The organism is Micromonospora sp. NPDC005194 (genome assembly GCF_040608335.1).
In the GTDB taxonomy this organism is placed as follows: Bacteria; Actinomycetota; Actinomycetes; order Mycobacteriales; family Micromonosporaceae; genus Micromonospora.
In genome coordinates this window covers 1-46,527 of sequence record NZ_JBEXIA010000046.1, presented here as the reverse complement: position 1 = coordinate 46,527, position 46,527 = coordinate 1, and the positions used below count along the sequence as shown (strand labels likewise).

Genomic DNA, 46,527 nt, shown 5'->3' with positions numbered 1-46,527 from the left:
CGTGGCCAGGTTGTACACGTCCAATGCCTTGCCGCTGTTGCGGTTCACCAACACGTACCAGGCGCTGGTGTCGACCGTCGCCGCGGCCGCGGGCGACGACACCGCCATCGCGGCGGCGCCGGCGACCACCACCGCTGCCGCGCCGGCGGCGACTGCTCGCACCAACCACCCTCGCCGCCGCGAGGGCGGTGCCGTCGACGGAGACCTACCAAAGGCAGACATGATCCTCCTCAATCACCAGGAGCCGAACGGCCACCCGAAGCTGGGCGCACCGCGACACGCGACCGGGTGCATGCGTCGGGAATGTTCGCGCTAACAAGATCCCCTGCATGCTGTGGACGCACGCCTGAATCAAGGTCGGCGTCGCAGGCCCGCCCCGTGAGCCGTAGCCGTCGCCGTCCTTGACCATCGACTGTGAGCGATAACATGCTGTTCGTCAAGACGTAACATTGGCGCTTCGATGAGCCGGCGGCCCGCGCCCGCGCACGACGCGACCGATCGACGCCGATCATGCACGGCAACAATGCCGTCCGAGGTCCTCGACCTGGGAAGGCGCATCCGGCGATCTGGGATGGTTGGCGCTAACATCGACGCCCGCACATGGTCTGGTCCCGGCCTCCTCGGGCGTCGACGCCCCGACGTCCGGCAGGCGCGGCGCCGAAGCTCGCACCACCGGACGCACGGCCCGCGGCGCGGACGCTGCCCACCGCCGTGGCGGTCGCTGCGGTGTGGAACCCCGGCCCGGGGCCCGGAGCTGGTGGCTCCGGACCCCGGGCTCGGACGGTCAGGGGCTCGTGCAGGTGACGTTGCTGGGCGGGGTGTCGCCGTTGCCGGTGGCGGTGAACCCGAAGGTGGTCGAGGCGTTCGGCGCCAGGGTGCCGTTGTACGCGGCGTTGCGGACGGTGACGTTGCCGGTGGTGCCCGTGTTGGTGCCGTTCCAGAGGCTGCTGATGGCCTGGCCGCTGGCCAGGGTCAGGCGTACGGTCCAGCCGCTGATCGACGTGGCGGTGTTGTTGGCGACGGTGACCTCACCCTGGAAGCCGCCCGGCCAGCTGTTGACCGCCCGGTAGGTGGCGGCGCAGCTGCCCGGCTCCCCGGTCGGCGGCGTCGTCGTCGGAGGCGGCGTGGTGGGCGGGGGCGTCGTCGGCGGGGGCGTGGTCGGAGGCGGCGTGGTGGGCGGGGCCGTGGTCGGCGGGGCGGTCGTGGGCGGCGTGGTGGACTGGAACTGGGTGAAGAATCGCCAGATCTCCGCCGAGGTCCAGGTCCTGGAGTCGTTGGGGCTGGACGACCCGTCGACCGGGCTCGGGGTGTGGTCGCCGTCGAACGCGGCCCACTGCACGGGGTAACCCGCGCGGCAGCCGGAGTAGGTGGTGGTGATGTGGGTGAGGCTGCCTCGGCTGGGCTCGCGCGGGCTCTGTGCGGTGCAGCCGTTGTTCCGGACGAAGGTGTCGCGCAGCGCCCGGCCCTGGGAGATGTTCAGCACGCTGTCGTAGATGCCGTGGATGCCGAAGTACGCGACCGGCTGGGTACCGCCGTTACAGCCGCTGAGGTTGGCGCCGGAGAGCACGGTGACCGCCCGGATGACGGTCGGGCGGGCGCAGGCCACCGCGTAGCTCATGGCCCCGCCGTAGCTCCAGCCCAGGGCGAAACGCTGGGTCGTGTCGACGCAGAGGTCGTTCTCGACCTGCCGGGAGATGTCGTCGAACAGGGTCAGGTCCCGACCGTTCGTGTTGGCCCAACCGGCGTCGATACCCTGGGGCGCGACGAAGATCGTGCTGTTGTTCGACAACGGCGCCAGCCCGTAGTAGCCGGCCGAGGCGACGTTGTTGGCCGAGCCGTTCAGCCAGTGGAAGCCGAAGACCAGTCGGTACGGACGGTTCCGGTCATAACTGCCCGGGATCTGGAGGATGTAGCTGCGATTCTGGCCGCTGCTGGAAATCGTGCGCGTCCCGCTGGTGAGAGTGGGCGCCTTGCCGCACCCCGCGGTCGCCGCGAGGGTGCCGTTGGTGGCAGCCAACGCCTCGGCGCCGAATCCGCCGCGCAGCGCACCACCGGTCGCCGCGACGAGAACCACCGCGGCCGCGATGAACGAGAAGAGTTGTCTCCGTTTGACCATTGCTCGACTCCTTGCCGTTGATCGTCCGTAGGACATGCACCTCGCCGTCAACGAGTCGGTTCGCACCGGTGTGCGGGCCGGCATGCTCCTGAGGCCGGCATGGCGCACACGGGTGCGTACGGGCCGTACCGTCGCTGCCGGGGTTGTCCGTGACGGGGCAAGGGGGAATGCAGCCGGACCAGGGTCGTCCGACGACCGCCTGCGGTCGCCTGGCAGTGGCGGAGCGGCCCGGACTGGTCACCGACCGGCGAGGCGGCGGGAGGGACGAGCCCTCGGCATTGCCTGTGCCGATTGACTGAGGTGACTGGGAGCGTGCCCTTCGCTCCCGCGCCGAAAGATAGCATGTTATCGATAACATGCTCAACCGGCCGAGTGCCACGGAACCGGCCACAGCGGACGGACCGGCCCGACCCGCGCACCTCACCACCGTGGGCCGGAGCAGGGCAGGCGTCACGCCGGCGTGAGCCGCCCATCGTGCCGGTGGGCGGTGTCCCGCCCACCGGCACGATCGGTCGTCCGTGTCGCCGCCGGCAGTGCCCTTCGATATCGCAGCGAGGTCATCTTTTCGAGTCCTAGACTGCGAACGGGCACGGCGGAGCCGCCCCTGCCAACGGGGGAGGTGCGGGTGCCATGAATTTTCGGCCGACGCAACAGCAGGAACAGGCTCACGGCGGCGCGAATCGCGACATGCCCCCGCAATTGGGCTCGGACTCCATCCCCACGGCCGCCCAGCCGCACCTTCGGTGAGGCACACGACCCCGGCGCCGACGACATGGCGTCGCGGTGGGCGGCCAACAAGCCGGACCTCAGCGCGGATTCGGAGCTGTTGCGCAACGTCTATCACAAGTCCGCCGTCGACCTGCTGTCGATGCGCATCGTCAAGGAGATCAACGGCGAACAGGTCGTCCTGCTGGCCGCCGGAATGCCCTGGTTCCTGACCATTTTCGGGCGGGACACGCTGGTCACCGCCTACCAGAGCATCACCTGTGGACCGGACGTCGCGCGGGTGCGCTGGTGACGCTCGCCGCGCACCAGGGCAACGCCGTCGACGACTTCAGCGACCAGGAGCCCGGGAAGATCCTGCACGAGTTCCGATCCGGGGAGCTGACGCAGCTCGGCATCGCGCCGTACGGCCCCTGCTTCGGCTCGGCCGACACCACCCAGCTGTGGCTCATCCTGCTCTCCGAGTACTGGCGGTGGACGGGCGACGACGCGTTGGTGCGGCAGTTGCGGCCCAACGCCGACGCCGCTCTGCGGTGGATCGACGAATTCGGAGACCGGGACGGCGACGGTTACGTCGAGTACGCCACACGTTCCCCGGACGGGATGCGCAACCAGTGTTGGCGCGACTCACCGGACGGTGTGCAGTTCGCCGACGGCAGGCTCCCCGACCTGCCGGTCGCCACCTGCGAGATCCAGGGCTACACCTACGACGCCAAGCTTCGCGCCGCGGAACTCGCCGACGGACCGTGGGCCGACCCTCCGTTGGCGCGACGCCTGCGTGGCGAGGCCGCCGATCTGCGCGAGCGGTTCAACCGCGACTACTGGCTGCCGACGCGCGGCGGCTACTACGCGATCGGCCTCGACGCCGACAAGCGGCCCATCGATTCGATGACCTCGAACATGGGCCACCTGTTGTGGAGCGGAATCGTCCCGCCCGATCGTGCCGCCGCGGTGACTCGGCAGTTGATGTCCGACGCGATGTTCTCCGGGTGGGGTGTCCGGACCCTGTCCACCGAGGACGTGGGGTACAACCCCATCGGCTACCACCTCGGCACCGTGTGGCCGCACGACAATTCGATCATCGCCGCCGGGCTCGCCCGGTACGGCCACCGGGATGCGGCCAACCGCATCGCGATGGCGATGCTCGATGCGGCGGCCCACTTCGACTACCGCCTGCCCGAGGCGTTCTCCGGGTACGACCGATCGTTCGGACGACGGCCCGTGCCCTACCCCACCGCTTGCAATCCCCAGGCCTGGGCCAGCGGCGCCCCTCTGCTGCTTCTGCGGTCGATGCTCGGGCTCGACGTCAGCAACGGCCATCTCGCCACCGATCCGCGCATCCCCGAGGCGTTGGGAAGCATCCGGCTGACCGGCGTCACCGTGCACGGCACGCGGCAGACCGTCGACGCCTCGGGTTCGCGCCTGCGCTCCTCCGCCTGAGCTGCGGGGCGCCGCCAGCGGGTCACGGTTTCGAGCTGCTTGACCGCAGGGTGGACAGCGTCGACCTCCGGCTCGGTCGTCTCCCGCCCGACTGCGACCTCCCGCAGCGACGTGACGGCCAGGCCACGCGCCACCGCCCGAGTTCGCGTTCGTCCGCGACGCCGTGGAGCTCAGCGACTCCGCCCTGTCGAAGCGGATCTCGACGTTGAGCGACGGCGGGTACGTCGAGGTCCGCAAGGGCTACGTGGGCAAGCGCCCGCGGACCTGGATCAACCTCTCCACGGCCGGTCGGGCGGCTCTGAGCGCCCACATCGCCGCCCTGCGCGACATCGCCACCCGCGTGGACGGCGCCGACTGAAGGCCCTTTCGCCGCCCCCGGGGCCGTGGACAGCCAGTTGACCGTTCCGGTAGCCGTCGGACCCGGTCCCGAGGACGACCGGTGGCAGGTACGACGTGCCGGGTCAGGGCCGGCGGAGCGCCGTGATCACGAGGGTGGCGCGCTCGGCGGCCTGGCCTTCTGCGGAGAGATGGTCTCGTGGCGGGCCAGCATGGCGACGAACTCGCCGATCTTGCGCTCGCGGGTCTCCGCCCGTTTGACGGCGTTGAGGCGGTAGATGAGCGCGAACCGGTTGGTCTTGGTGAGCACGTCGAACATGGCCTGGGCGGCGGGTTCGGCGGCGATGGCGGCGAGCAGGTCGGCCGGCACCTCGGCTTCCGACGCCGGGGCGTACGCGGCAGCCCACCGCCCGTCGGCCTTCGCGGCCTCCACCGCGGCGCGGCCGGTGGGCATCATCCGTCCCTGCGCCTCCAGCCGGGCGACGTGTTCGACGTTGCGTTGGGACCAGACACTACGGGGTCGGCGAGGGGTGAACCGGATCCAGGAGGTCTGCTCGTCCCCTTTGCGGGCCTGCCCGTCGATCCAGCCGAAACACAGCGCCTCGTCGACCGCGTGCTGCCAGGTCAGCGTGGTGACCGTGCCGCCCTTCCTGGTCAGGGCGAGCCAGACGCCGGGCGACGTGGCGTAATTCTCCGACAACCATGCGCGCAGCGCGTCGGCGTCCGCGACGATCAACTCTTCCAGTTCGGCGCTCGCCATGGCAGCAGGCTATCGGTGCGCTGTGACAGCGCCCTCGGCCGGTGGGACGGCCCGATCCGCCGGGCGGTCGGGATCAGCACCGGCGCAGCAGTCGGAGCTGGCCAAGGGTGTGACACGTCGAGCGGGCCACACCCTTGACCGGAGCTACCGGACCTCGCAGGGTCAGCAGCCGATCCGGCTGGACCCGACCGCGACGTCGTCGTACCAGAGGGTGTCGGCTCCGTTGCCGTAGCTCTCCCAGCCGAGCTTCAGGTCGGTGAGCTGCGGACGCCAGGTGCGGTTGTACCACTGACCGTCGATGTCGTGCGTCGGTACTCCGTCCGCGGTCAGCCCCGCGATGGCCGTGCCGTCCAGCCAGGTACGCAGCTGCCCGGCCGAGCCGTCCACCATGAACTCCAGGCAGGCCCACCGGTTGGTGGGAAGCGGGACGCTCTGCGCCACCCCGGCCGGGCTCTGCTCGGGCAGGGTCGCGTCGTCGGAGGCGCGGTTCCACTGCAGGGCGCCGTTCTGGCCGCCCATCCGCAGGTCCCGGTTGCCGTCGGCGGCGTCGGCCATCGCCATCATCGTGGTGTGGTCGGTGGGCTGGGCGGTGGTGTGCCGTACCCAGATCCGGCCGTACCGCACGCTGCCCACGCTGCTGAGATTCTTGGTGGACCTGATGAAGACGTGGTTGCAGTACCCGGCTGCGCCGTTGATCCGGACGGCCCGGCTGCCGCTGTGCGTGGTGGCCGTGTCGATGGTGGCCGTGCCGGCGCCCGAACAGTCCGGGTTCACCACGGTCCAGTCGCCCGACGGCGTCGCGCCGGTCTGGTTCTCGAAGCCGTCGCAGAGCACCGCACCGGCGCACCCGGCCGGCGGCGGGGTGGTGGGCGGAGGCGTCGTGGGCGGAGGCGTGGTGGGGGGCGGGGTGGTCGGCGGGGGCGTCGTCGGGGGCGGGGTGGTCGGCGGGGGCGTCGTCGGCGGAGGGGTGGTCGGCGGGGGCGTGGTCGGCACGCCGGTCGTCGGGGTCGGGCCGGTGCCGTTGCACGGCACGCCGTTCAGGCTGAACCCGGTCGGCGTGCCGCCACTGGTGCCGTACGTGCCCTGCACGCCGAACTCGGCGGAACCGCCGGCCGGGATGCTGCCGTTGTACGACATGTTGCGCGCGGTCACCGTCGATCCGGACTGGCTGACCGTGGCGTTCCAGCCGTTCGTGACGCGCTCGTCCCCGGCGTACCTCCAGGTGACGGTCCAACTGGAGACGGCGCTGTCGCCGGGGGTGACCTTGATGTTGGCGGTGAATCCGCCGGGCCACTGGTTGGGCGTGTAGTCGACCCGGCAACCCTGGGCGGCCGCGGCGGGGACGACGAGCAGGGCCGTTCCGGTCGCGGTCACGGCGGCGGCCAGCGCGGCGACGACCGCCAGGGTCGGGGCGGGGCGGGCGCGGAGAATCGTCATGAAAAGTCCTTCTGCCATCGAGCTGGGGAAATCGGCGCGGCAGCGCGCGTCCGGAGCGGACGCGGCGCGACAACGCGCCGGGTGCGGCGCGGCGATGCGCCACAGCGACTGGTCGATGCGTACGACCGACGTGCCCGGCTCGGGGTGGACCTGTCAGTCGCCGACGGCCCGGTTGCCCGGACCTCGGCGGCGCCCGCCCTCAATCTATTGACAGATTCCTATCGAATCAAGCGTCACGCTTCCGAGTGGGATCACGCCGCCCGCGCGTTATGCTGCCGGGCGCCCCGACAGGGTTGACACCACGTGGAAGGCGATCCCCACGCTTCTCCGCTCGATCAGGTCAGCCCAGGTCGACGATGTCCACCGCGGGTGCGAAGTGGCGGACCGCCACCTCGAGACTGGGGCGGTGCAGCCGCCAGAAGGTCGCCGGCCGACTGTCGGCCAGAACGGCCGGCGGCACGTGCGGGACCGCTGTCTGAACCAACCACCGCAGGCCGCGCGAGCGAGCCGAGCCGGGCAGCGGCGGCAGACCGCGACGCCTCCGTAGGCCGACGTACGGAGTCGTGACCACACCGCTCTGCTGCGTCCACAGCACCACGGACTCGATGTCGGACCACGGCACCACAGCGGTGTGCGACGACGGCCAGGGCGGCACCTGGCCGAGGGTGACCCCGGCCGCGTCGACGCGAAGGGCGACACGGCGGCCCAGCACGGCGATGAGCCGCAGCAGCAGGTACGCGCCGCCGAGCATCGCGGCGAGGATGCCGGCGAACGGCTCGTCGCGGAACATCAGGACGCCCACGGCGACGAGGACCACGCTGACGGGCGCCAACAAGAGGTCACGGCGGGTCAGGCCGAACGACACCTCGTACACCTCACCCGGACCGACCGTGCTGATCGGGGCGGTCTCGCCGCTCGAAAAGGGTGCCACATTCACCCTTACCGGAGCAGCCCACGGTCGACCATGAAGGCTCGCAACGTCTCGGCGTCCTCGGCGGACATCAACCACCGTGGGATCACGGTCGCCGGCATCCGGCCGACGTACACGATCCAGAAATCCGGGGTGTCCTGCACCTGGGCGACGCCGTCCCACGCGATACCGCCGGACTCCGAGCCGCTGCGCATCATGATGTTGTCATCGGTGATGTCGTAGCCGCCCTCGACCGCGTAGCGACCAGAGCGGCGACGCGCGCGCCACCGCACCCACGGCAGGTACAGCATCGACAGCACGCCGCCCACGAGCATCGCCATCCACAGCGGCGCCGTCCGCTCGCCGGACGCGAACCCCCGCGAGACGACCAGACCGATCGCCCCCACCGCCGCCAGCACCGCGCCGACGTAGCTGTACCTGCGCAGCCGAACACCGCCGAGCGTGGCCGCCACGCGACCCGGGTAGTCGGGATCAGCGGGGACGTCGAAACGGATGTGCACCCCAGAACGATAGTTCCCCAACCGCCCCGGGCACCGCCGGGTCGGCCGCCGGAGTTTCGCCGGCGGTCGCTTGCGGGTAGCGGATGGCGCATGAACCGCGATCTCGTCAGGGCTCTCCAGGTCGCCTGGGAGCTGCCGGAGTTCCGCAGCGGGGTGCGGCACCTCATCGATCTCGACGAGGTGTCCGTGCTGCTGGCCACGCTGTCCGTCCCGGATCACGACGGCGAGGTCGAGCGCAGCCTGCTGGGCCTGCTGCGCTCCGGCCTGGAGACGGTCGAGATCCGGGAGGCCGTGCTGCTGCTGTTGGAGCAGGACGAGGTACGCCGGCCGCTCGTCGCCGCGGCGGTGGAGCCGCTTGCGGCCCGACCGGGCCTGGCCGCCGCCATCGCCTCGGCGGCCGAGGACCCTGCGGTACGACGTGAGGTACGGGCCGCGCTGGACAGCGCCAAGGTGCGCGAGCTGATCTGGCAGGCGATGGAGAACCAGGTCAGCGACAACCGGTTCGGCCTGATCCGTCGGGCGGCAGTGCTGTTCGTGTGGCACCCGAGCGTCCGGCGTCTCGCGTGGGCCGTGCGCCGTCACGGCGTGCTGCGCGAACTCCGCCGCAAGCCGTAATCCACTAGCGTGGCGGGGTGGCAGCGTCCGGCACGGCACCGCCGCCCGAGATGAGTCGCCGGCTGACGTTCCTGCTCGCGTTGGCAGCGGGAGCGGCGATCGCCAACCTGTACTGGGCGCAGCCGCTGCTCAGCTTCATCGCCAGCGACCTCCGCGCCGCCACCGCGACGGCCGGCTGGCTCGTCACCGCGACGCAGACCGGGTACGCCGTCGGCGTACTGCTGCTCGTGCCGCTCGGCGACGTCCTGGACCGCCGCCGGTTCGTCCCGGTGCTGCTGGTGGCCTCGGCCGCCGCGTTGCTGCTGTGCGCGCTGTCGCCGTCGTTCGGCGTTCTGCTGCTCGCACTGACCGTCCTCGGCGTCACGACGATTTCCGGGCAGGTCCTCACGCCGCTGGCCGGGGACCTGGCCGGCGACGCCCACCGCGGTCGGATCGTCGGCGTCGTCGGATCCGGGACCCTCAGCGGCATCCTCGCCTCCCGTACGATCAGCGGGTTCGTCGCCGGTGCCGCCGGCTGGCGTACGACCTTCGCCCTCGCCGCAGTCGTCGCCGTCCTGCTCGCGGTCCTGCTGTACCGCGCGATTCCACCGCTGGCGCCGCGCACCCGCCTGCCGTACCCGCAGCTCATCGCCTCGGTCGGCGCGGTGGTCCTGCGCGAGCGGGCGGCCCGCTGGACGCTGGTCCTGGCCGCCACCGGGTTCGCCGCGTTCTCGCTGTTCTGGACGGCGCTGACGTTCCTGCTCAGCGGCCCACCGTTCCGATACCCGGTAGCGGTGATCGGGATGTTCGGACTGGCCGGCCTCGCCGGTGTCCTATCCGGCCTGCGCGGCGGTCGTCTGCACGACCGTGGTTGGTCGCTTCCGGCCACCGGGGTGGCGTGGACACTGGCCCTCGGCGCCTTCGTCGTCGCGGCGTTCGCCGGCCGGTGCGTCGCGCTGCTCATCATCGCGATCATCATGATCGATGTCGCTCTCCAGACGCAGGCCCTCCTCAACCGGGCGCGGCTGTTCGCCCTCTCCCACGAGGCCCGCAGCCGGCTCAACACGGCACTGGCGACCGGGAACTTCGTCGGCGCCGCCATCGGCTCCGCCGCCGCGACCACGTTCTGGGCCGCGGGCGGCTGGACAGCGGTCACGATCACGGGAATGGGACTCTGCTGCTTCGCACTCACCGTGTGGGCACTGGGACGGCGTGGTCCGCTGGCGATCCGCCTCGCCGAGTGACTCGCGGCGGACGACGTTGGGCGGGGTGAGGGGACCGCGGGTCACCCACTAGCGTGCGCGTGGTGGAGGCAGCGGGAGCCTTTCGCCGGACGGCGATCGAGCGATCAGACCAGCGCGTCGCGTGGGAACGGACCGACCAGGCATTCTTCGCCGCCGGGGCCTGCCACATCCTCGCCTGGGTCTGTCGGGACACGTACCCGGACCGGTTGATCGAGGTGGCGGCGGTGCGCCTGGCGGGCGAGTTGCCGGTCGTCCACACGTACGCGGTCTGGGGCGGTTGGGCGTTCGACCATGCGGGCTGGAACCCGGAGCAGCAGGTCCTGGCGGTCAACGCGGCCTTCGAGGGCCACCCGCTCGAACGCGTCCCGATCAGCACCGATCTCGCCGAATTCTGCGCCGAGCACCACCACCGCATGCCCGACGGGTACTGGCGAGACCCGATCCCGCGGGCCCGTGCATATGTGGGCCGACATCTCCCGCCCTGGGAATGAGCGACCGGCAGTGTCGCGAGCGTGTCGGCGGGCACGGGTGAGCCGTCGTGTTCGTCGCCGCTCCCCCGACGGCGGGGGTCAGGCCAGCGTCGCCGGCAGGACGAGGAGGGCGAATCGGATCACCCGCCCGAGAAGGCAGGCGACGGCGAACTCCCAGTGGCGCAGGCCCGCAGTGCCGGCGGCGAAGCTGACCACGGCCAGCGGTGGGACCCCGACCGCCGCGGAGACCAGCACGGTCGGAAGGGCGGTGCGGCGGCGTGAGAGCCAACGCCGGATCGGCCCGGTCCACCGGGCGGCTCGGGCCGCCGTACGACCTGACCGGCTCTGTCTCCTGAGCCTGCGGGCCAGCCGCCCCGTTCCGCGACGCGCGGATTCGAACAGGAGCAGCTTGCCGGCGGTCTGCCCGAGCGCCAGGGCGAGCACGGCGACGACAACGTGGCCGCCACGGTGCCCGGCGACCACCGCGTACGCCTCGGCGTTGACGACCGGAACGAGGGCCGAAGCGAGACCGTAACCGAGCCCCGCGACCGCCTCGGCGAGGCTGCTCACGCGCGGCCGTCCCGGTCGAGCAGCCGGGCCACCGCGGCGACTGACCACAGCTTGACCACGACGACGGCGACGGCGACGGCCAGCGCGAGCCGGTACTGCCCGAACGCGATGGCGCCGACGACCCCGGCGGTGTTGGCGGCCTTGGCCACCGGAGACCAGTTCCACGCCCACACCCGGCGGTCGACCAGGTGGAAGTAGTTGGGGCTGAGCACCGGCCAGCACAGGAACGCCAGCGACAGCATGGTGTCCAGCACCAGGAACGACAGCAGGAACACCAGGGCCACGACCGCGACGTCGGGCACGAGGGAGACCAGGCCCACGCAGAGTACGGCGGTGCACGCGCGATCGCTGACGATGTCGAGGACGGCCCCCGCCCGGGTCTCCTGTCCGAGCCGCCGGGCAGCCCAGCCGTCGAGCATGTCCCCGACCCAGTAGATGCCATACGCTACCGCCATAAATGCCACCGATCCCGCGACGAGGGCGGCGATCCCGACGGTGACCGCGGCGACCGTGCGGACGGCGGTGATGTAGTTGGGAACCGTGCGGAGAGGGCCGACACTGCTGGCGGCGCGGGAGTCGACGAGAGTCACCCCAGAAGCGTCGTGCGGTGCGCCTCTCGGCGGAACGTGCCGTGGTGCCGATCCGCTCGCCGGGGCAGCACCGGGGTACCGCCCGATCCGGTACCGAGGTACTGGTCAGTCTCCGAGCTGGTCGCGGAGACTGTTGAGGTGATGACCGACATCCGGGAATGGTTGCGTGACCCCGAGCGGGTGCGCGGGCTGGCGTACGCCTTGGCGGGGTTGATCATCGCTCTCGTGATCACGACCGTCGAGGGGGGCCTGTCCGTGCCGGCGGGCTGGGCGTGGCTGGTGGTGCCGGTCGGCCTCGGCGCCACGGCGCTGCGGCCCCGCTACCGCGCCCTGGTCTTCGCGGCCTGTGCCGGGTTCGTGGCGATCGTGAGCACCGGGGAGTCGGTGCAGTTGGGCCTCGCGGCCGCCTGCCTCGTGTTCCTCTCCAGCTGCGAAGACCCAGCCCGGCGTCCGTGGCTGGGGTGGCTGGCTGGCCTGCTCGGCGCGGCCGGCGCCCTCACCAACGCGCTGCTCACCGGGCGAGGAATGTACGAGCAGCCGTTCGTCTTCGTGACGGCCGGCTATGTCCTGGCGATCCTGTTGCGGTCGTGGTCCCGCGGCCGCGCGCTCACCCGGGAGGCGGACGACCTGCGCGGCCAGGCGGCCTGGCTCGAGCAGCGCACCAACCTCGCCCGCGAGCTGCATGACGTGGTCGGCCACCACGTCACCGCGATGGTGGTCCAGGCCGAGGCGGGCCAGCTCAGCGCCGACCCGGGGGCGGCGCTGCGGGCGATCGCGGGCAGCGGCCGCACCGCGCTGAGCGAACTGGACACGCTCGTCGTGCACCTGCGCGATCCGCACGCGGCGATCGCGGTGAGCGCGCCGCCCCGCCTGTCCGATATCGACGAGCTGCTCGCGCAGCCGCTGCGCCAGCAGGGCGTGGCGGTACGGGTACGTGTGGACCCGGAGCCGGGTCTGGACGAGATCGGCGTGTTGACCGCCTACCGCATCGCCCAGGAGGCCCTCACCAATATCGCCCGCCACGCGAAGGCCACAGCGGCCTGGATCGAACTGGTCCGCGTCGGCGACCACGCCCGTCTACGGGTCAGCGACGACGGCGTCGGGCCGCCCCAGACCCCCAGGCGCGGTTCGGGCCTGCTGGGCATCGAGGAGCGCGTGCGGGCGCGCGGTGGAAGCTGGGAGCTGACGCGCCGACCCGGCGGCGGCACCCTGGTGCAGGTCACCCTGCCGGTGGCGAACCCGTGATCCGGGTAGCGATCGTCGACGACCAGCAGCTGGTCCGCGACGGCTTCGGCCTGATCCTGCGGTCCCAACCCGACATCCATGTCGCCGCCGAGGCGGCCGACGGCCGGCAGTTCCTCGACGCCGTGCGTCGCGACCCCCGCATCGACGTCGCCCTCGTGGACATCCGCATGCCGGTGCTCGACGGTCTGCAGGCCACCCGCGAGCTGGCCGCGATCCCGCACGCCCCGGCCGTGATCGTCGTGACCACCTTCGACGACGACGCCTACGTCCTGGACGCCATCGCCTCCGGCGCGCGCGGGTTCCTCCTCAAGCGGTGCAGCGCAGCCGATCTGATCGCCGCGGTACGCACCGTCGCCGCCGGCGAGGCGATCCTCTCCGCCGAGGTCACCGGCGCCGTTCTCGACCGGGTACGCGCTACCGGGCCGGCCACCCGCGTGGACCTGGCGGTCTACCAGCTGACCCCGCGGGAGGCCGACGTGCTCGCCCTGATCGGCGCCGGGCTCAACAACAACGAGATCGCCGAGCGCCTCTTCCTCTCGATGAGCACCGTCAAGACCCACGTCACCAATGTGCTGGCCAAGACCGGCAGCCGTGACCGAGTGGGCGCCGCCATCCTGGCGATCCAGGCCGGCCTGACACCCTGACCCGTCGGCGGAAGCGGGCCGGAAGACGATCGTCGATCGTCGATCGTTCGGGAGGCGGGCATCCGCCACCTAGGATTGCGCGCGACGTGAACCACCGCACCCGAGGAGTCGGACCTGATGCGCTCGACGACGGTCCTGCTGGAGCGCCTGCTCCGGCCCAGGATGCGCGACATCGTCGCGGTGGAACCGGTGACGGGCGGGATCGCTGCGCTCGCGGGCATCGCCACCCGCCGGGACGCGCCGCCGGTGTTCGTCAAGGCCTTCGCCGACGCTCCGGCCGACGACGTCTTCGTCGCGGAGGCCGAAGGGCTGGCCGCCCTGCGCGAGCTCGGCGGTGTGGCGGCACCCGAGGTGATCCTGGCGGACCGGGAACTTCTCGTCTTGTCGATGCTGGAGCCGAGGCCGCGCAGCGAGGTCTTCTGGGAGCAGTTCGCCCACGTCCTCGCGCGCATGCACATGAGCACGACCCATCCTCGCTTCGGATGGCACCACGACAACTGGCTGGGCCGTCGCCGCCAGATCAACACCTGGAATGACGACGGCTACGCCTTCTTCGCACAGCACCGGCTGCTTCGGTGGCTCGGGCAGCCGCGCGTCGAGGCGGCACTGGACGCGGGCGACCGGGCGGCGCTGGAGCGGTTGTGTCACCGGCTGCCCGACCTGCTGCCGGACCGGCCGGCCTGCCTGACGCACGGCGACCTGTGGGTGCAGAACATCCTGGCCACTCCGGACGGGCAGCCCGCGCTGATCGATCCGGCCGTGTCGTACGTGTGGGCCGAGGTCGACCTCGCCCACGTGTGGTCCACCTCGCCTCCGCCCGAGGCGCGACGGATGTTCGAGGTCTACGCGGAACTGACCTCGCTCGACAGCGGTTGGCAGGCCCGCATGCCGATCATCCAGCTGCGGCAACACCTCGCCGTGCTGGCCCAGTTCGACGACGACTGGGGCGCGGCCGACCAGATCCGCGCCGTCCTCGCCCCATTCCGGAAGCGGTCCTGACCGCGGTCGCGCGCGTCGGGCGACGGGTCAGGGCGTCCAGCGCACGCCCGGGTTCACCCGCCCGGACCAGTCGAAGACCGCCATGTTGTCCCACTGGTTTCCGGTGCCGTTGATGTTGGCCGGATCCCAGCCGTTGCCGTTGACGGCGTACCAGGTCGGCTCCCAGTAGAAGACACCGACGGCTCCCGCGTTGCGGGCCGTGTTCTGGACCCAGTCGAACTCCTGGGCCTGCCCGGACCAGGTCGCGCTGATGCCGTCACAGGTCGCGTCGCCGATGGCGTTCGGCTCGCTGTCCGCGTTGTTCCGGGTGAAGGGGTACGCAGTCTCCACGATCACCACCGGCTTCCCGTAGCGGCCGCGCAGGTCGACGATGTTGTTGTAGAGGTTCGCCAGGGTCCCGTGCCACATGCAGTAGTACGACAGGGCCGTGATGTCCCACTGCACACCCTGGGCGCGGATGCCGTCGTAGAACCATCGCGCGTTGGCGTTGCTGTCGGCGTCGGCGGTGTGGATCATCACCGGGATGCCGCTGCCGCACGCCTTGGTCGCGTTGTAGCCCTGCTTGAGCAAGCCGGCCAGCGGGGCGAAGTCGTTGTTGACGACCTTGCCCTCGTCCCACAGCATCCCGACGTTGATCTCGTTGCCGATCTGCACACTGTCCGGTGGGGTGCCCTGCCCTCGGAGGCTGGAGCAGACGTCGTAGGTGAAGGTGTAGACGTCGGTGCGCAGTTGACTCAGGCTGTGGCCGACCCAGGCGGCCGGCTTGTACTGCTTGCCGGGGTCGGCCCAGGTGTCGGAGTAGTGGAAGTCGATGAGCACTTTGAGGCCCTTCGCCCTGGCCGCCCTCGCCTGGGCCAAGACCTTGCTCTTGTTGTTGTAGCCGCTGATCGGGTTGTTCCAGACGCGCAGTCGGACGTAGTTGACGCCGACGGACTTCAGGATGTCCAGTGGGTCGCGGGCGACACCGCCGGCGTCGTAGTACCTGGCGCCCAGATCCAGGCTGCGCTGCAACGAGGAGACGTCGGCGCCCCGCATGCTGAGCGTATTCGCGGCGGAGGCGGGCACGGTCGTACCGCCGAATGTGGTCGAGGCGGCGAGAATGCCGGCCGCGACAGCCCCGAGCAGTGCTCTGCGGCGGCGGTGGGGTGTGCTCACGAAATCCTCCAATGGGGACGCGCTCAGCCCACCGTGCAGGGGGCGCCGTTCAACGAGAAGCTGGTCGGCGGCGCGTCGCTGGTGCTCCACCGCCCCTGGACGCCGAAGCTCGCCGAGCCGTTCGGCGCGAGGACGCGGTTCCAGTCGACGTTACGGGCGGTCACGGTGGCGCCGGTCTGGCCGACCGTGGCGTTCCACCCCGAGATGACCTGCTGGTCTCCCGGGAAGCTGAAGGTGACGATCCAGCCGTCGACCGGTGCCGCCCCGGCGTTCTGGACCGTCACCGTGGCCACGAAGCCGCCGTGCCACTCGGACTGGTTCCGGTAGGTGACCCGGCAGGTCGAGGGCGGTGGGGGCGGCGGAGTGGACGTCGTGGGCAGGGCGACCGTGTTGGACGCGATCGACACGTTGCCCACCGCGTCCCGGGCCCGTACGTAGAACAGGTTGCGAAGCGGCGTCGACGGGGGTAGCGACGCCGTGTACGTCGTTCCCGGCACGGTGGCGATCAGCGTCGAGGTGAACCAGCCGTCGAACTGGTAGACGTTGTACCCGAGCACGCCGACGTTGTCCGTCGACGGCGACCAGGACAGCGTGGCGGTCGAGGCGGTCACCTCGCCAACGGTCAGGTTCTGCGGGGCGCTCGGCGGGGTGGTGTCCGGGCCGGTGTCCGTCACCGGGGTGACCACGGTCAGCGCGTCCGTCGAGGCTGAGCGGTGTCCCAGGCTGTCCCGGGCGGCCACCCGGAACGAGTACTGCTTGCCCGGCCGGAGGTAGTTGCTGATCGTGGTGGTGGTGACGGCCCCGACGCTGGCGCTGTAGATGACGTCGTCGAACGCCTGGTAGTACGTGATGTCGTAGCCGGTGACGGCGCAACAGCCCGGCCTGGCGGCCGTCCAGGTGAGGGTGACCGACCCGGTCCGGACCTCGCTGGCGGTCAGGTTCGTGGGCGCGCTCGGCGGGAAGGGCGACGTGCTCGGCGTACTGGGCGCCGTGGTTGGCGTCGGCGCCGCGGGCCCGCCGGGGGCCGGGACGATTCCGGGGTACGCGGCCGGCGGCGCGGCCCCGGCGTCGGCTGCCGGAGCGGCGCTGATCGCGGTGGTGAGCACCGCCGTCGACACCACGACGGCGGCCAGCAGACCCGGCAGTAGGCGGCGGATCAGCGAGGACGGGAACACGCCTGTCATACGTCGACGATCCCGCCACGTATCGATGATCGCCAACGTATCTCACGCCTCGGTCGGCGACCATGCGCGGGTCCCACCCGAGTCCTTGACGTCTCACAGCGGGGCGGGACAGCGCTGCCGGACGACTGTCACGCCGGCTCGGGTACGCCTCCGGGCTCGCCGTCGTCGGGCATCGGTTCAGTCGGCGCGGCCGGCAGTTCGTTCGACGTACCGGGAAGCAGCTCTTCGGCGGTCTCCGGAACGGGCTCGCGAGGATCGAGGGGTGGATAGACGTCCGGATCGAGGTCAGGATTGGTCATCGGGGAAGTATCCAGCACGACAGTCGCCGCCGCCTGTCGAGGCGGTCGCCGCGGCACCCGGGCACCGGTCCCCTCGGCGGCCCCGGACGCGGCTGGGCGCCCCGGAGCCGCCGGCGACGGCGACGACCCGGCCGCTATCTGTAAACAACCCTTGCTATTAAGCCACACGAACGTCAATATGTGGAGGTCACGGGTCGCCGAAGCCGGGGAGTGAGCCATGAGAAGCCGTCGGATTTTCGCAGTGGTGGCCGGGGCGGCGATGACCGTCACGGCCGCCGTCGCCTTCGTCCCCAGCAGCATGGCGGCCGTGCCCTCGGCCAACGCCGTCGCGCTGGTCGCCTGCACCGCGCCGGCCTGGGCCGAGGGCACCACCTACCAGGCAGGCACCCAGGTCACCTACGGTGGCCGGCTCTACCAGGCTCTGGTCACCCACACCGCGTACCCCGGCGCCGGCTGGAACCCCGCCGCGACCCCGTCGCTGTGGCGTGACCTGGGCGCGTGCTCGGGAAGCACTCCGCCGCCCACCACGCCACCACCGACGACCGCGCCGCCCACCACGCCGCCTCCGACCACACCTCCCCCCACCACGCCGCCGCCAACCGGCGGGACCTGCGCGGTGAAGTCGCGGCCCACCGGCAAGGTGTTGCAGGGCTACTGGGAGAACTGGGACGGCGCCTCGAACGGTGTCCACCCCGGACTCGGCTGGATCCCGATCACCGACAGCCGGCTCAACCAGCACGGCTACAACGTGATCAACGCGGCATTCCCGGTGATCCGCTCAGACGGCACGGTCCTCTGGGAGAACGGCATGGACGCCGGCGTGAAGGTGGCCACCCCGGCCGAGATGTGCCAGGCCAAAGCCGCCGGCGCCACGATCCTGATGTCGATCGGCGGGGCCGCCGCGGGCATCGACCTGAGCTCCACCGCGGTCGCCGACCGGTTCATCGCGACGATCGTGCCGATCCTGACGGCCTACCACTTCGACGGCATCGACATCGACATCGAGACCGGCCTGACCGGTAGCGGCAACATCAACACCCTGTCGACGTCGCAGGCCAATCTGATCCGGATCATCGACGGGGTGCTGGCCCGGATGCCCTCGAACTTCGGCCTGACCATGGCACCGGAGACGGCCTACGTCACCGGCGGCAGTGTGGTCTACGGCTCGATCTGGGGCTCGTACCTGCCGATCATCAAGAAGTACGTGGACAACGGCCGGCTCTGGTGGCTGAACATGCAGTACTACAACGGCAGCATGTACGGCTGCGCCGGCGACTCGTACCCCGCCGGCACCGTGCAGGGCTTCACGGTGCAGACGCAGTGCCTGAACAACGGCCTCACCATCCAGGGCACCACCATCCGCGTGCCGTACGACAAGCAGGTTCCGGGCCTGCCCGCGCAGTCCGGTGCCGGTGGCGGCTACATGTCGACGTCGCTGGTCACCCAGGCGTACAACAGTGTCCCCGGCATCAAGGGCCTGATGACCTGGTCGGCGAACTGGGACGGGTCGAAGGGCTGGACCTTCGGCGACAACGTGAAGCGCCTGCAGGGCCGCTGACCCGCAACACTGTCTCCTGATCACCGGCCCGGACCGTTCACGGGCCGGTGATCCCTTTCGGCGGGACCGGTTATCGGTGAGTCAGTTCCGACCGGACGAGTTCCAGCAGCCGTCCAATCCAGTTGGTGCCGCTCGAACTCCAATATTTCGAAGCCCAGTCGTTGTAGAGCAGCCGGGCGTCACCCGTGCCCAGCAGCGTTTCCGCCATCGCCGGATGGCGCTCGAACTTGTCCCGCAGCAGCGAGGCCATCACGCTCAGCCGCGCCGCCGGCCAGCCTGCCCGCCGGGGTGCCTCCTCGCCGACAGCCCGGGCGTCGAGGCCACGGACGGCCGTGGCGATCCGATCGCGCCATTCGGCGTCATCAGTGGACAGCGCCCAGTAGGCGTGCATGACGCTCGCGTACTCCCGGCCGCCGTGTATCACCGCCGCCGGATAGTCGATCTGCAGGACCTCGAGGCCCGCAGGGTCCGGCCAGCCATGCGGATAGACGTGCCCGCCGATGGTCAGCGGGACGGTTGTCTCCGGTCCGTCCGCCACCTGCTGTGTCCGGGCTTTGGCGATACCAGCCTCGCTCCTGCGGAAATAGTCGAGCGCCTGCTTCCGGGCCTCGGGGGTCACCGTGAGCATGTGGCCTGAGCGCCTGGCCTGGATCGTCTCACCCACTTCAGCGAGCAGGATCCGGACCGGGACGTCGTTCTGGTCCATGTCACCGAGCATGTAGATCCGGCGGTGTTCGGGCACCGCGTGATACAGCGCGCGAACGATTTCCAGGTTTGCCCCGGTCGGCTCCGCGGCGTACACCAGCAGTGCGTTCCAGCAGCGCCGGGAGGAATCCGGCCGGTTGTTGAGAAGGTCCACCTCGTCGGCGAGTTCGCCGATCACCAGCTCCGGAGTCAGCCACGACTCCAGTGCCGGCACGGATCCTCTCGCCGTGCCGCTGATGATCAGCGAAGAGCCCTCGGGTGGCGTCAGGGTCAGCGTTCCATCGTCGAACACAGCGCGAAGGCCGTCGAGATCAGTTGAACCGTATCGCCAGAGGACGACGCCGTCCGCGAAAACGCCGAGCGTGCTGAGTGCGTAGTGATCACCTTTGTTGACGAAGATGAGGCGTTGCCGCCCTTCGATGACATCGCCGCCGACTACGCGCGACGTCGAAGTGCTGTACGGCATGTCGGCGAGCCTAACGGGACGCGGCGCCGGGTCCCGGCCGACCGCCAGCAACATGACCGTGATGGCGCCGGGCCTACCGCCAGCCGGCGTCGCTGAACGAGTGTGCTGGTCACGGGACGGTTCGCTGGGAGCGATACCAGTCGGGGTAAAATTCAACCCTTCCGATCGCTAGACTCGCCGCAATCCGGCACCGCCCGCAGACCTCAGACTGCGCCCGTCCCGATCGAATGGAGACGCCTGTGACCCGCGACAAGGCGGCACCCCCCGGCATCGACCCCAGCATTCCCAGCGTGGCCCGGGTCTATGACTTCTTCCTCGGCGGCAAGGACAACTTCGAGGTCGACCGACAGGTCGCCGAGCACGCCCTGCGGATCACACCGGATGGGCCGGCAGCCGGTCAGGCGAACCGGGCCTTTCTGCGTCGCGTGATTCGTTTCCTGGTCACCGAGGCGGGCATCGACCAGTTCCTCGACATCGGATCGGGGCTGCCCACCCAGGGCAACGTGCACGAGGTCGCCACCGAGCAGAACCCGAAGGCTCAGGTGGTGTATGTGGACAATGATCCGATCGTCCTGACACACGGACGGGCCCTGCTCGCCGCGGAGGGCACCGCGACGGTGATCCAGGCGGACGTCCGGGCACCACAGGAAATCCTCAACCATCCGGACGTACGTCGGTTCCTCGATTTTGACCGACCGATCGGGTTGTTGCTCTTCGCGATCCTGCACCACCTCGGTGACGACGAGGATCCGCGAGCGGTGGCGGCGGCGTTGATCGACGCGCTGCCCTCCGGCAGCTATGTGGCGATCTCGCACTTCCGCGACCCGGGTGAGCGGGACCCCGAAGGCTCCCGCAAGGCCCGCGAGGTCGAGCGGGTCTTCAACGAGTCGTTGGGCACCGGCCGCTGGCGTACGGACGAGGAGATCCTCTCGTTCGCCGATGGGCTGACGCTGCTGGAGCCGGGGCTGGTGCCGCTGGCCGAGTGGCGCCCAGAGCCGGGTACGCCCGCGCCGATGCAGACCGACACCTATCACACCTTCGTCGGGCTCCTCGCCCGCAAACCGTAGGCGTCGTTTCCGGTGCGGTCCGTCGGCGCGAACGCGTCCCGCCGACGGACCGCACCGCGTTGGTTCTTGACCCGGGCGAGTTGATGCCCCGCCAGTCTCCCGGACTCGGTGCTGCCCGCCACCTCCACGGTTTTCCGCGCACCACCAACGACGGTCTCGCGCCCAGCGCGGGAGCGGGTCATCCCTCGGCAGCGGGTTGGCTGTGCACCACCAGCTCGTCGATCTCCAACCGGCCGACGCGCAGCTCCCGCACGACCGCCCGGCGAATGGCTAGCCGCCCGATGACCAGCACCCCGACAGCCACGGCCCCGGCGGCCAGCGCCCCTACGGCGAGGGCACCGAACGACGCCACCCCCGCAGCTCGCGCGCCGGTAGCCACCGCGCCCGTCGCCAGCGCACCGTCGGCGCGCGTCCCGCTCAAACGCACGCTCACCCACCTCGGCACCACGCACCACGCCGCGGGCGACCTGCTCGCGGCGTGGTGCGTGGCGCCGAGCACTGCAGCGATTCGGTCCGGAGAACCGCTCCGAGGTTGCCCACCTACGTGATCTCCTTCGGCTCGCCGACTCGTGAGCCCCCTGCGACTGGGCCGGTCGAGGCGTTGCTGTGTCTGGTTTCAGCCCGTGTCGCGCTGACGCCGTACACGATCGGGCGTGAGGATGTGGGCATGAGTTCATCGCAGCCCGTCGTCGATCCCGGGCCCGAGCCGTACACGACGGGCGGGCCGGTGAATACTGCGGGCGCGCAGGCCACGACCCCGTCGCCACACTCCCCGGAGCCTGCCCCGGATCACCGCTACCTGCTCGACAATGCCCGGCGCGAGGCGGGCGAGCGGTTCAGCTGGCTGGCCGAGCTGTTCGACGGTGTCACGCGTGGGCACCTCGACCGGCTCGGAGTGCGGGCGGGCTGGCGCTGCTGGGAAGTTGGTGCCGGAGGTCCCAGCAATCCCGAGGCCCTGGCCACGGCCGTCGGACCAACCGGTTACGTGCTGGCCACGGACATCAATCCGGCCTGGTTGGACCCGCAGGGCGGGTACGAGGTTCTTCGGCACGACGTCGTCGGGGACCCGCCGCCGCAGTCCGGCACGTTTGACCTGGTACACGCGCGGCTCGTGCTCGTTCACGTGCCCGACCGGGCCCGGGCGTTGGCGACGATGGTGGCGGCGCTGCGGCCCGGCGGCTGGTTGTTGGTCGAGGATGCCGACACCGAGTTGCAGCCGTTGGCCTGTCTCGATGAGGTCGGTCCGGCGCAGCGGCGTGCCAACCGGCTGCGGCGTGCCGTCCGGGAGTTGATGACGCGCCGCGGTGCCGACCTGCGCTACGGCCGTACGCTGCCGCAGGCGTTGCGCGCGGCGGGCCTGGTCGATGTGGCGGCGGCCGGCTGCTTCCCGGTCGGTGGGGTGGCCTGCGACCGGCTGGAGATCGCGACGGTACGCATGGTCCGCGCCGAGTTGCTCGCCGCCGGGCTGGCCGACGACGCCGAGATCGACGCGCACCTGGCCGCCGTCGATGCCGGCGAGCTCGACCTCACCCTCGCGCCGCTGATCTCGGCATGGGGACGCCGTCCAGGCTAAGCGGTCTGCCTGGACTGGTCGTACAAGGCGCTGAAGGTCGCGGCCGCGTTCGACTCGTCTGGGCGCTCGCCTTGCCAAACCGCGAGGTCGTACGTCATGAACAGCGAGTATGCCCGGCCGGCAAACGGCAATCGAGTCACCCGTCGCCGAGCTGTCTCGTCCGGCTGCAGCAGAGGATCGTCGCGTCGTCAGGGGCGACGTCGCCGCGAACCTCAGCCTCCCTGACCCAGCGGATGACCTCGCCGGGTCCGACCGTCCCCGCCAGGTGCAGCAGTCCCGCCCAACTGGTCAGTCTGAGGGTGTCCACCAGCCGGCTCACGCCGTTGCTCAGCAGCGCAGCAACGGTCATCTCGTCCGTTGGGCAGCTGCCGGTGATCGCCTCGTCCACCACCCGCGGGTCGTCCTTGGCCACCCAAAAACCGCCCGGGCTGTTCCGTTGTGCACGCAACTCCAGCATGAGTCGCCGGTACTCGTCAGTGCCCTCCGGCACGCCCTTCAGCCGGGCCTCCACGGAGCGGGCGATCATCACCTCGCGCGGATCGTGGGCGACGAAGGGATCGGCCCCGGTCCGGCCGATGACCGCCACGGCGTCTCCGAGGACCAGGTGCTCAACGAGACCATCCGAGAATCGGAGCATCGCCACGGCCGCGTAAGGGCTGATGGAATTCGTGACATCGCAGGTGTCGCGATGCTCGTCGGTGATCCGCTCAATGCTCTCGGCCAGCACCTCACGTAGGGTCCGGTCGTGGGACAGCGCGCCCAGGAGAGCACCGCCGAGACGGGTGGCGTACCAGGTAACGCCGTGATGGCAGACCTTCTCGGCGCCGGCGATGCCACCCGCGCCGTCAACCAGAACCATGCCGGACGGCACGGCACCGGCGAAGTCCTCATTCTTCCGCCCCGGGTGCCCCGCATCGGTGGCCATCATCACCCGCACCACTCGATCATCACACAGTCAATACGTCCCGCGACTTCGCGAGGGTGAGCGGGCTCCCCGGATCGGCTCAACCGGGGGCCCGAACCGTTCAGCTACAAGCGCGGATTGCGGCGAATTGGCCTGCCGGACCGGAGCTGTCGGGACGGTCGCTGGGTGGACCGCTTACAGATCCATCGCATAGACCCGGACCTGGCGGCCGGTGTCCGGCTGCACGGTCTCGCGGTCCAGCGCCATGCCCAGCTTGACCATCACTCGCGCCGACGCCTCGTTGCCGACAACGTGGATGCTGACCAGCCGCCGCAGTCCGAGCTCGGCACGAGCGTGGGCGACCACGGCCTGGGCCGCCTCGGTGGCGAAGCCCCGGCCCCAGTACGCGCGGCCGAGCCGCCAGCCGATTTCCACGACCGGCATGATCTCGGGCAGGAAGGTTGGCACCGCCAGCCCGGTGAAACCGGCCAGCTCGCCGGTTTCCTTGATCTCCACCGCGTACAGGCCGAAGCCGTGCTCCTCCCAGTGCCGCTGATAGTTGGCCAGGCGCTCCGCGGTCGCTGCCCGGTCCAGGGTGCGGCCGTCATGGATGTACCGCATGACCTCGGGCTGTGCGTTCACCGCGGCGAAGCCGTCCAGATCGTTGCTTTGCCAGCGGCGCAACAGCAGCCGCGGAGTTTCCAGGGACGTGGCATCAAGGGAACTGGTCATGTCAGGCACGTCCCTTCGTAGCATTCCGGCGCTCACGAAGCGATGGACTATCCAGCCCGGCGCGCGGGGTCGTCGCCGGCGTTGCTGGCGGGGCATGGGCGGTCACCCGATGCGGATGTGGTCTCCACTCTGGGCGACGGCTATGGTTCGGGCATGCACGATCGACGCAGCCTTCGGCGCGTCGGCGGGCGAGCGCCGCTGCCGACGATGCTGCTGCTTGCCGTGCTCGTACTGGTGCTCTCCGCCACCCGGTCGATCGGGCTGTGCATCGTGTTCCGTTCCGCACGGCGGGCGATCCCCGGTTGTGTGCCCGCTTGGTCGGCGGATCGTGCTCCCCCGCGCCATGCGCGGGGCCTTGCCTGATCCACTCGCCCCGCTCGCGCCAGTCCCATGGCGCCGCCCGGCTGGCCGCCATGACCGGCCGGCCGCGCTGTCACCGCGCCCCGCCGCACTTCGCCTGGCCACACTCGCCGGCCTGCGCCGCTGTCGAGCCGCCGCGCACATTCGCCGCCCTGCCCGCTGGAGTTCCCATGATTGTCGAACTGACCCCGCTGCCCGGTATCGGGGTACGCCGCATGTTCACCACCGCCGACGGCCGCCGCGTGGGCGTGGTCACGCACCATTCGGGCGGCCGGCGAGATCTCGTCTACGAGTCCCCCGACGACCCCGACGCCACCTACTCGCTGACCCTGACCCGCTCCGAGGCCGTGACCCTCGCCGGGCTGCTGGGAATCCTTGACGTCCTGGACGTCGTCACCGTGGCGGAGTCATCTCCTGCGTGACGGCCTGTGGCTGCCGTGCCCACCGAGGCACGGCAGCCACACCGGGAATCAGCCGTTGTGCTTCGCCTGGCAGGACACGCAGAACTGCGCGTGCGGCAGGATTTCGAGCCGCTCGGCCGGGATGTTCTGGTGACACTTCGTGCAGGCACCGTAGGTACCGTCGCTGATGCGGCTCAGCGCACCGGTGATCTGCTCGATGTTGCGGCGGGCGGCCACCTGCAGTGCGGCCCGGTTGTGGGCCTCGCTCGGGTCGCCGGTGTCCGCGTTGAGCTCGGTCAATTCCCGTAGCCGAGCCGTCTGCGTGGCGAAGTCTTCCGCCAGGGACGCTCGCAGATCAGCCAGCCAACCCTGGTCGACGGTTCGATGATCGACGCTCATGGTCTACCTCTGCCTTTCGAAGGGAAAAAAGAAAAGGGCCGAAGCTTGATAGCTTCGCCCTGGCGGTCGTTCCGTGATGCAACGATTCCGCGGGGGGCCTCGGCCGGTTCGCGCCGGGCTCGACAGCCGGGAGGTGGGCGCGATGTGCAGCACGCGGACAACCGGCACCCGCATCCCGACCATCCGGCACGCCGCCGTCGCCACGTAGGCAGCCCCGATTGCCGCCACACCGGTGACGGCACGAGAGCGGAACGTCACCGGGGACATGTCTCCACCATAGGCGGCGACCGCAGCAATGCCAACGCGTGCGCCGAGGCCTCACTCCTACCATCATCCGCCGCCCGCGCCGGTCTTCGCGCCCAGCGCGGCGGCACGACCGTCGCGGCCCTCGGTCGGGTCACTCCTCCGGCGCGATCAGCCGGTCGTCGGTGGCATCGCGGACCGTGATCGCTTCCACCGGGCACGAGTCGGCGGCGTCGAGGACGACGTCGGCCGGGGCGACGACGTCGGCCAGCGGCTCGGACAGGCCGCCCACCAGGCGGAAGTGCTCAGGCGCGGTACCGGCACAGATGCTCGTGCCGATGCAGCGGCCCGAGTCCACCCCGATCCGCCACGCGGTACTCACCAGGCCACCGGCATGCCGAGCAGGCCCCGCACCAACATGCCCCGCTTCCACTCCAGCTCGGCTTCCGGAACGGCAAGCCGCAATCCGGGCAGGCGCGTCACGAGGGTGGCGACGGCGACCTGCAACTCCATGCGGGCCAGTTGCGCGCCGACGCAGTGGTGTACGCCGTGCCCGAAGCCCAGGTGCGGGTTCTGCTCGCGGTCGAAGTCCAGCCGGTCCGGGTCGGCGAAGACGGTACCGTCCCGATTCGCCGACGACAGCGAGCCGAGAACCGGCTCACCGGCCCGGACCAGCACCCCGCCGACCTCGACGTCCTCCTTGGCGTACCTGGCGAAGGAGGAGCCGACGCCGAGCGGCACGTACCGCAACAGTTCCTCGACCGCGGCCGGCACCAGCGACGGATCGGCCCGCAGCTGAGCGAGCTGGTCCGGATTGTGCAGCAGGACGTAGACGAAGTTGGGGATCTGGGTCACCGTGGTCTCGTGGCCGGCTGCGAGCAGCCCTCCGGCCAGCTCCACCAGCTCGGTCTCGCTGAGCCGATCCTCATTCTCGTCGCGGGCCCGCACCAACGCGCCGAGCAGGTCGTCGATCCCCGGGTCGCGGCGCCGCTCGGCGACCAGACCACCGATGTACCCCCAGAGATTGTTCAGGTACTCCTGGATCGTTTCCAGGGGCAGCGAGGTGGTCGAGACGATCGCCTCGGACCAGACGTGGAAGCGGTCGCGGTCGGCGTACGGGACCCCGAGCAGCTCGCAGATCACCTGGATCGGCAGCGGCGTGGCGACGTGCTCCACCAGGTCGGCCGGAGGACCGAGCCGGACCATGTCGTCGACCAGCGCGTCGGCGATCTCCTGGGTTCGGGGTCGCAGCGCCTCCACCCGACGTGCCGTGAACGCCTTCGCCACCAACCGGCGCAGCCGAGTGTGATCGGGCGGGTCCATGGTCAGCATGCCGCTGTACTGCTGGCGCGGGGTGAGCCTGGGCTCGTCGCGCTGGACGGACAGGGCGCGGCCGAACCGCACGTCACCGAGGACCGTACGGACGTCCTCGTACCGGGTGGCGAGCCACGCCTCCTCGCCGTAGGGGAGCTTTACCCGGGTCATCGGCTCGTTCTCGCGCAGCTCGCCATAGGTCGGATCGACGACGAGGCGGTCGGGCACACTGAACGGGTACGGCCGCGCGGGCGGAACCGTCCGACTCTCGGTGGTCTGCGCGCTCTCCGTCATCCGGATTCCCTTCGTCGAGGCGGCGTGATCCTCAGGCCGGCACCACGTTCGTAGCGGCGCCGGATTGCCAGCGTCCAGGGCTTGCGACCACCGCCGTATTGACGCTCAGTTATCTGTCGATATCGGATCGTAGCGGGATGGGTCGATGATCGCCATGGAGGCTGGTCCGCGTCCGGCGACGGTTGTGGTGCCGCTGCGAAGGAACCGCAGCGGCTCCTCGCCCGCGATCCACAGTGCTGGACGGCCTCGCTCTGGTGTGGTGCCCGGCCCAGTCCGGCGCGTACCCGCACTGACACCCGGCATGCCGATCGCTGTTGGCGGCGGCTATCAGGGGAACAGCTTCCAGTGCCCCTCGGAGACAACCTCGACGGCGCCGTCGACCACCTTGATGGCGGTGTCATCGTCGATGGCGTAGGTCGGGACCGGGATTCCGGACGCCCACTTCTGAATGGTGGACAGCTCGGTGCCCTCCATGTCCGGGTGATTGAGGTGTGGGTACAGCGTGAAATCCACCAGCCCCAGCGCCCGGTCAGCGCCCTCCGCCATGTCGCTGCCGTCGGGGACGAATTCGAGGTCGAACTCGGCATCGCAGTTGTACGGGGTGACCGCGATACTCCCGGCACTCACCCCCACGTAAACCGTATCGCTCAGCGACGGTAGGAGGTCGGCCAGACCCGACTGGCGCAGCCAGTAGGTCAGGTAGAGCACATCGCCGCCCCAGACGAGGAGGGCGTCGGCCTGCCGGACGGCCGGGACCCAGTTCTCTTCTCGGATGGTCGGCAGTGCGGTGAGCTCCAATATCCCCAGGGATTTCCAACCGAGCTGGGTCAGCGGGATGGTGGCCTGGCCGTGAATCGCCTTCCACGCCTTCTCACCTCCGCCGGGGAAGGGGTAGACACCGGTCGGAATGAACAGGGCCGTGGACTCGGCGATCGGCTTGCCCAGCAGGTCGACCAGCGCATTGCGAATGCTCGGGTTCTGGACGCCCCCGGACGTCAGAAGAAGCCTCACCCGTGCCTCCTGTACGTAGCGGTCATGACGCTCCCCTAGAGGGTCAGAGGTCGGGTGCATGGGACGACAGAATGGACACCATAGCGAAACTCAACGCCGTTGCAGCCCCTCAAGCCCTCGCACGCGCATCGGCATGAGCGGAGGGCATTCTTGTGAAGCAACTGTGTCACTGCGTGCCAGGGCGCGTGGCGGCCGTGGCATCCGCAGCGACGGTGAGTGGATCCCTGAGCGGTCGATCCAGCAGGCGCACGAGGTCGGGGCCGGTGTTGTCGAGGAACCCGTGGCGGACACCGGTGGCGATTGAGGCCAGCATCGGCGGCTGGAACGGCAGCAGGTTGGGGTCGCCGAGAAGGCGGGTGCGGTACTCACCCAGGCCGATTGTGTGGTGCGCGACGCCGAGACGGTCGGCGATGCCGCCAGCGGTAATCGGGTCCCCGACCAGGTCGTACACCTTGCCGACGTGCGCGGTGGGCTCGCTTGCGACGACGGCTGCGGCAGCTGCCAGGTCGGCCCGCGCTACCGCGGAGAGTGCACCGGCCCCGAATGCTGATTCCAGGCCGTCAGGAGTCCACGCGAGCAAGGCACCGAACAGTTCGGCGTACAGCCCGTTTCGCAGGATGGTCCACGCGAGCCCGCCGCTCTTGATCATTCGCTCGGTGGCCCTGTGGGCGAGCGCGAACCCGAGGTGGTCCCCGGCGCTGGTCAGGCTGGTGTAAACCACGTGGGCCACGCCGTCGCGGCCTGCGGCGTCGAGAAGAGACCGGTGACGCGCGATGACCTGGTCGTCCTCGGCATAGCCGGCCGAGACGAGGACCAGGGTCGAAACGCCTGTGAGATCGAGGGTTGCGGGGTCGTCGAAGTCAAGGTGGCGCTGTGCGCTGGTGGGAGTGCGACTTCCTGCCAGGGCGGGTACGTCTCGCTCGCCGAGCTCTGCGAGTGTGAGCGAAGCGAGCTGTCCGTTGGCGCCGGTCACCATGATCATTGCGATTCGGTCCCCTACCGTGGTTCTCTTCAGTAACTACAGTGAGAGCCTGGACCCGCGCCCGGTGGCTCACAAGGAGGCAGTCTCGTGTCACTAGCGCACACCGAAGTAACCGCGGGAGCCGCCGAGCTCGAACCATGCGGACAGCCGGATCACGCAGACTGCGGCATCCGAGACGTTCTTGACCGGGTGGGCGACAAGTGGTCGGTTCTCGTGATCGTCGAACTCGCCAACGGGCCGCGACGCTTCCGCCAACTCCAGCGCGCCATCGACGGGATCTCCCAGCGCATGCTGACCCTCACGGTGCGCCGCCTGGAACGAGACGGCCTCGTCCTTCGGACCGTGTACGCGACCGTGCCCGCCCAGGTCGACTACCGCCTCACCGAAACCGGCACAAGCCTCACCCACCTCGTCAAAGCACTCGCCGACTGGTCACTGGCACACCGCGCAGCCATCTCCGAAGCCCGTCAGGCCTACGACAGCGACCACCCCGACAACGAGATCCGGTGACGCGCAGCGCGTCCTGAGCCCCGACAGTTGGTCGACCTGAGCATCTCGCTCGTTATCCGACAGTGGATGGCAGTTGAGGCCGTGACCGGGATCGAACCGGCGTACGCGGTTTTGCAGACCGCTCCCTCACCACTCGGGCACACGACCAGGCAGAAGCGCCCGCGGAGGGAATCGAACCCCCGACACCCAGCTCCGGAAGCTGGTGCTCTGTCCCCTGAGCTACGCAGGCATGCGTGGGAGTGGAGAGATTCGAACTCCCTGAGCGCGAACGCACCGGGGTTACAGCCCGGCCCACCTCACCATCGGTGGCGCACTCCCTTGGGGTGACTGGCGGGTACTGACCTACCGCCCGCGAACCAGCCGATATACGTGCTCGCGTCGTACCCGAAATTCGTCGGCCAGCTCGACCGCGCGGCGTCCGCTTCGGAACCCAGCAATGATGGCGTCGCGCTCTGATTGCCGGAGACGCCGCCGCTTGGTGTCGTACCCAGCGATGGCCCGGCCGATCTGGTCCCGGCGGCGGGCACCCATCAGCGGGGCGATGCGCTCCATGAGGTCGACCGCCGGGTACCCCCGAATATCCGGCGGGTGTCGGTCACCGGTTCCTGCCAGCCACAACTGCGGCCCGAAGGCCAGTGCCCGTACCTGGACTCGAACCAGGGCGACCCGGTGTGTGGGACCGGTGCTCTGCCGCTGAGCTATACGGGCGTGGCTCCCCTGCCTGGACTCGAACCAAGATCAGCCGGTTAACAGCCGGCCGCTCTACCTTTGAGCTACAAGGGAATGGCAGCGCGGACGGGACTCGAACCCGCACATGTCCCGGGTGAAAGCCGGGCGACTCTTCCAATTCGTCCACCGCGCCAGGTGGTGTGCGTGCCCCGAGCTGGAATCGAACCAGCGGCCCCCGGTTTGTCGAACCGGTGCTCTCCCGCTGAGCTATCAGGGCTTGGTGGCGAGGGTGGGATTCGAACCCACGATCTCCGGCTTATGAGGCCGGCGAGGACGACCGAACTCCTCTACCCCGCAGTGGGCCGCCGGGGACTCGAACCCCGAACCCTCGGATTAAAAGTCCACAGCTCTACGCCATTGAGCTAACGGCCCGAAACGTCCCCCGAGCAGGAATCGAACCTGCGACGACCCGGTTTAGGAAACCAGCGCTCTATCCGCTGAGCTACCGGGGGATTTGGTACGCCGAGTGGGATTCGAACCCACGACCTACGGAGTAAGAGTCCGCAGCTCTGTCCACTGAGCTACCGGCGCATGGCGGAGGGAAGGAGGGTCGAACTCCTACGGGCTTGCACCCCAACCGTTTTCGAGACGGTGGCCGTCGCCATCTGTCGGCTGGCCCCTCCATGAGTCGGGTAGACAGGAATTGAACCTGCGACCTCTCGCTCCCGAAGCGAGCGCGCTACCAAGCTGCGCCACTACCCGTTGAGTCGGGATAGCCGGATTCGAACCGACGACTTCCGGTCCCCCAGACCGGAGCGCTACCTGACTGCGCCATATCCCGAAAGAGCCCCCGACTGGAATCGAACCAGCGACACCGAAATCCGTAATCTCGTGCTCTATCCACTGAGCTACGGGGGCAAGACTTGTTGCGTGCCGACGGGAGGACTCGAACCTCCGGCCCCCGACTTATCAGGTCGGTGCTCTAACCGCTGAGCTACGACGGCTTGGCGGAAGGTGCGGGAGTCGAACCCACAACGGCCGGAGCCGCAACGGATTAGCAGTCCGTCTGCCCTACCTATGGCAAACCCTCCTTGCGCGCTGACGACGGGACTCGAACCCGCGGCCTTCCGGCTAACAACCGGATGCTCTTGCCACTGAGCTACGTCAGCATGGTCCCGGCCGGCGGCCGGGAGAGTGGAGTCGGACGGAATTGAACCGACGGCCTTCGCGGTGCGAATGCGACGCTCTACCAACTGAGCTACGACCCCATGGTGGTGCTGCGTGCGCTCGGGGAGAGTCGAACTCCCACGCCTTTCGGCACCGGCTTCTGAGGCCGGCGTGTCTACCAGGTTCCACCACGAGCGCGTGGTTGCTGCGTGCCGACGCCCGGTGTCGAACCGGGGACCTTCCCGTTATGAGCGGGACGCTCTGACCACCTGAGCTACGTCGGCGAGAGAGCCAGCGACGGGAGTCGAACCCGCATCCTCGCCCTTACGAGGGGCGCGCTCTGCCCTGGTGAGCTTCGCTGGCGTGGTCCCGGTGGGTCTCTCGCGTGCCAGGGCGGCGCCGCCGTTTTCACCGACGGATCACCGTCAGGGGCGCTATCCCTGCCTTACGGGCGTCCCGGCCCGCGAGAGACCCACCGGGTGTGTGGAGCCGGCGACCGGGATCGAACCGGCCCACTCGCGCTTACAAGGCGCGTGCTCTGCCAACTGAGCTACGCCGGCCTGGTGCCCTCGGCGCGATTCGAACGCGCACTGTCCAGGCCCTCGACCTGGTGCCTCCTGCCGTTGGGCTACGAGGGCATCGAGCTGGGAGCAGGGGATTCGAACCTCTACGCACTGGGTCAGAGCCAGCGATGCTGCCGGTTACATCAGCTCCCATCGCGGCCGGCGGGGTGATGGCCCGCCAGCCGAGTCAGCGCTGCGCCAGCGACCCCCACGCCGGCACGACCGGGCTGATGCGAAGCACCATGCCGGCCTCGGCCGGGGTCCGGTCGCCCTTGCGCTGGTTGCAGGGCGCGCACGCGCTGACGGTGTTCCGCCAGGTGTTCTGCCCACCCCGGGCGGGGCAGGATGTGGTCGACCGTCACGGACGGACCCTCGCAGTAGCCGCACCGCCGTTCGTCGCGGGCCAGGACGCCGCCCTTGGACCAGGCGGGGCCCTTCGTGTACCGCCACCGGGTGACGACGTACCGGACGAGCCGGACCACCTTCGGCATGGGGAACACGCCGATGAGTTGGTCGGGTTCGGCTTCGTGGATCTCGGCGACCCGCCGGCAGAGCATCCGGATCGCGTGGGCGACCGTGACCCGGTGGAGCGGGCCGAGGTCGGCGTTGATGACGAGAACGGGGCCCACTGGCACTTCAACGATAGGTGTCAACTCGGTGATGTCGCATTGTCTCTATGTAAGAGACATCGAGCGGCTACCGGGACTTGAACCCGGGACCTCGACGTTGGCAACGTCGCGCTCTACCAACTGAGCTACAACCGCGTGGAGCCCCCGGCCGGAGTCGAACCATCCCCAAGAGGAAGTCGAATTCCGGATTCGCAGATCCGAGACGACTTTCTCCGCTGGTCAAGTGCGAGCTCCGGGAGCAGGAATCGAACCTGCGTTCGTACCGGGATCCAAAGTCCCGTCGCCCTTGCCAGCAGAGCATCCCGGAACGGTTGAGCGGTCGGCGGGCACCGACCCCGCTTCTTCGGTTTGGAAGACCGACGTGTCCGCCAAGTTCACCACGACCGCATGGCATCCTGCGTGCGTAGGCCGTACGGGGCTCGAACCCGTAACCTCCTGGCTGAGAACCAGGTGAGCTGCCAGCTTGCTCCAACGGCCCATGAAGCGTGGAGAAGAAGGGATTCGAACCCTCGACCTCCGGTCTGCCGAACCGGCGCTCTCCCAACTGAGCTACAACCCCATCGTCCGGGACCGGGGTGTCGAACCCCGTGTCTCTCGCTCCCAAAGCGAGCGGGTCAGCCGTCTCCCTCGTCCCGGAGGTAGTGCCCCCGGCCGGCCCATACGGGCGCCGGCCGGGGCCTTACCAATGCCATCCACTGTGGAGTTGAGAATCTACAACGCCGCCGGCCGAAGCCGGGACGAAAAGCAGGGGCGGCAGGACTCGAACCTGCATCCGTCGGTTTTGGAGACCGGTGCTCCACCAGTTGAGCTACGCCCCTATGAAGTTGTTCCAGTAACGAGAAAGCCGCCCTATCCCTGTCAGGGTGGGCGGCTTCGCAGCTTGCGCTGGCGCTATTCGCGCCGCCACCCCGGCTTCCAGTTCCGCTCACTCGCGCACAGATCGTGGGCTCGTCCAATCGAGGGCAGCACGACACCGCCGCGCGGCATGAGCCGCGTGGTTTCGGTGTAGGCGTACTGCAACACGGGGAACTCCTCAGGTTGGTCGGGACGACCTTGCTCATTCAAGGTAGGCGCTGCGCCGATCGGATGGCAATGGATATTCCGAGCTACCTCCACGTAGCTCGCAGCCAGCTGTAGCGGGTGACTGGAGGTGGACAGCCGCTAGAGCCACCTCGGCGTAGACGTCGGGCTGGAACAGGATCATCGTCCGCCGTCATGGATGTGGCTGAGGTCCTCGTCTCGGACCGCGGTGCGGCTGTGTGCCTATCCTGTTATGCGGTAACCGATGCCGTCCGCGCGGATCCGGTTGAGGTCGGCAGCGGTGATGCCCCGGCCGGTGAACCGTGCGACCGCGACCAGTCCCTTCTCACTGCGATCACCGAGCTCGGCGAAGTCGATCCCGGCGAGAGCTGCGGCAACCTCCGGCGGGTACTCGTCGCGCCCCCATGGCTCGAAGGCAGCGAGCAGTTGACCTGCCTCCGCGAAGGAGAGCCGGGTGACGGCGTTGACGTTCCAGAACATGCTGGCCGCCCGGCCACCGGCCGACGCGTTACGCAGCACTGCGGCGTCCGTGCCGCGGAAGCCGTTGTCCTCCACGACCAGGACCGCGTCACCGCCGTCCAGCACGGTGATCCAGGGGTCGATGGCACGACGCAGTGACAGGTCGCGCTGAATGTCATCGACCGATTCCGGCTGGTCCGGGTCGGCTCCGAACGCACGTAACGCCTGCTCGACCGTAGCGCCAGTGACGACGGTGACAGTCGCCGCCTGGGAGAGCGAGCTACGGCGAATCCATCGGTACGCGTGCTCGGGGGGCCGGGCCGGCTCGGGGTCGCCGCGCAGCCGGTGCCCAAGTTGGTCGGTGAGCTTGTAGGCGATTTCCGGTGCGGCGGGTGCGCCCCAGACGACGAGCTTGTAGCTCTCGAGCTCGGCGTCGAGGTCGTCGCGCCCGCGGGCGTGTACCCGGGTCCGGTATTCGCCGGGCCACGGCGGGGTCTGCCGGCGTAGGCCGCGGCTGCCCGTGCCGTCCGGCGCCATCACTGATGCGCGCCCCTCGGCGGCACGCCAGCTCACTTCGACGATCTCCTCCCAGCCGGACTCCAGCTCGTCCGGGGCTTCCGCGAGCACGGCCAATTCAACGCGGACCATGCCCGCCGCGACACCGGTGCGCACGACGATGCCGCCGTCGGCCACGGCGACCATCCCGTTGCCTGCGAAGTCGGCCTGCTCGGGCAACTCGTGCTCGGCAAGCCCGAACCGGTGCTCGGCCACGGTCACCGTGCCGGACATATGGCGCGGCAGCAGGTACTCCGCGCGGATCCTGGCGAGCAACGCCGCCGCATATGCCGGAGGCATGAGTGCGTCCCGCAGCAGTAGCACCGCGGCGCCGACTCCCAAGCCGACGGTGGCGGCGGCACGATCCACGATCACGGGTGGCGCCGCCTGGTGGACCACGGCACCAGCAACCGCCACCGCCAAGCCGAGATGAGCTGCACCGTGCTCGGCGGCGATCGATGGCTCATCCGTCGCCGCCGGCTTGACTGCCAGCAGCGGCGCGATCACAGGGTGCGCCGCAAGCTCGCGCACCAACGCAACCGTACGGTCGGCCAGTCCGGGACGCAGTCGGTGCAGCAAAGCCGTCGCGGACGTCGCCTCGCTATCGTGACCACCCGCGGCCATCCACACATACTGGGCATCCGGCGGCCGGAGCAGACCCGCCACCAGGTCCGGCGCACAACTCCAGTCATGGCCGCCGACAACCAACTCGAGCGCGCCGAGCAGGCGCTCCACCGGCAGCGGCCCCAGCGCTCGCAACGCCGTCACGCACTCGGGCTCACCACCGGCCGAGTGGTCGAACCGGTGAGCACCCACCGAATGCGAGCCCGCCTCCTCTGGCACGGCCAGGCGACCCAGCAGACGCGCGGGCATCGCAGGGATCCGTTCAACGAACGCCGGCATCGTCGCCGCGGCGAAGGCCGCCAGCCCCTCGCTTGCCTGAGCCGATACGTCAGTCATCGTCCGCTCCCCGTCAGCGCGATCACCTGGGCCGCGAGGATACCGGACGACGGTCAGGCGTCTCGCAACAGCGAAACAGGACCAGACCGCCCTGGCCTAACGGGTCGCCATGTCCGCGCATGACCCTGAGACGCGGCCGCAGCGAAGCCCGGATCGAGCATCGCTCCTGCGCACCACCCGCCATACACACGGGTGGGATCGAGGTCTCATCTGACGGAACAAGCTACTGGCCCGGCGCGGCGGGTCTGTGCGACCGACGTCGATGTGAGCAGACTTGTCAATGCGACAGTCGACGCCCGTGATCCCCTACCCAATTCCGGAGTCGGTCTTGCGGACCAGCATGTACCCGTATGGGGGCTCCGGTTCTTCAGGTGGCGTGCTGCCCTGAAAGATCAGTGCGAACCCGGCGGCGGCGAAGCGTTCCTCCATTTCTCGGGCAGAGAGCCAGTACCGGTCGAAGTCGATGCCGAAGCTCCCGACGCGGCTGCCGGGAGGGTTACGGTGCCCGGTGCCATCGCCGTGCTTGAAGGCGGTCACCAGGTATCCGCCCGGCTTAACTACCCGGGCGAGTTCGGCGAAGGCCGGAACCCTGGCTTCTGATGCCAGGTAGATCAGCGAGAACCAGCAGACCACCCCGGCCAGCGAGGCGTCCTCGAACGGCAGGTGACGCAGGTCGGCAACCTCGTATGTGAAGCCGGGGTTCTCCCGTCGTGCCACCTCGACCATCCTGGGCGAGAGATCCACGCCGCGCGGCGACAGGCCTCGGCTCGCAAGGTAGGGAAGAAGCCGTCCGGTGCCGCAGCCCACGTCCGCGATCTCCGCGCCCACCGCCAGGGTCATCTCGGCGAACAGGTCGAGCATCGCCCGCTCGACCGGCATGCTCTCGAGCACTCCGGACAGGTTCTTGGCGTACCACTCCGAGAGCACGTCATGGGCGTCTCGGAGTTCTTCGGTCCTGGCGTCCATCCCCGTTGGCCTTCCCGTCGAGACCCGTTGTGGCGGCGAATCTACCCCCGACTGGGCGAGGTGCCTCCTATGGGGACGGCTTCAGCGTTCGCGTGCGCGGGCAGAGCGACCAGATGGCCCGTCTGCCACTGCCGTAGGTGGTCTACTCGTGTTGCCAACCGAGGAGAACTACGCCGGGGAGGGCCGTCAGCTCGGCGGAGCATCCGTCTCCGCGCTTGCTGGTACGCCGCCGTCCAGCACGGTTGCTGTCAGCGTTGCTGTCAAGGCGGCAGCGCCTCCGCAATCGCGGAAATAGGCTGTCGATCATGCATGGGTTCACCGACGTCGACCGCCAGTCAGACCCGGACTCGTGGGTCGACGTACTGGACCGCCTCACCGAGGAACCCTTCTACCAGGCATACCAGCAGCGGGTCCGTCAGCTGCTCCATCCGGCGCCTGGCCGTCGCTACGCTGATGTTGGCGCTGGCACAGGGGCAAGCGCAGCCCAGTTGAAAGATGAATACGGTGTCAGCGTGGCAACCGTGGACTATGCACTGACCATGGCTGCTGCCATGCAAGCCCGCGGCTTGACCCAAAGCACCGTCGCCGACGCCCATCACCTGCCGTTCCTCAGCAACTCATTCGATGGGGCCTGGGCCGATCGCACGCTGCAACACCTCGCCGATCCCCACGCCGCGATCAAGGAACTCATCAGGGTTGTCCGGCCGGATGGCCGCATTGTCCTCGCAGACCCCGACTACGACACTCAGGTACTCGACATCGCCAACCAAAGCTTGGCCCGGCGCGTGCTGAGATTCCGGGCTGATGTCCTCCTCCGCAACGGCACCCTGGCGCATCAACATGCCGGCCTTCTCGCCGCACACGGCCTGGTCGACGTCACCATCGAACCCCGAACACTGCTGGTCCGGAACCCGACCGCCGTCGACAACGTCCTCGGCCTCCGCAGCTGGGCTGCCACAGCTGCTCAACGCGGCGCACTCGACCCGGCCGAAGCTCGTGCGTTCGAAGACCAGTTCGACGACGCCGTCGTTGCACACCGGTTCACATACGCAGTCACGTTCTTCCTCACCGCCGCCACGGTCACCTGAAACGCACGCACCCGCTGGGAGGCGTCAGACGTTGAAGGGAAACTCAGAGCCGCCGTCCTACCACCAGCGGAAACACTGGTCGGCGCCTGCTCACACGGCATCCTGGGCTGCCATCGTTGGTGGGTCGTTGACGACGTTTGACGGTGTCTTGTGCCTCCTGTGTGCCCCACCCGCCGGTACGGCGTGATTAGCTGCTGCCACTGGCATCCGGCGGCGATAGGATCGACGTGACGTTGACCAAGAAGGGCTCTCGACTCATCACGGTCGACGGCGTGGTCTTCAGGTGGCGGGTGCGTGGACGACCTACCTACGCGCAGGCGCTCGGTGAGCGGCCACTCTCCCTCGCCGTTGAGCAAGCCGACTGCAAGGGCGGCGTACTGCTGGTCAGCATGCCCCAGGACCACCCGAGCAATTGGATCGGCTGCCCGTCGGTCCCTTTTCTTCCATCGATGGTCGCGGCAGTCATCCGCAAGGCGCTGAGCGAGGGATGGCGTCCTGGCCAGCTGGCGGCGGCCTTCCGCACTACTGCGCCCGACGCATCGCAAGAGCCGCCTACTCCTTGACCCCCAGGCAACCAACACGGGGGTTGGCCCGCCGTTTTGCGGGCGTTGAACTGCTGGGAACGTCCATCAGCATTCCTGCTCGTCCGCTGGCGTCCGTCCCGATCGTCACCAGTTAGTCACTCCCAGGCGAGTTGCAAGATCGTTGCATCAATCGTCCTCGGTGACTGTGAAGGGCGCGTAGCCCTCCCTCACCTCCGTCACGTCAAGGTCGCTGAAGATGAGAGTGATGGCGTGAGCGTTCATCTTGAAGCGGACCTCGTGAAAGGGAATGCCGACCTTGTCAGCCCACGACCGGGCACGCTCGGAGTCTGCCACCACCTCCGCACCTGGGTAGAGCGGCTGCCAGCGCACCGCCCACACAAAGCCGTCCAGGTCCGGACCGATCTCCCGGTCGGTCAGTCGCTCGTCGAGCGAGCAACGCCAGGTCTCGGGACTCACCGCCGTCTGCACCTCGGCTGCGACGCAGTACTTGAAGAGGTAGCGGAGGTGGACGGGTGGGATGCCGGTACGCGGGTCTGCGGTGAGGTAGACGATGACTTCGTAGTCGCGGACGTAGTCGGTGTACCCGTGATGCACGATCGCGCCGTCGAAGATGTCATCCAACGCCTGGCTGAGCTGCGCGATCTCCATGCCCCGTTCTACCACCCGCCGGAACACTGCCCTGGCGGGGACGGTCGAGCACTGTCAGCTCGGGAATCGGGTTAAGTAGGGCTCCTTGGGCCTAGTGCCAGCTGGTCGTGGGAGTACGGACGATCCGAGCAGGCTTCCCCATGGGCCTCTACTAGCCGGTGTTGACCGCTGCATCGGGCACGGATCGGGCACGGGAGCCGGGTGGCTGAGGCTTGAACCCCTAACACCTACGCCGCCGCTACCAAGCCCGCGTCAAACAAGCCCACTTCCAGCGAAGACAGCAGCAACACAAGGAAGCGAGGTGTCCGACCGGCCGACCGTGGGCGGAGTGCGTCAACGGTGCGCGAGCCTCGGGTCGGCCGGCAGCCTGTGGGGCGGCGCGGCAACGCCTAGCGCAAGCGCCAGCATGAGACAGCCGCCGAGGAACGGCAGCGACATCACGGGCTGGCCGAGCCATTCCCACAGGGGATGCCAGCGAAGGTGCGGCTCGCTCAGGTGATGCGACAGCATCAGCGACGTACTCAACAGGATCGGTGCTCACCACAGCAACATCGCGAAGCCGAACAGGAATTTCGCCGATCCTTGGGTCAGCGGATGGCGCCCCTCCGTACGTCGACTGGCCCAGCCGAACAGCCACCATCCACTGAGCGTGCCCAGAACGAAGGCGACAACGCCGACAGGATAGGCGCTCCACGGGGTTGATCGGGTCATGGCCAAGCTCATCTTCGGCGTCGTGTTGTCGTCGTTGATGGTTACTTCGAGATTGTTGTCACCACGGTGCGCGTACACCGTGATGGTTGAGGGTATGGCCGCGGGGTCGCATCGCGGGTCGTCGGGAATGCAGGCGTACGCGTCGGAGTAGACCGGTTCGGTGTAGTCCCATCCGGAGCCCTGCAGCCGCTGTCGAAGCTCGGCGAGGACTCGCGGACGGCTGTCGGCCGGGAGTTGCTCGAAGGACGCGCCAAGACCGGCCAGCGAATATTCGCCGCCGTCACCCAACAGCAGGTCGGAAGCGGAGCTCCAACTCAGCGATCTGCCGTAGATGATGAAGACGGAGGGCGGGTCAACCGTGTCGATGTCGCTGACCCGCTTGTCCGGATACAGCTGGCTGACTGCGACGGCAAGCTCGTTGTGGTCGAGCGGACGGGAGCCGAGCCAGGTGAGCCAGGTGCCGAAGGACGCGGCGAACAGACCGCAGGCCAACGTGAAGATCGATGCCCAGAGGACCACGGTACGGCTCGCGGGTCGGCCAAGGCGGGCGCGCAGACGGTGACGTACGAGATTTGCCGCCACACGCGCACCCCGGCTGGTGGATGCGGTGTCGTGGACCGTCTCGAGGATTTCGGCACCGCGCTTCCGACGGTAGTCGCGCGGGTAGGACAGCAGTAACCAGCGGTGCATGAGGTCTCCCAGGACCCGGCGTCAGTCCGGATCAGGCGAGATTGGGCCGCAGGATGCGCAGCCGGGATTCGGCGGCGGCCGCCAGTTGGCGCAGCCGTTCCGTCTGACGCGCGAGCTCGGCACGGCCATCGGCGCGCAGCCGATAGAGCCGGCGCAGCCGGCCGTCGACGATTTGCTCGTGGCTGAGCTCGACCATGCCCTGTGCCGTCAGTCGGTCCAAGGCGGCGTAGAGGGTTCCCGGCAGCAGGGTGACGCGGCCATCCGACAAGACGGCGACCTCCTGGATGATCCCGTAACCATGGCGCGGCTCGTCGGCCAACGCGGTCAGGATCAGAAAAGTGGCCTCGCGCATCTCAGTCACCGAGGCAACATATATTGCTGATCAATCTATCGTCAATGCCAATGGGCCAGGACGGCACACTGGACATCCCGCTCGCCTAGCGGTAGGCGTCGAGTACCGCGCGCAGGGGCTGGTACGAGTCGTCTGGGTAGTGGACGCCACGGATGCTGCGATGGATCGCCGAGGTCAACTCAGTGCGCGGCCCGATGCGCCGGGCTATGTGGGCCACGGCGAGCAGGTCAAGCCGGTCGCCGGTGACGTCCAGGTTCGCTCGCATAGGCAGCCAACGCGCCTGGTGGTTGCGGCAGATTGTCTCGCCGAGGTACCAGACAGCGCAGTTGAAGACCGGGTCGTCGTAGAGAGTGCCGGTGCCGGCCTGGGGGGCGAGCGCCTCGCGCAGTACTTCCTCCAGGGCGCCGAGAGAGGCGGGCGTGAAGTCGAAGTCTGCGGGGCGTCCGGTGGCCTCGGCCCAGCGGGGGAAGACTTCTTCCTGCACGGCCAGCCATTCGGCAAGGCTCTCACCGAGCGGCCCGGGGTCCAGCGGGCCCGGGGCGTCCGGGAGAGGGTGGCCTTTCGGGCTCTGCGAGGGCTGGTTGCGGGCTCGCGTGAGCGCCCGATCGACAGCCGTCTGCCAGGGCGCATACTGATGTAGGAACGAGGACAAATGGCCGGTGTACTCCGGGCGGGCCGCAGAGACGACGGCCTCGGACGGGTTGCAGTAGGGAAAGTCGTCCTCGTACAACTCTTCTTTCTCCTGAAGTTCTGCCAGCTCCCAGTGCTCCAGCACCTCTTTCGGGAGCCTGACGACGGGTTCGGTGCGTGCGTGGACACCGAGGCCGGGCTGCGGAGCGCACCGCCAAACGGCACCGTAGTTGCGTACGTGGACCTCACCTACATACCAGGCGGATACGGTCATGAACGCGTCGTCCCGGGCGGCCTGCGCGTCGTCGTAGGACGGGTAGCGGCGCTTGATCTCCTGTTCAAGGCGGTCGAGGGAGCCGGTGCTGAAGTCCCATCGTCCTTCGGTTTGTTCGACCCACCCGGAAAAGAGGGCTGCTTGAGTGTGGAGCCATCCGTTCAGGCGTGGGTTGTCGGCCCACTCCGGGTCGTCAATGTTGCTCATGGGCGGTGAGCCTAGGTGTTCTATGGACGTTGCTGACAGGGCTGGGATCTTGAAACAGGTGCGGACGTCCGGGGAGGGTGGGGCCTGTCGAAGATTCCGTTTCACCCAGGAGGTCCTCGTGCGCCTGGCTAACTGCGTGGCCGATGCGGCCGCCGTTCGCCGCAGCGGCATCTACAGAGGAACTTGCGGCACCCAAGGTTCCCAAAGTGACCCCGGAGGTGGTCCCCAGCCGGACCACCGACCGGCCCAGCCAGCCCGAAGGGGGCCAGGTGCCAGAGGGCACACCCGCGATCATCGCGGCGGCCGCCGCTCAACCACGCGACGCACCGCTGCTCCCAATGTAAGCGGCGCATACGGCGAAGCCCGTTACCGGCTACTCCGGTAACGGGCTTCGGACCGTACAAACTGAGAGTGGGCGATGCTGGTATCGAACCAGCGACCCCTTCGGTGTGAATGTTGGTCGTGACCGCCAACGAGCATCGGTAGGTGTCGTCTGATGCGCCCCTCTGCGAGCCGGATGCCGTTGGTAGGCGCTTGCTCAGCATCAACGCGTGGTGTTTTGCTGACTTCTCGCTGACGTCACGCCGAGGCCTCCACTCTCTCGTGCGACGACGTTGAGCCACCAGCTTGGCCGATCCGCCAAGCAGGCCACTAGGTGGGTCAGCGGCCCGTGCCAACTCTAGTCCGTCTTCGTCGTTTGACAGTGGCGCTGGCCTACTGAACACGGCTAGCTCCAGGCTGTCGCCAACCAAGCGGATCTAGCTCTTGCAAGAGGTCTATCATCTGTTGATCTGATTTGACTTTCGGATGCCTAACGAAACAGACGTTGCGATTTACGTATCCACCTCTTGACTGGCTAAAGGTGAAGGTTTCGCCATGCATGGACGTGACGAGCCCCGGTAGGACTCGTCGCCCAACAGGAAGGTCGGGAACGAAACGCGTCATCGTAAACACGGGCCGCTCGCGCCTCAAGTAGTCATCCCTAGCGTTTACGACCTCGTAGACTCCGGAGCCCGGCACGGTTTCCAAAACCGATCCAACGGAATGCGAAAAAAACCGGCGCTTGAAATCCTGATCCAGCCCAAATGCCTGTACGCGGATCTCGGTCGGCGTCTGCGTAAATCGCCATACGCCAAGAAACTGTTGACCGTCTCGCTCTGATGTGTAGTGCCAATAGCCGTGGAAGTATCGCTCCCGGCCCCAGTGCAATTTAAGAAGCGGACCCATACGGGATAGAAGCGCGAAGCAGAGCGACGTCAACAGCCGATACACCGCGGCGGAGGATAGAAGAACCAGGATCAGCCGGTAAAAGCCGGAGATGCTGGACTTGGCCAAGACACCGTTGATCGCGATACCGTATGTCACCACAACCACAAGGGTTGCGGTGCCTATACGCTGGATGGCGAGGCCCTTATCCAAGTCCTCTCCCGACCGAGTCTTGCTAGATCATGTCAGCCCGGACAGCGCCGCGAAGAAGATAGGATTGCGCCGGATCCGCCCACTCGGTTGACAGGGCATCATATAGCGAGTCAAAAGAGTGCTTGAGCGTGTGCACGGCGTTCAACATCTCGTCCATCGCTACAGCAGGTATCCCGCTCGGGAATTCAGCAGCGATAACGGCCGGCCCCACGCTTGCATGCCCAGCAAGCATATCCTCTCTGCTATGGCGGGCAAATGCTTGGGCAACGGCAACCGGAACGTCGTTCTTGGTTGCTAGGCTCGTGAATGCGTCGTGTGCCTTCTCGGCCACACCTGGGTCGGCTTCCAGGAACTGAAGGCAAGCTGCATATGCGGGTACATGGTTCCGCGCGAGATGCTCCAGGTATGAGCATATGAGAGTAGTTGCGATAGCCGGTTGACTGCTAAGAATGTCGCGCCCATCAACCGAAAGCGCCTTGCCGACGGCACGAGTCAAGTCGATATAGTGGTCCTGCTCGTCGGCGGCATGTAGGAGAAGTCTGCGGCGGCCGTCGGAGGAGGAGGCGTAGGCAGCCGCGACACATCCGATTCTTGGGGTTTGGGCGGTGAAGTGACAAACTTCAACCATCAAGGAGATCAGCAAGCTTGATCGTCTTTGTTCGTCTTCTAGTAGCCGGAATATCGGATGGATGACTGAATGCCGCTTCCACATCGTTACTGCCGCATTTAGCGTTTCCAACGCTGAAACAACCGAGACAACTTCCCGATCAGCCCCCACCTCTATCCAGAGCCCGACGTCCCTTAGGGCTGCGACAAAGGATTCGATAGCGCCGACGTCACACCCAATGGTTACGGCTACCTCGCCTGATGACGCTCCCTGCTTCAGCAGAGCCCAGGCGCGGGATAGATCAAAGGACCCGTCAGTGGCAACGGTGAAGGACTCGTCTCGACTAAGGACAATGGCTGAGTTGCGATCAGTTTGCACCAGCACCGCATGGCGTATGCGTTCCATGCGACTAGTCACAAAGAACTACTGCACCGGCTTGTGATGACCCGACTGTCTTCAACGCATCCTCGAATGGAATTCGAGCTACCTTGACTCTCGGCGGAGTTGGTGCTGATTGGCCTGAGTTGGCTTGCCTGCTCTCGGAGGTCTGGCTGGAATCAGCTGGCATTGCCTCTCCAATCAACTGTCGTGCAACCCTGCTAGCAGGGTCTCACAGTCTTTGCCATAGGTCTATGGTCTCTAAATCAGTCGGCTCCCGGCATGTTGTCGGCTGTCTGACAGAGGCAGGTAGGCAAGATCCTTTTGGCCGAGGATCTCCGGCGACAGGACGCAGCCATGGGCGCGTCCCTCTCCCTGACCTTCTGATCCGTAGCTCCGGGCGATGGAGTCCGGTTGGGCTGCCCGTGCCGTCGACCGGTGCGTGGCGGTCGCTCGCGCGGTGCTGCGGGTCGGTCGGTTGCTGTACTTCGCTGCTGTACTTCGGTCGGCGTCACCCCGGCTTTGCAAAGATCAGGACTGCTGTCTGCCGGCGTCGGTGACTGCCGCTGGCCTGCTCGCCGTGTCGCCCACCGTCGACCCGAGACCATGTGCGTCGGCGGGCTTGGCTGTACGGATGGCTGTACAGCCTGACCGCCTCGTCCCGTGCGCTGGCACGGCACACCATCTGCTGCTGTTCCGTGCTGTTAGGCCCTGGCGGCTCCAACAGCCGAACTTTTGGCATCGGCGCAGGCGGGTGCCAGTAGGAGTTGATATCTGACACTATATATCTATGCCGAATTCGGGAGCCGACGAGATGCGGCCAGACCTTCCAGGCATTGCCGGCGAAACGGCCCTGTCTGAGCTCGCTGCGACCACAGATTTGTTCGTAGATTACGGCAAAATAAGACCGGAACAAGCTCGTAAAGATGCCGAGACTTATTTCAAGGCATGGAAGGTCGTGCTAGAGCGGAACCCTGCGGCGATAGAACAGCTCGACCCAGATGACAAGTCGGACCTAGATGCGCGGTGGAGAAAAGCAAGTCTCGGCGTCGGAAGGGGATTCGTTTCCGCACTATCTCGCGCCGACTCTCTCATGGTTCATCGAAGCGGGGACGGATGGTTTCCATTCACCGTGAACTTCATACAGGGATTGAATTCGGCAGAATACGGATACGATGCCGCCGTAGAGCGTCGCCTTCTGTCCGAATACCTCCAGTGCACCTGGAATTGCAATTTCATGGAAGTGATCGGTTCTCCAGCTCTCGGTGGCACCCCCCAAGGATGGGACGCCTTCATTTTCTGGTCCATTCAGGCGATTTCCGAGGTAGCTGCCGCGAGCGCAAAAGCCGAGCACATGCAACTCGCCGCTATAATGACCGCTTTTCTCGCTAGACGGGCAAGAAAGGCAGCTGAGCAGCGAGATCGCCGAGACTTCACGGTCCGAGACCGGGTCCTAGGATCATTCGTGGTCGTCCGAGAGCTTCATTTGCTGGCCGCCCGCAACGAGTCCATGATCGAGCGATACGGCGAGAAGCATGTCGAAAAGCGCTTCGAGCAGCAGCTAAGCCTACTCCTGCAATCGCTAGGGTTCGTCGTAGTGACGGCAGATACGGGCGAGAAAAGGGTCGACCTTATCTGCTTTGCGCCCGGCAGTTCTAGTGCTGGCTACTCCATGCTCGTCGAGGCCAAGAGCACCAAGAACAAGTACAGTCTCCCCACAAAGGACGCGCGCGCAATCGAAGAGTACGTCGCAGATGCGCGCGGCAAGCTGACCACACTGCCGCCACTAAAGATCGTGCTTATTGTTGGACCCGATACAACAGACACGATTGCAAGCAAGATTCGATCGCTAGAAGGTGAAACTGGCGTGCCGGTGCGCTACCTACATGCGCGAACCCTGGCATGGATGCGCGACAGACTGCCGGGGCCTCTACCTCTGGAAGCTTTCCTGCGGGCAGTGCTAAATTGCGGCCCTTTTGTCACGTTGGAGGCAATCAAGGCGATCGTTGAAGCGGACGGCATATCGCGGTCGGCACACGCCGATTTCGTAAAAGCCCTTCTTCATGGAAAGCCTGCAGGGGAAAGGGCGTTGCCAAGCATCGAGTAGCACCTCTTCACTGAGCCCTTTTCATCCTGCGTAGCGGTTGGCTTCGACGCGGTGGAGAACGAGGATGGCCTGCACGATCGTGGTCGCTCGGCGTGGGCAGCAGCGC

Annotated in this window: 44 protein-coding genes, 31 tRNA genes and 3 pseudogenes; 18 read left to right on the top strand and 60 right to left on the bottom strand. The window is 68.2% G+C overall.

Annotated elements, in window-relative coordinates; all coding sequences use genetic code 11:
• Positions 1-784: 784 nt before the first annotated feature.
• Positions 785-2,116, bottom strand: coding sequence for a cellulose binding domain-containing protein (locus ABZU53_RS28360; RefSeq protein WP_355068541.1), 1,332 nt, complete (start codon positions 2,114-2,116; stop codon positions 785-787).
• Positions 2,117-2,888: 772 nt separating this feature from the next.
• Here ABZU53_RS28360 and ABZU53_RS28355 point away from each other — a divergent pair.
• From ABZU53_RS28355 to ABZU53_RS28345, 3 genes and pseudogenes are all read left to right on the top strand, one after another.
• A complete protein-coding gene (locus tag ABZU53_RS28355) occupies positions 2,889-3,134 on the top strand; it encodes a hypothetical protein (protein WP_354861147.1) in 246 nt (81 codons plus the stop codon).
• Positions 3,131-4,279 (top strand): hypothetical protein, encoded by a 1,149-nt coding sequence (locus ABZU53_RS28350; protein ID WP_355068539.1) that lies wholly within the window; start codon positions 3,131-3,133, stop codon positions 4,277-4,279. Before ABZU53_RS28355 ends, ABZU53_RS28350 begins: the two co-directional genes overlap by 4 nt.
• 151 nt (positions 4,280-4,430) lie before the next feature.
• Positions 4,431-4,637 (top strand): annotated as a pseudogene (locus ABZU53_RS28345) (transcriptional regulator); the annotation flags it as partial.
• Between the two features lie 126 nt (positions 4,638-4,763).
• On the opposite strand, the gene ABZU53_RS28340 reads toward ABZU53_RS28345, so the two are convergent.
• The 4 genes from ABZU53_RS28340 to ABZU53_RS28325 all read right to left on the bottom strand — a co-directional run bounded on the left by ABZU53_RS28340 (position 4,764) and on the right by ABZU53_RS28325 (position 8,243).
• Complete coding sequence (locus ABZU53_RS28340) at positions 4,764-5,375, bottom strand: YdeI/OmpD-associated family protein (protein ID WP_355068537.1); 612 nt, start codon at positions 5,373-5,375, stop codon at positions 4,764-4,766.
• Between the two features lie 162 nt (positions 5,376-5,537).
• Positions 5,538-6,812 carry a cellulose-binding domain-containing protein gene (locus ABZU53_RS28335; RefSeq protein WP_355068535.1) on the bottom strand — a complete coding sequence of 425 codons (1,275 nt, stop codon included), beginning with the start codon at positions 6,810-6,812 and terminating at the stop codon, positions 5,538-5,540.
• Positions 6,813-7,152: 340 nt separating this feature from the next.
• Complete coding sequence (locus ABZU53_RS28330; protein ID WP_355068533.1) at positions 7,153-7,743, bottom strand: hypothetical protein; 591 nt, start codon at positions 7,741-7,743, stop codon at positions 7,153-7,155.
• Positions 7,744-7,751: 8 nt separating this feature from the next.
• Positions 7,752-8,243, bottom strand: coding sequence for a YcxB family protein (locus ABZU53_RS28325; protein ID WP_355068531.1), 492 nt, complete (start codon positions 8,241-8,243; stop codon positions 7,752-7,754).
• Positions 8,244-8,333: 90 nt separating this feature from the next.
• Here ABZU53_RS28325 and ABZU53_RS28320 point away from each other — a divergent pair, with 90 nt between their 5' ends.
• The 3 genes from ABZU53_RS28320 (at position 8,334) to ABZU53_RS28310 (ending at position 10,572) form a co-directional block, all read left to right on the top strand.
• Entirely contained in the window at positions 8,334-8,858 is a 525-nt protein-coding gene (locus ABZU53_RS28320) for a hypothetical protein (RefSeq protein ID WP_355068529.1), read from the top strand.
• 17 nt (positions 8,859-8,875) lie between these two features.
• On the top strand, positions 8,876-10,081 hold the full coding sequence (locus tag ABZU53_RS28315; RefSeq protein ID WP_355068527.1) for an MFS transporter: 1,206 nt from the start codon (positions 8,876-8,878) through the stop codon (positions 10,079-10,081).
• Between the two features lie 62 nt (positions 10,082-10,143).
• A complete protein-coding gene (locus ABZU53_RS28310; RefSeq protein ID WP_355068525.1) occupies positions 10,144-10,572 on the top strand; it encodes a hypothetical protein in 429 nt (142 codons plus the stop codon).
• Positions 10,573-10,650: 78 nt separating this feature from the next.
• Here ABZU53_RS28310 and ABZU53_RS28305 read toward each other — a convergent pair whose 3' ends face one another.
• The gene (locus ABZU53_RS28305) at positions 10,651-11,121 is read right to left on the bottom strand and encodes a VTT domain-containing protein (RefSeq protein ID WP_354861133.1); all 471 of its coding nucleotides are present in this window, start codon (positions 11,119-11,121) and stop codon (positions 10,651-10,653) included.
• A complete protein-coding gene (locus ABZU53_RS28300; protein ID WP_355068523.1) occupies positions 11,118-11,711 on the bottom strand; it encodes a CDP-alcohol phosphatidyltransferase family protein in 594 nt (197 codons plus the stop codon). The genes ABZU53_RS28305 and ABZU53_RS28300 overlap by 4 nt, the downstream gene beginning before the upstream one ends.
• A 141-nt stretch (positions 11,712-11,852) precedes the next feature.
• On the opposite strand from ABZU53_RS28300, the gene ABZU53_RS28295 reads away from it, so the two are divergent.
• The 3 genes from ABZU53_RS28295 to ABZU53_RS28285 all read left to right on the top strand — a co-directional run bounded on the left by ABZU53_RS28295 (position 11,853) and on the right by ABZU53_RS28285 (position 14,599).
• Positions 11,853-12,956 carry a sensor histidine kinase gene (locus ABZU53_RS28295; protein ID WP_355068521.1) on the top strand — a complete coding sequence of 368 codons (1,104 nt, stop codon included), beginning with the start codon at positions 11,853-11,855 and terminating at the stop codon, positions 12,954-12,956.
• Positions 12,953-13,600, top strand: a complete 648-nt coding sequence (locus tag ABZU53_RS28290) for a response regulator transcription factor (RefSeq protein WP_355068519.1) — start codon at positions 12,953-12,955, stop codon at positions 13,598-13,600. The genes ABZU53_RS28295 and ABZU53_RS28290 overlap by 4 nt, the downstream gene beginning before the upstream one ends.
• Before the next feature lie 117 nt (positions 13,601-13,717).
• Entirely contained in the window at positions 13,718-14,599 is an 882-nt protein-coding gene (locus ABZU53_RS28285; RefSeq protein ID WP_354861127.1) for a fructosamine kinase family protein, read from the top strand.
• 27 nt (positions 14,600-14,626) lie between these two features.
• Here the strand turns inward: ABZU53_RS28285 and ABZU53_RS28280 are convergent, their stop codons facing one another.
• The 3 genes from ABZU53_RS28280 to ABZU53_RS28270 form a co-directional block, all read right to left on the bottom strand.
• On the bottom strand, positions 14,627-15,754 hold the full coding sequence (locus ABZU53_RS28280) for a glycosyl hydrolase 53 family protein (RefSeq protein WP_355068517.1): 1,128 nt from the start codon (positions 15,752-15,754) through the stop codon (positions 14,627-14,629).
• A gap of 23 nt (positions 15,755-15,777) precedes the next feature.
• Entirely contained in the window at positions 15,778-16,938 is a 1,161-nt protein-coding gene (locus ABZU53_RS28275; protein ID WP_355068515.1) for a cellulose binding domain-containing protein, read from the bottom strand.
• Positions 16,939-17,066: 128 nt separating this feature from the next.
• Positions 17,067-17,237, bottom strand: coding sequence for a hypothetical protein (locus ABZU53_RS28270; RefSeq protein WP_355068513.1), 171 nt, complete (start codon positions 17,235-17,237; stop codon positions 17,067-17,069).
• Positions 17,238-17,454: 217 nt separating this feature from the next.
• On the opposite strand from ABZU53_RS28270, the gene ABZU53_RS28265 reads away from it, so the two are divergent.
• Positions 17,455-18,795, top strand: coding sequence for a glycosyl hydrolase family 18 protein (locus tag ABZU53_RS28265; protein WP_355068512.1), 1,341 nt, complete (start codon positions 17,455-17,457; stop codon positions 18,793-18,795).
• Between the two features lie 70 nt (positions 18,796-18,865).
• On the opposite strand, the gene ABZU53_RS28260 is transcribed toward ABZU53_RS28265, so the two are convergent.
• A complete protein-coding gene (locus ABZU53_RS28260; RefSeq protein WP_355068510.1) occupies positions 18,866-19,966 on the bottom strand; it encodes an NADAR family protein in 1,101 nt (366 codons plus the stop codon).
• 239 nt (positions 19,967-20,205) lie between these two features.
• On the opposite strand from ABZU53_RS28260, the gene ABZU53_RS28255 reads away from it, so the two are divergent.
• Complete coding sequence (locus tag ABZU53_RS28255) at positions 20,206-21,033, top strand: SAM-dependent methyltransferase (protein ID WP_354861117.1); 828 nt, start codon at positions 20,206-20,208, stop codon at positions 21,031-21,033.
• A gap of 178 nt (positions 21,034-21,211) precedes the next feature.
• On the opposite strand, the gene ABZU53_RS28250 is transcribed toward ABZU53_RS28255, so the two are convergent.
• A complete protein-coding gene (locus ABZU53_RS28250; RefSeq protein ID WP_355068508.1) occupies positions 21,212-21,466 on the bottom strand; it encodes a hypothetical protein in 255 nt (84 codons plus the stop codon).
• A gap of 234 nt (positions 21,467-21,700) precedes the next feature.
• Between ABZU53_RS28250 and ABZU53_RS28245 the strand changes: the two genes are divergently transcribed.
• Complete coding sequence (locus tag ABZU53_RS28245; protein WP_354863285.1) at positions 21,701-22,606, top strand: methyltransferase domain-containing protein; 906 nt, start codon at positions 21,701-21,703, stop codon at positions 22,604-22,606.
• 136 nt (positions 22,607-22,742) lie between these two features.
• Here ABZU53_RS28245 and ABZU53_RS28240 read toward each other — a convergent pair whose 3' ends face one another.
• Positions 22,743-23,534, bottom strand: coding sequence for a hypothetical protein (locus ABZU53_RS28240; RefSeq protein WP_355068545.1), 792 nt, complete (start codon positions 23,532-23,534; stop codon positions 22,743-22,745).
• Between the two features lie 171 nt (positions 23,535-23,705).
• Positions 23,706-24,242, bottom strand: coding sequence for a GNAT family N-acetyltransferase (locus ABZU53_RS28235; protein ID WP_355068506.1), 537 nt, complete (start codon positions 24,240-24,242; stop codon positions 23,706-23,708).
• Between the two features lie 153 nt (positions 24,243-24,395).
• Here ABZU53_RS28235 and ABZU53_RS28230 point away from each other — a divergent pair, with 153 nt between their 5' ends.
• Both ABZU53_RS28230 and ABZU53_RS28225 read left to right on the top strand, forming a co-directional pair.
• The gene (locus ABZU53_RS28230; protein ID WP_354863284.1) at positions 24,396-24,605 is read left to right on the top strand and encodes a hypothetical protein; all 210 of its coding nucleotides are present in this window, start codon (positions 24,396-24,398) and stop codon (positions 24,603-24,605) included.
• Positions 24,606-24,772: 167 nt separating this feature from the next.
• Positions 24,773-25,024: a potassium transporter TrkA gene (locus tag ABZU53_RS28225; protein WP_354863283.1), complete on the top strand. Its 252-nt coding sequence runs from the start codon at positions 24,773-24,775 to the stop codon at positions 25,022-25,024.
• Between the two features lie 48 nt (positions 25,025-25,072).
• On the opposite strand, the gene ABZU53_RS28220 is transcribed toward ABZU53_RS28225, so the two are convergent.
• The 5 genes from ABZU53_RS28220 to ABZU53_RS28200 all read right to left on the bottom strand — a co-directional run bounded on the left by ABZU53_RS28220 (position 25,073) and on the right by ABZU53_RS28200 (position 29,246).
• On the bottom strand, positions 25,073-25,402 hold the full coding sequence (locus tag ABZU53_RS28220) for a TraR/DksA C4-type zinc finger protein (protein ID WP_355068504.1): 330 nt from the start codon (positions 25,400-25,402) through the stop codon (positions 25,073-25,075).
• A 397-nt stretch (positions 25,403-25,799) separates the two neighbouring features.
• On the bottom strand, positions 25,800-26,027 hold the full coding sequence (locus ABZU53_RS28215; RefSeq protein WP_354862258.1) for a ferredoxin: 228 nt from the start codon (positions 26,025-26,027) through the stop codon (positions 25,800-25,802).
• A complete protein-coding gene (locus tag ABZU53_RS28210) occupies positions 26,024-27,253 on the bottom strand; it encodes a cytochrome P450 (protein WP_355068503.1) in 1,230 nt (409 codons plus the stop codon). Before ABZU53_RS28210 ends, ABZU53_RS28215 begins: the two co-directional genes overlap by 4 nt.
• Before the next feature lie 327 nt (positions 27,254-27,580).
• The gene (locus tag ABZU53_RS28205) at positions 27,581-28,264 is read right to left on the bottom strand and encodes a Type 1 glutamine amidotransferase-like domain-containing protein (protein ID WP_355068501.1); all 684 of its coding nucleotides are present in this window, start codon (positions 28,262-28,264) and stop codon (positions 27,581-27,583) included.
• A 166-nt stretch (positions 28,265-28,430) separates the two neighbouring features.
• Positions 28,431-29,246 (bottom strand): NAD(P)H-binding protein, encoded by an 816-nt coding sequence (locus tag ABZU53_RS28200; RefSeq protein ID WP_355068499.1) that lies wholly within the window; start codon positions 29,244-29,246, stop codon positions 28,431-28,433.
• A gap of 189 nt (positions 29,247-29,435) precedes the next feature.
• Between ABZU53_RS28200 and ABZU53_RS28195 the strand changes: the two genes are divergently transcribed.
• Entirely contained in the window at positions 29,436-29,756 is a 321-nt protein-coding gene (locus ABZU53_RS28195) for a helix-turn-helix domain-containing protein (protein WP_355068497.1), read from the top strand.
• A gap of 76 nt (positions 29,757-29,832) precedes the next feature.
• Here ABZU53_RS28195 and ABZU53_RS28190 read toward each other — a convergent pair.
• From ABZU53_RS28190 to ABZU53_RS28025, 34 genes and pseudogenes are all read right to left on the bottom strand, one after another.
• Positions 29,833-29,903: transfer RNA gene (locus ABZU53_RS28190), tRNA-Cys, on the bottom strand.
• A gap of 9 nt (positions 29,904-29,912) precedes the next feature.
• Positions 29,913-29,985: transfer RNA gene (locus ABZU53_RS28185), tRNA-Arg, on the bottom strand.
• A 5-nt stretch (positions 29,986-29,990) separates the two neighbouring features.
• Positions 29,991-30,074: transfer RNA gene (locus ABZU53_RS28180), tRNA-Tyr, on the bottom strand.
• Between the two features lie 318 nt (positions 30,075-30,392).
• Positions 30,393-30,464, bottom strand: a tRNA-Val gene (locus ABZU53_RS28175).
• 1 nt (position 30,465) lies between these two features.
• Positions 30,466-30,539, bottom strand: a tRNA-Asn gene (locus ABZU53_RS28170).
• 1 nt (position 30,540) lies between these two features.
• A tRNA-Glu gene (locus ABZU53_RS28165) sits at positions 30,541-30,618 on the bottom strand.
• A 12-nt stretch (positions 30,619-30,630) separates the two neighbouring features.
• Positions 30,631-30,702 (bottom strand) — tRNA-Val (locus tag ABZU53_RS28160).
• A 1-nt stretch (position 30,703) separates the two neighbouring features.
• Positions 30,704-30,782 (bottom strand) — tRNA-Met (locus ABZU53_RS28155).
• A gap of 1 nt (position 30,783) precedes the next feature.
• A tRNA-Lys gene (locus ABZU53_RS28150) sits at positions 30,784-30,857 on the bottom strand.
• A 6-nt stretch (positions 30,858-30,863) separates the two neighbouring features.
• Positions 30,864-30,937, bottom strand: a tRNA-Arg gene (locus tag ABZU53_RS28145).
• 3 nt (positions 30,938-30,940) lie between these two features.
• Positions 30,941-31,016, bottom strand: a tRNA-Lys gene (locus ABZU53_RS28140).
• Position 31,017: 1 nt separating this feature from the next.
• Positions 31,018-31,108 (bottom strand) — tRNA-Ser (locus tag ABZU53_RS28135).
• Positions 31,109-31,113: 5 nt separating this feature from the next.
• A tRNA-Pro gene (locus tag ABZU53_RS28130) sits at positions 31,114-31,187 on the bottom strand.
• Positions 31,188-31,192: 5 nt separating this feature from the next.
• A tRNA-Pro gene (locus ABZU53_RS28125) sits at positions 31,193-31,266 on the bottom strand.
• A 4-nt stretch (positions 31,267-31,270) separates the two neighbouring features.
• A tRNA-Arg gene (locus ABZU53_RS28120) sits at positions 31,271-31,343 on the bottom strand.
• A gap of 13 nt (positions 31,344-31,356) precedes the next feature.
• A tRNA-Ile gene (locus tag ABZU53_RS28115) sits at positions 31,357-31,429 on the bottom strand.
• Position 31,430: 1 nt separating this feature from the next.
• Positions 31,431-31,516 (bottom strand) — tRNA-Ser (locus ABZU53_RS28110).
• Between the two features lie 5 nt (positions 31,517-31,521).
• A tRNA-Asn gene (locus ABZU53_RS28105) sits at positions 31,522-31,594 on the bottom strand.
• Positions 31,595-31,620: 26 nt separating this feature from the next.
• Positions 31,621-31,693, bottom strand: a tRNA-Ala gene (locus ABZU53_RS28100).
• Positions 31,694-31,707: 14 nt separating this feature from the next.
• Positions 31,708-31,790: transfer RNA gene (locus ABZU53_RS28095), tRNA-Leu, on the bottom strand.
• A gap of 12 nt (positions 31,791-31,802) precedes the next feature.
• A tRNA-Met gene (locus ABZU53_RS28090) sits at positions 31,803-31,876 on the bottom strand.
• Between the two features lie 5 nt (positions 31,877-31,881).
• Positions 31,882-31,955, bottom strand: a tRNA-Thr gene (locus ABZU53_RS28085).
• A gap of 121 nt (positions 31,956-32,076) precedes the next feature.
• A tRNA-Thr gene (locus ABZU53_RS28080) sits at positions 32,077-32,152 on the bottom strand.
• Position 32,153: 1 nt separating this feature from the next.
• Positions 32,154-32,230 (bottom strand) — tRNA-Leu (locus ABZU53_RS28075).
• Positions 32,231-32,236: 6 nt separating this feature from the next.
• A tRNA-Gln gene (locus ABZU53_RS28070) sits at positions 32,237-32,308 on the bottom strand.
• A gap of 34 nt (positions 32,309-32,342) precedes the next feature.
• Positions 32,343-32,784, bottom strand: a pseudogene (locus tag ABZU53_RS28065) (HNH endonuclease).
• A 62-nt stretch (positions 32,785-32,846) separates the two neighbouring features.
• Positions 32,847-32,919 (bottom strand) — tRNA-Gly (locus ABZU53_RS28060).
• 95 nt (positions 32,920-33,014) lie between these two features.
• Positions 33,015-33,091, bottom strand: a tRNA-Gln gene (locus ABZU53_RS28055).
• A gap of 7 nt (positions 33,092-33,098) precedes the next feature.
• Positions 33,099-33,171 (bottom strand) — tRNA-Gly (locus ABZU53_RS28050).
• 17 nt (positions 33,172-33,188) lie between these two features.
• A tRNA-Glu gene (locus ABZU53_RS28045) sits at positions 33,189-33,262 on the bottom strand.
• Positions 33,263-33,270: 8 nt separating this feature from the next.
• Positions 33,271-33,343, bottom strand: a tRNA-Ala gene (locus tag ABZU53_RS28040).
• Positions 33,344-33,529: 186 nt separating this feature from the next.
• A tRNA-Trp gene (locus ABZU53_RS28035) sits at positions 33,530-33,602 on the bottom strand.
• Between the two features lie 445 nt (positions 33,603-34,047).
• Positions 34,048-35,799, bottom strand: a complete 1,752-nt coding sequence (locus ABZU53_RS28030) for a DUF6461 domain-containing protein (RefSeq protein ID WP_355068495.1) — start codon at positions 35,797-35,799, stop codon at positions 34,048-34,050.
• Between the two features lie 306 nt (positions 35,800-36,105).
• Positions 36,106-36,765, bottom strand: a complete 660-nt coding sequence (locus ABZU53_RS28025; RefSeq protein ID WP_355068493.1) for a class I SAM-dependent methyltransferase — start codon at positions 36,763-36,765, stop codon at positions 36,106-36,108.
• 305 nt (positions 36,766-37,070) lie between these two features.
• Here ABZU53_RS28025 and ABZU53_RS28020 point away from each other — a divergent pair, with 305 nt between their 5' ends.
• Positions 37,071-37,853 (top strand): methyltransferase domain-containing protein, encoded by a 783-nt coding sequence (locus ABZU53_RS28020; protein ID WP_355068491.1) that lies wholly within the window; start codon positions 37,071-37,073, stop codon positions 37,851-37,853.
• Between the two features lie 227 nt (positions 37,854-38,080).
• Entirely contained in the window at positions 38,081-38,416 is a 336-nt protein-coding gene (locus ABZU53_RS28015; RefSeq protein ID WP_355068490.1) for a hypothetical protein, read from the top strand.
• A gap of 147 nt (positions 38,417-38,563) precedes the next feature.
• Here the strand turns inward: ABZU53_RS28015 and ABZU53_RS28010 are convergent, their stop codons facing one another.
• From ABZU53_RS28010 to ABZU53_RS27985, 6 genes are all read right to left on the bottom strand, one after another.
• Positions 38,564-39,046, bottom strand: coding sequence for a hypothetical protein (locus ABZU53_RS28010; protein WP_355068487.1), 483 nt, complete (start codon positions 39,044-39,046; stop codon positions 38,564-38,566).
• A gap of 537 nt (positions 39,047-39,583) precedes the next feature.
• Positions 39,584-40,447: a hypothetical protein gene (locus tag ABZU53_RS28005; RefSeq protein WP_355068485.1), complete on the bottom strand. Its 864-nt coding sequence runs from the start codon at positions 40,445-40,447 to the stop codon at positions 39,584-39,586.
• 31 nt (positions 40,448-40,478) lie between these two features.
• Positions 40,479-40,799, bottom strand: coding sequence for a helix-turn-helix transcriptional regulator (locus ABZU53_RS28000; RefSeq protein WP_355068543.1), 321 nt, complete (start codon positions 40,797-40,799; stop codon positions 40,479-40,481).
• Positions 40,800-40,884: 85 nt separating this feature from the next.
• A complete protein-coding gene (locus ABZU53_RS27995) occupies positions 40,885-41,910 on the bottom strand; it encodes a hypothetical protein (protein WP_355068483.1) in 1,026 nt (341 codons plus the stop codon).
• Between the two features lie 714 nt (positions 41,911-42,624).
• On the bottom strand, positions 42,625-43,329 hold the full coding sequence (locus ABZU53_RS27990; protein ID WP_355068481.1) for a hypothetical protein: 705 nt from the start codon (positions 43,327-43,329) through the stop codon (positions 42,625-42,627).
• A gap of 22 nt (positions 43,330-43,351) precedes the next feature.
• A complete protein-coding gene (locus ABZU53_RS27985) occupies positions 43,352-44,341 on the bottom strand; it encodes a hypothetical protein (RefSeq protein ID WP_355068479.1) in 990 nt (329 codons plus the stop codon).
• 787 nt (positions 44,342-45,128) lie between these two features.
• Here ABZU53_RS27985 and ABZU53_RS27980 point away from each other — a divergent pair.
• Positions 45,129-46,421: a hypothetical protein gene (locus ABZU53_RS27980; protein WP_355068478.1), complete on the top strand. Its 1,293-nt coding sequence runs from the start codon at positions 45,129-45,131 to the stop codon at positions 46,419-46,421.
• Positions 46,422-46,442: 21 nt separating this feature from the next.
• On the opposite strand, the pseudogene ABZU53_RS27975 reads toward ABZU53_RS27980, so the two are convergent.
• Positions 46,443-46,527: pseudogene (locus ABZU53_RS27975) on the bottom strand (IS5/IS1182 family transposase); the annotation flags it as partial.

Bases quoted from the DNA above. Each gene is read 5' to 3' on its own strand.
- ABZU53_RS28360 (WP_355068541.1), bottom strand. From the start codon at position 2,116: ATGGTCAAACGGAGACAACTCTTCTCGTTCATCGCGGCCGCGGTGGTT.
- ABZU53_RS28355 (WP_354861147.1), top strand. From the start codon at position 2,889: ATGGCGTCGCGGTGGGCGGCCAACAAGCCGGACCTCAGCGCGGATTCG.
- ABZU53_RS28340 (WP_355068537.1), bottom strand. From the start codon at position 5,375: ATGGCGAGCGCCGAACTGGAAGAGTTGATCGTCGCGGACGCCGACGCG.
- ABZU53_RS28335 (WP_355068535.1), bottom strand. From the start codon at position 6,812: ATGACGATTCTCCGCGCCCGCCCCGCCCCGACCCTGGCGGTCGTCGCC.
- ABZU53_RS28320 (WP_355068529.1), top strand. From the start codon at position 8,334: ATGAACCGCGATCTCGTCAGGGCTCTCCAGGTCGCCTGGGAGCTGCCG.
- ABZU53_RS28295 (WP_355068521.1), top strand. From the start codon at position 11,853: ATGACCGACATCCGGGAATGGTTGCGTGACCCCGAGCGGGTGCGCGGG.
- ABZU53_RS28285 (WP_354861127.1), top strand. From the start codon at position 13,718: ATGCGCTCGACGACGGTCCTGCTGGAGCGCCTGCTCCGGCCCAGGATG.
- ABZU53_RS28275 (WP_355068515.1), bottom strand. From the start codon at position 16,938: ATGACAGGCGTGTTCCCGTCCTCGCTGATCCGCCGCCTACTGCCGGGT.
- ABZU53_RS28270 (WP_355068513.1), bottom strand. From the start codon at position 17,237: ATGACCAATCCTGACCTCGATCCGGACGTCTATCCACCCCTCGATCCT.
- ABZU53_RS28265 (WP_355068512.1), top strand. From the start codon at position 17,455: ATGAGAAGCCGTCGGATTTTCGCAGTGGTGGCCGGGGCGGCGATGACC.
- ABZU53_RS28260 (WP_355068510.1), bottom strand. From the start codon at position 19,966: ATGCCGTACAGCACTTCGACGTCGCGCGTAGTCGGCGGCGATGTCATC.
- ABZU53_RS28245 (WP_354863285.1), top strand. From the start codon at position 21,701: ATGAGTTCATCGCAGCCCGTCGTCGATCCCGGGCCCGAGCCGTACACG.
- ABZU53_RS28240 (WP_355068545.1), bottom strand. From the start codon at position 23,534: ATGATGGCCACCGATGCGGGGCACCCGGGGCGGAAGAATGAGGACTTC.
- ABZU53_RS28235 (WP_355068506.1), bottom strand. From the start codon at position 24,242: ATGACCAGTTCCCTTGATGCCACGTCCCTGGAAACTCCGCGGCTGCTG.
- ABZU53_RS28230 (WP_354863284.1), top strand. From the start codon at position 24,396: ATGCACGATCGACGCAGCCTTCGGCGCGTCGGCGGGCGAGCGCCGCTG.
- ABZU53_RS28225 (WP_354863283.1), top strand. From the start codon at position 24,773: ATGATTGTCGAACTGACCCCGCTGCCCGGTATCGGGGTACGCCGCATG.
- ABZU53_RS28220 (WP_355068504.1), bottom strand. From the start codon at position 25,402: ATGAGCGTCGATCATCGAACCGTCGACCAGGGTTGGCTGGCTGATCTG.
- ABZU53_RS28210 (WP_355068503.1), bottom strand. From the start codon at position 27,253: ATGACGGAGAGCGCGCAGACCACCGAGAGTCGGACGGTTCCGCCCGCG.
- ABZU53_RS28200 (WP_355068499.1), bottom strand. From the start codon at position 29,246: ATGATCATGGTGACCGGCGCCAACGGACAGCTCGCTTCGCTCACACTC.
- ABZU53_RS28030 (WP_355068495.1), bottom strand. From the start codon at position 35,799: ATGACTGACGTATCGGCTCAGGCAAGCGAGGGGCTGGCGGCCTTCGCC.
- ABZU53_RS28025 (WP_355068493.1), bottom strand. From the start codon at position 36,765: ATGGACGCCAGGACCGAAGAACTCCGAGACGCCCATGACGTGCTCTCG.
- ABZU53_RS28020 (WP_355068491.1), top strand. From the start codon at position 37,071: ATGCATGGGTTCACCGACGTCGACCGCCAGTCAGACCCGGACTCGTGG.
- ABZU53_RS28010 (WP_355068487.1), bottom strand. From the start codon at position 39,046: ATGGAGATCGCGCAGCTCAGCCAGGCGTTGGATGACATCTTCGACGGC.
- ABZU53_RS28005 (WP_355068485.1), bottom strand. From the start codon at position 40,447: ATGCACCGCTGGTTACTGCTGTCCTACCCGCGCGACTACCGTCGGAAG.
- ABZU53_RS28000 (WP_355068543.1), bottom strand. From the start codon at position 40,799: ATGCGCGAGGCCACTTTTCTGATCCTGACCGCGTTGGCCGACGAGCCG.
- ABZU53_RS27995 (WP_355068483.1), bottom strand. From the start codon at position 41,910: ATGAGCAACATTGACGACCCGGAGTGGGCCGACAACCCACGCCTGAAC.
- ABZU53_RS27985 (WP_355068479.1), bottom strand. From the start codon at position 44,341: ATGGAACGCATACGCCATGCGGTGCTGGTGCAAACTGATCGCAACTCA.
- ABZU53_RS27980 (WP_355068478.1), top strand. From the start codon at position 45,129: ATGCGGCCAGACCTTCCAGGCATTGCCGGCGAAACGGCCCTGTCTGAG.